At 66.2% G+C, this 57,671-nt stretch carries 50 protein-coding genes (2 of these 50 running past the window's edge); 23 read left to right on the top strand and 27 right to left on the bottom strand.

Features of this window, described 5'->3' with window-relative positions; all coding sequences use genetic code 11:
- The 7 genes from PV768_RS07785 to PV768_RS07815 all read right to left on the bottom strand — a co-directional run.
- A protein-coding gene (locus PV768_RS07785; protein ID WP_421092722.1) for a tripartite tricarboxylate transporter permease crosses the window boundary here: on the bottom strand, positions 1–1,615 show its 5' portion. The gene continues 32 nt to the left of window position 1, outside the view; the window shows 1,615 of its 1,647 coding nt (coding positions 1–1,615); the start codon lies at positions 1,613–1,615; its stop codon lies beyond the left edge, outside the window.
- 13 nt (positions 1,616–1,628) lie between these two features.
- On the bottom strand, positions 1,629–2,141 hold the full coding sequence (locus tag PV768_RS07790) for a tripartite tricarboxylate transporter TctB family protein (RefSeq protein WP_197432461.1): 513 nt from the start codon (positions 2,139–2,141) through the stop codon (positions 1,629–1,631).
- Between the two features lie 55 nt (positions 2,142–2,196).
- Positions 2,197–3,168, bottom strand: coding sequence for a tripartite tricarboxylate transporter substrate binding protein (locus PV768_RS07795; protein ID WP_421092723.1), 972 nt, complete (start codon positions 3,166–3,168; stop codon positions 2,197–2,199).
- 109 nt (positions 3,169–3,277) lie between these two features.
- Positions 3,278–4,147 (bottom strand): SDR family NAD(P)-dependent oxidoreductase, encoded by an 870-nt coding sequence (locus PV768_RS07800; protein ID WP_421092724.1) that lies wholly within the window; start codon positions 4,145–4,147, stop codon positions 3,278–3,280.
- A gap of 11 nt (positions 4,148–4,158) precedes the next feature.
- Positions 4,159–4,929, bottom strand: a complete 771-nt coding sequence (locus PV768_RS07805; protein WP_421092725.1) for an SDR family oxidoreductase — start codon at positions 4,927–4,929, stop codon at positions 4,159–4,161.
- 63 nt (positions 4,930–4,992) lie between these two features.
- Positions 4,993–6,522, bottom strand: a complete 1,530-nt coding sequence (locus PV768_RS07810; RefSeq protein WP_421092726.1) for a flavin-containing monooxygenase — start codon at positions 6,520–6,522, stop codon at positions 4,993–4,995.
- A gap of 43 nt (positions 6,523–6,565) precedes the next feature.
- Positions 6,566–7,408 carry an alpha/beta fold hydrolase gene (locus PV768_RS07815; RefSeq protein WP_421092727.1) on the bottom strand — a complete coding sequence of 281 codons (843 nt, stop codon included), beginning with the start codon at positions 7,406–7,408 and terminating at the stop codon, positions 6,566–6,568.
- A gap of 164 nt (positions 7,409–7,572) precedes the next feature.
- Between PV768_RS07815 and PV768_RS07820 the strand changes: the two genes are divergently transcribed.
- The 8 genes from PV768_RS07820 to PV768_RS07855 all read left to right on the top strand — a co-directional run bounded on the left by PV768_RS07820 (position 7,573) and on the right by PV768_RS07855 (position 16,527).
- The gene (locus PV768_RS07820; RefSeq protein ID WP_321214538.1) at positions 7,573–8,694 is read left to right on the top strand and encodes an alcohol dehydrogenase catalytic domain-containing protein; all 1,122 of its coding nucleotides are present in this window, start codon (positions 7,573–7,575) and stop codon (positions 8,692–8,694) included.
- A gap of 91 nt (positions 8,695–8,785) precedes the next feature.
- A complete protein-coding gene (locus tag PV768_RS07825) occupies positions 8,786–9,439 on the top strand; it encodes a TetR/AcrR family transcriptional regulator (protein ID WP_197432458.1) in 654 nt (217 codons plus the stop codon).
- A gap of 387 nt (positions 9,440–9,826) precedes the next feature.
- Entirely contained in the window at positions 9,827–11,230 is a 1,404-nt protein-coding gene (locus tag PV768_RS07830) for an MFS transporter (RefSeq protein WP_421092728.1), read from the top strand.
- A 253-nt stretch (positions 11,231–11,483) separates the two neighbouring features.
- Complete coding sequence (locus PV768_RS07835) at positions 11,484–11,954, top strand: TM2 domain-containing protein (RefSeq protein ID WP_421092729.1); 471 nt, start codon at positions 11,484–11,486, stop codon at positions 11,952–11,954.
- Between the two features lie 17 nt (positions 11,955–11,971).
- Positions 11,972–12,343, top strand: a complete 372-nt coding sequence (locus tag PV768_RS07840) for a PH domain-containing protein (RefSeq protein WP_104999181.1) — start codon at positions 11,972–11,974, stop codon at positions 12,341–12,343.
- Between the two features lie 376 nt (positions 12,344–12,719).
- Complete coding sequence (locus PV768_RS07845) at positions 12,720–15,212, top strand: PEP/pyruvate-binding domain-containing protein (protein ID WP_421092730.1); 2,493 nt, start codon at positions 12,720–12,722, stop codon at positions 15,210–15,212.
- Positions 15,209–15,865, top strand: coding sequence for a TetR/AcrR family transcriptional regulator (locus tag PV768_RS07850; protein ID WP_421092731.1), 657 nt, complete (start codon positions 15,209–15,211; stop codon positions 15,863–15,865). Before PV768_RS07845 ends, PV768_RS07850 begins: the two co-directional genes overlap by 4 nt.
- Positions 15,862–16,527, top strand: a complete 666-nt coding sequence (locus tag PV768_RS07855; protein ID WP_421092732.1) for a haloacid dehalogenase type II — start codon at positions 15,862–15,864, stop codon at positions 16,525–16,527. The genes PV768_RS07850 and PV768_RS07855 overlap by 4 nt, the downstream gene beginning before the upstream one ends.
- A gap of 211 nt (positions 16,528–16,738) precedes the next feature.
- Here PV768_RS07855 and PV768_RS07860 read toward each other — a convergent pair whose 3' ends face one another.
- Entirely contained in the window at positions 16,739–17,407 is a 669-nt protein-coding gene (locus PV768_RS07860; RefSeq protein ID WP_421092733.1) for a helix-turn-helix transcriptional regulator, read from the bottom strand.
- A gap of 88 nt (positions 17,408–17,495) precedes the next feature.
- On the opposite strand from PV768_RS07860, the gene PV768_RS07865 reads away from it, so the two are divergent.
- Both PV768_RS07865 and PV768_RS07870 read left to right on the top strand, forming a co-directional pair.
- Positions 17,496–17,912, top strand: coding sequence for a hypothetical protein (locus tag PV768_RS07865; protein ID WP_421092734.1), 417 nt, complete (start codon positions 17,496–17,498; stop codon positions 17,910–17,912).
- A gap of 83 nt (positions 17,913–17,995) precedes the next feature.
- Positions 17,996–18,514, top strand: a complete 519-nt coding sequence (locus PV768_RS07870; protein WP_421092735.1) for a GNAT family N-acetyltransferase — start codon at positions 17,996–17,998, stop codon at positions 18,512–18,514.
- A 70-nt stretch (positions 18,515–18,584) separates the two neighbouring features.
- On the opposite strand, the gene PV768_RS07875 is transcribed toward PV768_RS07870, so the two are convergent.
- The 8 genes from PV768_RS07875 to PV768_RS07910 form a co-directional block, all read right to left on the bottom strand.
- The gene (locus PV768_RS07875; RefSeq protein WP_421092736.1) at positions 18,585–19,202 is read right to left on the bottom strand and encodes a class F sortase; all 618 of its coding nucleotides are present in this window, start codon (positions 19,200–19,202) and stop codon (positions 18,585–18,587) included.
- Between the two features lie 10 nt (positions 19,203–19,212).
- On the bottom strand, positions 19,213–20,343 hold the full coding sequence (locus PV768_RS07880) for an ice-binding family protein (protein ID WP_421092737.1): 1,131 nt from the start codon (positions 20,341–20,343) through the stop codon (positions 19,213–19,215).
- A gap of 373 nt (positions 20,344–20,716) precedes the next feature.
- Positions 20,717–21,463 carry a hypothetical protein gene (locus PV768_RS07885; protein ID WP_421092738.1) on the bottom strand — a complete coding sequence of 249 codons (747 nt, stop codon included), beginning with the start codon at positions 21,461–21,463 and terminating at the stop codon, positions 20,717–20,719.
- Between the two features lie 5 nt (positions 21,464–21,468).
- Positions 21,469–22,704 carry an MFS transporter gene (locus PV768_RS07890; RefSeq protein ID WP_421092739.1) on the bottom strand — a complete coding sequence of 412 codons (1,236 nt, stop codon included), beginning with the start codon at positions 22,702–22,704 and terminating at the stop codon, positions 21,469–21,471.
- A 12-nt stretch (positions 22,705–22,716) separates the two neighbouring features.
- Positions 22,717–23,604 (bottom strand): respiratory nitrate reductase subunit gamma, encoded by an 888-nt coding sequence (narI, locus tag PV768_RS07895; RefSeq protein ID WP_421092740.1) that lies wholly within the window; start codon positions 23,602–23,604, stop codon positions 22,717–22,719.
- A gap of 2 nt (positions 23,605–23,606) precedes the next feature.
- Positions 23,607–24,227, bottom strand: coding sequence for a nitrate reductase molybdenum cofactor assembly chaperone (gene narJ, locus PV768_RS07900; protein ID WP_421092741.1), 621 nt, complete (start codon positions 24,225–24,227; stop codon positions 23,607–23,609).
- Positions 24,224–25,918, bottom strand: a complete 1,695-nt coding sequence (gene narH / locus PV768_RS07905) for a nitrate reductase subunit beta (protein ID WP_421092742.1) — start codon at positions 25,916–25,918, stop codon at positions 24,224–24,226. Before narH ends, narJ begins: the two co-directional genes overlap by 4 nt.
- Positions 25,918–29,631 carry a nitrate reductase subunit alpha gene (locus PV768_RS07910; protein ID WP_421092743.1) on the bottom strand — a complete coding sequence of 1,238 codons (3,714 nt, stop codon included), beginning with the start codon at positions 29,629–29,631 and terminating at the stop codon, positions 25,918–25,920. The genes narH and PV768_RS07910 overlap by 1 nt, the downstream gene beginning before the upstream one ends.
- A gap of 200 nt (positions 29,632–29,831) precedes the next feature.
- Between PV768_RS07910 and PV768_RS07915 the strand changes: the two genes are divergently transcribed.
- Positions 29,832–30,476: a DNA alkylation repair protein gene (locus PV768_RS07915; protein WP_421092767.1), complete on the top strand. Its 645-nt coding sequence runs from the start codon at positions 29,832–29,834 to the stop codon at positions 30,474–30,476.
- Between the two features lie 6 nt (positions 30,477–30,482).
- Here the strand turns inward: PV768_RS07915 and PV768_RS07920 are convergent, their stop codons facing one another.
- Positions 30,483–31,397 (bottom strand): LysR family transcriptional regulator, encoded by a 915-nt coding sequence (locus PV768_RS07920; protein ID WP_421092744.1) that lies wholly within the window; start codon positions 31,395–31,397, stop codon positions 30,483–30,485.
- Positions 31,398–31,675: 278 nt separating this feature from the next.
- Here PV768_RS07920 and PV768_RS07925 point away from each other — a divergent pair, with 278 nt between their 5' ends.
- The 5 genes from PV768_RS07925 to PV768_RS07945 all read left to right on the top strand — a co-directional run bounded on the left by PV768_RS07925 (position 31,676) and on the right by PV768_RS07945 (position 38,068).
- Positions 31,676–32,755, top strand: coding sequence for a PrpF domain-containing protein (locus PV768_RS07925; protein ID WP_157240755.1), 1,080 nt, complete (start codon positions 31,676–31,678; stop codon positions 32,753–32,755).
- A gap of 84 nt (positions 32,756–32,839) precedes the next feature.
- Positions 32,840–34,051, top strand: a complete 1,212-nt coding sequence (locus tag PV768_RS07930) for a hypothetical protein (protein WP_321214555.1) — start codon at positions 32,840–32,842, stop codon at positions 34,049–34,051.
- A gap of 8 nt (positions 34,052–34,059) precedes the next feature.
- On the top strand, positions 34,060–36,030 hold the full coding sequence (locus tag PV768_RS07935) for a tripartite tricarboxylate transporter permease (protein WP_421092745.1): 1,971 nt from the start codon (positions 34,060–34,062) through the stop codon (positions 36,028–36,030).
- Between the two features lie 35 nt (positions 36,031–36,065).
- Entirely contained in the window at positions 36,066–36,446 is a 381-nt protein-coding gene (locus PV768_RS07940; protein ID WP_157240749.1) for a universal stress protein, read from the top strand.
- Between the two features lie 365 nt (positions 36,447–36,811).
- On the top strand, positions 36,812–38,068 hold the full coding sequence (locus PV768_RS07945; RefSeq protein ID WP_421092768.1) for an SLC13 family permease: 1,257 nt from the start codon (positions 36,812–36,814) through the stop codon (positions 38,066–38,068).
- A gap of 214 nt (positions 38,069–38,282) precedes the next feature.
- Here PV768_RS07945 and PV768_RS07950 read toward each other — a convergent pair whose 3' ends face one another.
- The 6 genes from PV768_RS07950 to PV768_RS07975 form a co-directional block, all read right to left on the bottom strand.
- The gene (locus PV768_RS07950) at positions 38,283–38,747 is read right to left on the bottom strand and encodes a pyridoxamine 5'-phosphate oxidase family protein (RefSeq protein WP_157240741.1); all 465 of its coding nucleotides are present in this window, start codon (positions 38,745–38,747) and stop codon (positions 38,283–38,285) included.
- Positions 38,748–38,757: 10 nt separating this feature from the next.
- The gene (locus PV768_RS07955) at positions 38,758–39,207 is read right to left on the bottom strand and encodes an SRPBCC family protein (RefSeq protein ID WP_421092746.1); all 450 of its coding nucleotides are present in this window, start codon (positions 39,205–39,207) and stop codon (positions 38,758–38,760) included.
- 95 nt (positions 39,208–39,302) lie between these two features.
- A complete protein-coding gene (ppsA, locus tag PV768_RS07960) occupies positions 39,303–41,696 on the bottom strand; it encodes a phosphoenolpyruvate synthase (RefSeq protein ID WP_421092747.1) in 2,394 nt (797 codons plus the stop codon).
- Positions 41,697–41,845: 149 nt separating this feature from the next.
- Positions 41,846–42,664 carry a pyruvate, water dikinase regulatory protein gene (locus PV768_RS07965; RefSeq protein ID WP_421092748.1) on the bottom strand — a complete coding sequence of 273 codons (819 nt, stop codon included), beginning with the start codon at positions 42,662–42,664 and terminating at the stop codon, positions 41,846–41,848.
- 160 nt (positions 42,665–42,824) lie between these two features.
- Positions 42,825–43,484 (bottom strand): response regulator, encoded by a 660-nt coding sequence (locus tag PV768_RS07970; RefSeq protein WP_421092749.1) that lies wholly within the window; start codon positions 43,482–43,484, stop codon positions 42,825–42,827.
- Positions 43,477–44,820, bottom strand: a complete 1,344-nt coding sequence (locus tag PV768_RS07975; protein WP_421092750.1) for a sensor histidine kinase — start codon at positions 44,818–44,820, stop codon at positions 43,477–43,479. Before PV768_RS07975 ends, PV768_RS07970 begins: the two co-directional genes overlap by 8 nt.
- A gap of 183 nt (positions 44,821–45,003) precedes the next feature.
- Here PV768_RS07975 and PV768_RS07980 point away from each other — a divergent pair, with 183 nt between their 5' ends.
- Together PV768_RS07980 and PV768_RS07985 are read left to right on the top strand one after the other, a co-directional pair.
- A complete protein-coding gene (locus PV768_RS07980; RefSeq protein ID WP_321214563.1) occupies positions 45,004–46,110 on the top strand; it encodes an FtsX-like permease family protein in 1,107 nt (368 codons plus the stop codon).
- Positions 46,111–46,122: 12 nt separating this feature from the next.
- Positions 46,123–46,842: an ABC transporter ATP-binding protein gene (locus PV768_RS07985; protein WP_421092751.1), complete on the top strand. Its 720-nt coding sequence runs from the start codon at positions 46,123–46,125 to the stop codon at positions 46,840–46,842.
- A 46-nt stretch (positions 46,843–46,888) separates the two neighbouring features.
- Here the strand turns inward: PV768_RS07985 and PV768_RS07990 are convergent, their stop codons facing one another.
- Positions 46,889–47,644 (bottom strand): ZIP family metal transporter, encoded by a 756-nt coding sequence (locus PV768_RS07990; protein WP_157240729.1) that lies wholly within the window; start codon positions 47,642–47,644, stop codon positions 46,889–46,891.
- Positions 47,645–47,858: 214 nt separating this feature from the next.
- On the opposite strand from PV768_RS07990, the gene PV768_RS07995 reads away from it, so the two are divergent.
- The gene (locus tag PV768_RS07995; RefSeq protein ID WP_157240727.1) at positions 47,859–48,335 is read left to right on the top strand and encodes a sensor histidine kinase; all 477 of its coding nucleotides are present in this window, start codon (positions 47,859–47,861) and stop codon (positions 48,333–48,335) included.
- 71 nt (positions 48,336–48,406) lie between these two features.
- Here PV768_RS07995 and PV768_RS08000 read toward each other — a convergent pair whose 3' ends face one another.
- Positions 48,407–49,018 (bottom strand): NADPH-dependent FMN reductase, encoded by a 612-nt coding sequence (locus PV768_RS08000; RefSeq protein ID WP_157240725.1) that lies wholly within the window; start codon positions 49,016–49,018, stop codon positions 48,407–48,409.
- Between the two features lie 249 nt (positions 49,019–49,267).
- On the opposite strand from PV768_RS08000, the gene PV768_RS08005 reads away from it, so the two are divergent.
- The 3 genes from PV768_RS08005 to PV768_RS08015 all read left to right on the top strand — a co-directional run bounded on the left by PV768_RS08005 (position 49,268) and on the right by PV768_RS08015 (position 53,919).
- Positions 49,268–51,934, top strand: a complete 2,667-nt coding sequence (locus PV768_RS08005) for a Tat pathway signal sequence domain protein (RefSeq protein WP_421092752.1) — start codon at positions 49,268–49,270, stop codon at positions 51,932–51,934.
- Positions 51,935–52,135: 201 nt separating this feature from the next.
- Positions 52,136–52,798, top strand: a complete 663-nt coding sequence (locus tag PV768_RS08010) for an SRPBCC family protein (protein WP_421092753.1) — start codon at positions 52,136–52,138, stop codon at positions 52,796–52,798.
- 179 nt (positions 52,799–52,977) lie between these two features.
- A complete protein-coding gene (locus tag PV768_RS08015) occupies positions 52,978–53,919 on the top strand; it encodes an SRPBCC family protein (protein ID WP_323057469.1) in 942 nt (313 codons plus the stop codon).
- An 83-nt stretch (positions 53,920–54,002) separates the two neighbouring features.
- On the opposite strand, the gene PV768_RS08020 is transcribed toward PV768_RS08015, so the two are convergent.
- Together PV768_RS08020 and PV768_RS08025 are read right to left on the bottom strand one after the other, a co-directional pair.
- The gene (locus PV768_RS08020) at positions 54,003–56,000 is read right to left on the bottom strand and encodes a rhamnogalacturonan lyase (RefSeq protein WP_421092754.1); all 1,998 of its coding nucleotides are present in this window, start codon (positions 55,998–56,000) and stop codon (positions 54,003–54,005) included.
- Positions 56,001–56,208: 208 nt separating this feature from the next.
- The gene (locus PV768_RS08025; protein WP_323057471.1) at positions 56,209–56,712 is read right to left on the bottom strand and encodes an Lrp/AsnC family transcriptional regulator; all 504 of its coding nucleotides are present in this window, start codon (positions 56,710–56,712) and stop codon (positions 56,209–56,211) included.
- A 92-nt stretch (positions 56,713–56,804) separates the two neighbouring features.
- Between PV768_RS08025 and hisC the strand changes: the two genes are divergently transcribed.
- Positions 56,805–57,671 carry the 5' portion of a histidinol-phosphate transaminase gene (gene hisC / locus PV768_RS08030; RefSeq protein ID WP_421092755.1) on the top strand. Its footprint extends 228 nt past the window's final position, so the window shows 867 of its 1,095 coding nt (coding positions 1–867); its start codon is at positions 56,805–56,807; the stop codon falls past the right edge of the window.

A 57,671-nucleotide genomic window follows, 5' to 3' on the forward strand; every position in this document is an offset into this window, starting at 1 on the left:
CATGCTGGGCTGCCGGCGCCCCCGCACCCGGTCCTGAAGAGGCGGCGGGGAGTACTGCTGGGTCACCGCCGTCGGACGTGGCCTGCGGAGCTTGCTCCTCCGCCACCGGCACGTGCGGGGAGGCCTTGGCTCCGGCAAAGCGGCGCCGGAAGCCGCTGACTACCTTGATGGCAATGACGACGAGAATAAGGCTGAAAATGATTGCGGCGGCCGGGTCGGTGACAAAGATGTCGAGGCTGCCGCCGGAAATCAGCATGGACTGTCGGAAGGATTTTTCCAGGATAGGTCCGAGGACGAAGGCCAGGACCAGCGGGCCGGCGTCGAAACCTGTCTTGGACATGATCCACCCGAGGACGCCGAAGGCCAGCACAACCCACATGTCGAAGGAACTGTTGTTGATCGAGTAAACGCCGATCAACACGATCAGCAGCGAAAAAGCGACGAGGATGCCTTGGCGCACGCGCAGCATCTGGATGAAGATGCCCACGAGCGGAATGTTGAGGATGAGCAGCATCAGGTTGCCGATGTACATCGAAGCGATAACGCCCCAGAAGAGTCCGGAGTGATCGGTCATCAGCCGCGGACCCGGGGTGATGCCGTGCATCAGCAGGGCGCCGAAGATCATTGCCAGCACCACGTTGGAGGGAATGCCAAGCACCAGCAGCGGAATAAACGCCGTGGTCGAGGACGCGTTGTTCGCCGTTTCCGGTCCTGCGACACCTTCGATGGCACCCTTTCCGAACCGGCTGGGATCCTTCGCCCGGCGCTTCTCCAGCGCGTAGGAGGCCAGGGAGGAGATGACTCCGCCGCCGCCGGGAAGGATGCCGATGAAGAATCCGAGGACCGATCCTCGGCCGATGGCACCGGCAGAGTCCTTCATGTCCTTCCGCGAAGGCCAGATGTTTTTGATCTTGGCCTTGATGGCCTGGGCTTTTTCTGTCTGTTCGAGGGATCGCAGCAGTTCAGCGACGCCGAACAGGCCCATTGCCACGGCCACGAAGTCCAGGCCGCCCAGCAGCGGCGCCTGGCCGAATGTGAAACGCGCCGACCCGTTGACGGGATCCTGTCCGACCGTGGACAGGAGCAGGCCGACGGCGGCCATGCATACGCTTTTGATGGTGGATCCGGTGCCCAGGGACGTGACCAGGAACAGGCCCATGACCATGAGGGCAACAAAGCCGGCCGGACCCATCGACAGGGCGATCTTGCCCAGCGCGGGCGCCATGAACGTCAGGCCGATGACGGCCACGGTGCCGCCGATGAAAGAACCTATGGCGGAGATGCCCAGGGCCGCGCCGGCACGGCCCTGCTTGGTCATCTGGTAGCCGTCGAAGGTGGTCACCACCGAGGCTGCCTCGCCAGGCAGGCGCAGCAGCACGGAAGTGATGGTGCCCCCGTACATCGATCCGTAGTAGATGCCGGCCAGCATGATGATCGAAGCGGTCGGATCCATGGTGTAGGTGATGGGCAGCAACAGCGCAATTGTCGCCGTGGGGCCCAGGCCGGGCAGGACGCCGATGGCGGTTCCCACCACCACGCCGATCAGGACGAACAGCAGGTTCACCGGGTCTAAGGCCACCGAGAAGCCTTCACCGAGGTTGCTCAGGATATCCATGTGAGGGTCCGTTCTAGACGAAGGCGTCAAGCGCCAGGTCGGCGGGGAAGGGTACGCCGAGGAGCCGGTCGAAGATGACATAAAGCACTGCCGGGCCCGCCGCGGCGAAGACAGCCGTCCAGCGCCACGACTCCCGGCCGAACACGCGAAGCCACAACAGGAGCATCAGCACGGCCGGGATGAAGAAGCCCACCAGTTCGAAGAGCACTATGAACGCGGCAAGGCTCGCGATGCCGGCCATTACCGACACGCTCCGGCGGCCCCAAGCCTCCAGCGGCTCATGTCCCGGCCACACGATCAGTGCCGCGGCGCTGAAGACGATGGCCAGCGAGATGGCGAACGGCCAGAGGCCAGGGGCAGGATTGTGCAGGGTGCCCAGCTTCAACTGCCATGACCCGGCCGCAGCCCCAAGGCCCAGCGCGAGCAGGACGAGCGGAGCGATTCTGCGCTGCCAGCGCAGGGCGCCGGTGCGGGGCCTTTCCGGTTCCCGGATTTCGGCGGCCGCTTCCACGGGAGTAGAAACCATGGGTTCACCCTTCTTCGTGCCGGCCGTCATTGGCCGGCGGTTGAGTCGTTGTTAGTTACTTCGCCAGGAGGGGCTCGTAGCGGGTGCGCATGTCGGCAAAAACCTGCTGGGTCGCTTCCGCATTTGAGAAGCTGTTCGGCACGAACCGGTCGCCGATCTGGCCGATGACTTCGGTGTCCTTGCTGCAGGTTTCGACGCCGCTTTCGAGTTTCTCCGAAACCTGCTGCGGCAGGCCCTTGGGGGCGAAGAGCCCGTAGACCGAGGTGGTCTTGACGTCGAAGCCGGCCTCCTTGGCCGTGGGAGCGTCGGGGAAGGCCTCCGAGCGTGCTTCACCGGCAGCAGCGAGCGGGACGAGGGCGCCGTCTTTCACCTGGGCCTCAACGTCGAGGTAGTCGTTGACGAATCCGGCGTCGATGTGGCCGCCCAGCAGGTTGGTGATGAGTTCGGCGCTGCCGGAGGTGGGAACCAGGGCGAACTCGATGCCGCTCTCCTTCTGCAGGCGCTTGAGTTCAGTGGCCAGCGAGCTGGTGGCGCCGGGAACACCGATGGAGATCTTCCCGGGGTTGGCCTTGGCGGCGTCGAACAACTCCTGCAGGCTCTTGTACGGGGAGTCCTTTGGCACGGCGAAAAGGGTGGGGATGGCTGCCATGGTGCCGAGGGCCTGGAAATCGTCCTGGGAGTAGGCCAGGTCGTTGCTCATCGGATTCAGGACCATAGGCCCGTTGGTGCTGAGCCCTACGGTGTAGCCGTCGGGTTTGGCGCCGGCCAGCTTTTGCATGGCCACTGCACCTGCTCCGCTGTCAAGGTTCTCCACCACGAAGGTGCCGCCCAGCAGCTTCCCGAGGCAGGCACCGTAGGCACGCGCCGTTGTATCCGAAGGCCCTCCGGCGGCATAGGGCATGACGAACGTAATGGACTTGGTCGGGTAGCTTTCGGATGATGCCTTGGAGGCACCGGAGCAGCCCGTGACGGAAAGCGAAAGGCCGGCGACAGTGACGGCAGCGAAGAACACGCGAGTCTTGTTCAAGGTAACCTCTGGTGGTTTCGGTCTGAAGTTGAGAGTGCACTCCGCAAGGAGTGCCCTCTCAGTAATACAGGATTGTGACCGGCGGCACAACCGCCTCCGGTGAAATAAATCATTCGTTGGGTGCTGCTGATTCAAGCCGGGAGACGCTCAGCGCCGCCCGGGGTTTCATGAAGGCGTCCCACAGCGGCCCGGTTGAGATCCACCGCAGCGGATCCATCAGGGCCAGGCTGCGCGGGACGAATACCTTGCGCCGCCGCGCGGCGATCGCGCCGACGAGAAGGTCGGCGCAGGTGTCCGTGCTGGACACCACGTTGAACGGCCACGGAAGGGAGCGGCTCTCCCCGGCCCGGCTTCCCGCCCCGGAAATCATGCCGGTGCTCACCCATGCCGGATGCGCGACGCCCACGTCAACGCCCTTATGGGCCAGTTCCAGCCGCAGCGCCCCGCCGAAGGCCTCCACGCCCGCCTTGGAGGCGGCATACGCGTTGGCCCGCGGAACATTCTTCAACGCGGCGGCCGAACTCATGAGCAGGTAGTAGCCCCGGTTTGCGGTGATCTCCTCCAAGGTGGCCTTGACGGTCCTGATCACACCGCCAAGATTGACGTCGACGATCCGCAGCAGGTCCTCGGTGCTGGAAACGGCCACCGTGGAGGCACTGCCGATCCCGGCGCAGGCAAAGACGATGTCCAGCCGGCCGAAGTGCTCAACTGTCCGCCGGGCTGCGGCCTGCAGGGACATTTGGTCCGTCACATCCGCTGCCGTGGCCAGATGGCCTTCTCCCAGAGTAGCGACCAACTGGTCCAGGGCTGGCTGGTCGCGGTCGACGAGGGATACGTGTGCTCCCGCGGCGGCCAGGCGCCGGGCCGTGGCCGCGGCGATACCGCCGGCACCGCCGGTGACCAGTACCACCTTGCCCCGCAGCCTGTCCGGCCCCCGCAATCGGTCCGCCCCGCTCCCGCCAGCCTCCGGAGGATTCAAGGATTGGAATCTCATCCCATGTACGACCCTCCGTTGACGTCAACCGTGACGCCCGTGACGAAGCCGTTTTCAGCGGCGGCCAGGTACTGGACGGCCTGGGCAACGTCATCGGCGCTGCCCAGGCGGCCCACCGGGATGCGGCTGAGATAGTTCCGGTTGACTTCGTCGGAGACGCCGGCGGCCATGCCGGCGTCGATCCGCCCCGGGGCGATGGCGTTGACGGTGATACCGAACGGTGCCAGTTCCCGCGCGAAGGAACGGGTCAGGCCCAGCAGGCCCGTCTTGGTCGCGGCATAGTGGACGCCGCCCAGCCTGCCGCCGTCGCGTCCTGCCAGGGAGGACATGTTGACGATCCTGCCGAATCCGGTGTTCTTCATGTGCGGTACCAGGGCCTGGATACCCAGGAACGGGCCCGTGAGGTTTACCGCCAGGACACTCGTCCACTCATCCAAGGGGACTTCGTCACCCGGGATCTTTTGTCCGTCCCGTTTCGGGGAGATGCCGGCGTTGTTGACCAGCACCGCAGGGGTTCCCGGGCTGGCCTCCACCGCCTCTGCGATCCGCTGCCAGTCGCCGGGCTCAGTGACGTCACACTGCATTGCCTGCAGGGATCCGCCCTGCGGATCCAGGTCCGCCCGGAGGCCGGCCAATGCGGAGTTTGATGCATCCACGGCGATCACCCGGTCCCCGCTGGCCAGGAATGACTCCACGATGCCGCGGCCGATGCCCCCGGCCGCGCCGGTGACGACGACTGTTCGGTGGTGCTGCTGGTTGTTACTCATGCTTTCTCCGTTCCTCGTTGAACGGGAGGCGGCCTTCTTCTCGGCAGTCTCCCCGTGGGGCCGTTAGCGCACTCCGGCCAGGGCTTCTTCCCTGGCTTCGTCCGTGGATCCGGCCAGATAGGGGTCGGGGTCAAAGGGCGCGTTGACTTGGCGGAAGGTATAGGCCGGTTCCGGCCATAGTGTGGTCAGCCGCCCGTTGCGGTGGTCAACGTACCAGCTGCTGCAGCCGCCGTCGAGCCATACAGTGCCCTGCGCCAGCTGGTCCACACGGTCCATGAAGGCATCCTCCGCTTCCCTGCTCACCTCCAGCGCCGGCACAGCGGCCTGGTCTCGGAAGTTCACCGCGCCCATGATGTAGTCGATCTGGGCCTCGGCGATGTAGACGGCGGAGTTGTGGCCCAGCCCGGTGTTGGGCCCGTTGATGATCCACAGGTTCGGGAACCCATGCACGGCGGTGGTGGCATAGGCCTGCATGCCGTTGGCCCAGCGTTCACTGAGCGGCTGGCCGTCGCGGCCGTAGATGCGGTAGGCAATGGGCAGATCTGTCGCTTCAAAACCTGTGCAGGCGATGATGACATCCAGTTCGTGGCTGCCTCCGTCCCCGCCGATAACACGGTTGCCCTCCACACGCGTGACGCCGCCGGTTTCCAGGTGGACGTGCTCCTGTGTGAATGTCGGGTAGTAGTCGCTGGATTTCAGGACCCTCTTGCAGCCGAACGTGTAGTCCGGGGTTAGCTTCCGGCGCAGTTCCGGATCCTCAATCTGCCGGTGGAGATGGTCCAGGGCGACCTGCGCTGCAGCGGAGACCAGCGTCGGGGTGCCCCGGCGCTGGGCGTAGCGCTCCTCATTGGACCAGAACATCTCCTCCCGCAGTTCCTGCATCACCTCGGGCATCTTTCGGAAAAGGCCCTTTTCCTCCTCGGTGTAGGCCCGGTCCGGACGCGGCGTCACGTACGGGGCCGAGCGCTGGAACACAACGACCTCCCCGGCGATCTTTGCCACCTCGGGCAAGACCTGGATGGCCGTGGCTCCCGAGCCGACGATGCCCACCCGCTTGCCCGCCAGGTCAATCCCGTCATTCCACTGCGCTGAGTGGAACACTTCGCCGGAGAAGTCGCTCAGTCCCTCGATGTCGGGCATCTTCGGCTCGGACAGATGCCCGACGGCGGTCACCAGGGTTTTGGCTGCAAACTCACCTTTGGGGGTGCTGACTTTCCACAGCGCTTCCGCCTCATCCCACCGGGCATCGGTCAGTTCTGCGCCGAACACGATCCGTTCAAGGAGGTTCTCTTCCCGGGCAACGCTGCGCAGGTAGCCGAGGATTTCCTCCTGGGGGGCGAACATCCGGGACCATTCAGGGTTGGGGCGGAAGGAAAACGAGTACAGCAGCGACGGCACGTCGCAGGCCGCGCCGGGATAGTGGTTGTCGCGCCAGGTTCCGCCCACGTCCTCCGCCCGTTCAAGAATGATGAATGAGCGTTCGCCCTCGCGGGCCAGTTTTGCGCCCATGCCAAGGCCGCCAAAGCCGGTGCCGACGATGATGACGTCTACCGGCGAACCGGCCGCGGGATAACCCATAGGGGTACTTTCCACTGTTCCTCCAATGTGTGTGTTGTTGCGTGCTGGTCCCGACGGGTCAGACAAAGAGTGCTTCCCGGATCCGGCCCGCAGGAGAGGCTGCGGGGTCCGTCACAAATTCGTTGATGAGCTGGAACAGCTGGGCCGGGCGCTCCTGCGGGACGGCGTGACCACTGTCGATGACCGCGTAGCGGGCGTTCGGAAGGCCTCCGAAAAGGAGCTGGGTCTGCCGGGCGGGCACCATCTGGTCGTGGGCGCCGGCAATGACCAGGGACGGAGCGGTGATCGCTGTCAGCCTGCCGCTCAGATCGGCAACGGCGTTGAGCCGCATCTGACCGGCAATCCCCTCCGGGAAGGTCCGGGCATCAATCAGGGCCTGGATGTCAGCGTCGCCCCGGCCGGCAAGGAAAGGGTGTCCATAGGCTGTCCAGGTGACGAACTCGCGCAGGAGGTCCTGATCCGACTCGAAGAGCCGCTTCCAGATCCGGTTGCGAAGCCGCTGCTGGGCGTCGGCCCTGACCCAACCGGCCACCAGGGTCAGGCTTGACACGCTCCCGGGGCGTGAAGCGGCGAGATCGGCCGCCACCAGGGCGCCCAGTGAGTAGCCGACCACATGGACCGGCTGAGCAGGAGCGCGGTGGTCGATGACGGCCGCAACCTGCCCTGACAATCCGTCGAGGGTCGGTTCCCCGGCAGGGCTCTGCAGGTCAACGGCCAGGACACGGTACCGGGCGGCAAGCATGGGAAAGAGGGTGCGGAAATGAGTCTTGGCGCTTCCGCCCGTTCCGTGGACCAGGACCACGGTGTCCCGGGAGTCTTCCGGTGCAAGCGTGTCATGGAAAGGAACCGAAAGGCCCCCGACGTGGACGGCACCCTCGTTTGCATCTGGATGAATCTTCAATTCCAATCCCTTCGAATTTGACTGGCCGGTGCTGATAACGATGAGGGGATCCGATCGGGTGCAGGCAACGCGCAGTCACGCGATATTGAAAGTGCACTCCGTGCGGATTACACTCTCATAAAAGCATAAGAGTGATACGAAGCACAATCGTTGGAAGGGAAACCATGAAGATTACCGGCGCGGTCCTGGAGACCGTCGGCTCCCCCCGTCCGTACGCCCGGTCCCGCCCGCTTTCCGTTGCGGAGCTTGACCTCGCCGGGCCGGGACCGCAGGAAGTCCTGATACGGATGGAGGCTGCGGGTATCTGCCACTCGGACCTCTCCGTGGTCAACGGCGACCGCCCCCGTCCGCTGCCCATGCTGCTCGGCCACGAGGCCGCCGGGACGGTCGTCGCTGTCGGCGCGGATGTCGATGACCTTGAACCGGGCCAGCGGGTGGTCACGGTTTTCCTGCCGCGCTGCGAGGAGTGCCCCAACTGCCGCACCGGGGGCAAGCTGCCGTGCAGCGTCGGTACAGAATCGAACGGGGCCGGAACGCTGCCAGGGGGGTCCACCCGACTGACGCGTGCCGGCCAGCCTGTCCGTCACCACCTCGGAGTCTCCGGGTTCGCGACCCATGCCGTGCTCAGCCGCCGCTCGGTTGTCCCGGTCGGAAGCGACGTGCCGCCGTCGGTCGCTGCACTTCTTGGGTGTGCGGTGCTGACTGGAGGCGGGGCCGTCATCAACGCGGGGAATCCCCAGGAGGGGCAGGACATCATGATCGTCGGCCTCGGAGGAGTCGGCATGGCAGCCCTGCTGACCGCCGTCGCAATCTCCTCAGCGTGGGCCGAACCCGCCCGGATCATCGGCGTCGATGCGAACCCGGACAAACTGATCACAGCGCGGGAACTGGGGGCAACAGAAACGTACTCGCCTGCCGAGGCCGCGGACCTGGGCATCCGGGCCCACATCGTCATCGAGGCGGCCGGCCACCCCCGCGCCTTCGAAACCGCGGTGCAGGCCACGGCGCCCGGCGGCACCACGGTGACTGCCGGACTGCCGGCTGCGGGAGTGCTGTCATCCATTGAACCGTTGGGGATCACAGCCGAGGCCCGCACCATCGTCGGTTCCTACCTGGGCTCCGCAGTACCCGCCCGCGACATCCCGGTCTACGCCCAGATGTGGCGCGAAGGAAGGCTGCCGGTCGAAAAACTGGCTTCGTCGGTGATCACCCTGGACAACATCAACGAGGCGATGGATGAACTCGCCGATGGAAATGCCATCCGCCAGATCGTGATGTTCAATTGAGAGTTATCGGCACCAGAACTGAACCCCGGCAGCTGCGAACGGCCGCCCGGTACCCCACCGCTGATAGGAACGTTAATAAAGGATGAAGACGATGACTTCGGAGGCCTCCGCAAGTGGTGCTCCCGTCGGGCTGCGCGAGAAGGCCCGGATCGAGCGTTACCAGAACATCCGCGCTGCAGCAGAACAGCTCTTCAACGAGCGGGGCTACGAGCACACCACCACCAAGGAGGTGGCCGAGCTTGCCGGGGTCGGGGAGGCCACCCTCTTCCGTTACGTCAGCAACAAGCACGAACTGCTGCTGCTGGTTATCGGCGAGCGCATGGATACGACGCTCCAGGCCATCGAAGACGCGGACAAGGAACTGGCCGCCAATACTTCCACCGCGCGGGACTATGTGGAGCGGATCTACGCCATCTTCCGTGCACGCGCCCGGTTCTACGCAACCGACCCGGAGAACGTCACGAGCTACCTGCACCACGGCTTCAAGGCCGGAAGCCAGCTCGGGGCCCAGAGCATCTCCCAGGGCGACAGGGTTATCGCCCTGATCGCCGCCATCCTCGACGACGCCAGGAAAGCCGGATATCTCAGCGCCGACGTCGACTCACTGATCGTTGCGCAGAACTGCAACGGAACCTATATCCACGAGATCCTTCGCACCCCGGCGCGCGGATTCCGCCCGGAGGATCTCTGGGAGAAACTCCGCGAGCGACTGCGCGTGCAGATCGAACCGCTTTTCCGGTTTTGAAAGATCCAGCGCCTGCCGGCAGGGCGTCCATCTGGGCCGAGAAGCAGGAGTCGCTTGACTGAGGTCGTCCAATCCGTTGTCCACCCCTAGAAAAGGCGTCCAGGGCTCGTGGTCCCGCAGGATGTGCTCCTGGCTTCCCTGTTACTGCGGGCTTTGTGGTCACAACCGCCGCCTACGCGATCCTGATGGCGGAAAGCGGCCTGGTCAGGCCCTCTGCAAATGCTGTTCGGTTACCGCGTTGACGTAACCGGCATCACTATCCTATTCTTGATGAAACGATTCAAGGGAAAGGGCTTTCCGAAACCCGGCACCTTCAAGGTCCCCGTCGACCGTCCGGAACACAACAGTTCCGGTTCCTTGCCAATGACGACGAAGGAATTCACCAGAATGAGCACCACCCCCGGGGAAACCCGTCCTATCCCGGAAGCCGGCGCTGGCCAGCGGGACCCGAAGAAGGCGGCGATGAGCGGCTGGATCGGGAGCGCACTCGAATACTACGACTTCGCGCTGTACTCGCTGGCAGCGACGCTCATCTTCCCCGCCATCTTCTTCCCCACCGAAAACCCGACCGTGGGGATCATCGCCTCGCTGGCCACCTATGCGGTGGGCTACGTCTCCCGTCCGGTAGGCGCCGTCGTACTGGGAGCATACGGTGACCGGCACGGCCGCAAGCAGGTGCTCGTCTTCGCCATGCTGCTGATGGGCTTCGCCACCTTCGCCGTCGGACTATTGCCCACGTACGGACAGGTGGGCATCCTGGCGCCAATAATGCTGGTGATCCTCCGCCTCATCCAGGGCTTCGCCGTCGCAGGAGAACTGGGCGGCGCCAGCGCGATGATCGTGGAGCACTCCCCCGACGCCAGGCGCGGCTTCTTCGCAAGCTTCAGCCTGCAGGGCACCCAGGTGGGCTCCATCCTGGCCACCGCCGTCCTGCTTCCCCTTGCAGCCATCCTGCCCGCCGACCAGTTCCAGGCCTGGGGCTGGCGCATCCCGTTCCTGCTCAGCGCCTTTGTGATCCTGGCGGGCTACATCATCCGCCGCCGGGTGCAGGAGCCGCCGGCGTACGTGGCCCAGACCGAAACGGGCAAGGCCAAGCAGCGGTTCCCCCTCGTTGACCTGGTCCGCAGCTACCCGTGGGTCCTGGTCCGCTGCATCCTGATGACCTTCACCAACGTGATCGGCATGGCAACGCTCATCTTCGGTGTCTCCTACGCCACGCAGAAGGGCTACGGCAACGGCTTCTCCAGCAGCGACTTCCTGTGGGTCACGCTCGTGGCCAACATCGCCGCCGTCGTCACCATTCCGCTGTTCGGCGCACTCTCGGACAGGATCGGCCGGCGGATGCTCATGGTTGCCGGCGGCGTCGGCGGTGGCGTGCTGGCCGGCGGATACCTGTGGGCCATCGAGCAGGGAAGCCTGGCACTGGTCTTCGTCTGCATCGTGGTCGTCCAGGGCATCTTCTTCCAGATGTGGAACGCCACCTTTGCCACGTTCTTCCAGGAGCAGTTCCCCATGCGGATCCGCGTCACAGGGTTCGCCGTGTCGCAGAACGTGGGCCTCATGATCGCATCGTTCTTCCCAAGCATCTTCACCGCCGTCGCTCCCCCGGGATCCGCCAACGTCCCCCTGGTCATCGGGCTGACCACGCTGGGTATCTGCGCCGTCGCAGCGCTCGCTACCCTCCTGTCCCCCGACACCAAGGGCAAGTCGCTCGGCGACCTCGAGACCCGCAAGGACGAAATTGAGGCGCCAGAGCCCGCTCCTGCCCGTGAAAGCGTGGCGGCGGGGTAACGGATGCGGCCGCGGGACGGGCTACCGCAAGTGGCACCCAAGGCCAAGCGGTCGACGGCGGGACTCCCCGCCGTCGACCGCTTTCGTTAAGAACGTCCTCGACGTCTTCAGGAGGAAACACTGCGGCTTACAGGGAAATTTGCCCAGCAGTCCGTCACACTTAGGAAGGCTATGGATTCTGGGTGATGCCGTCGTTGACTGCCGCCGCCCGGTCACCTGGGGCCGCATCATCATTCTCCGGAAGGCATCAACCATGACCCAGCAACACCCCGACGCGAACTCGGCCCCGCAGGAAAATTACGGCCCGCCTGTGCCCCCTCCTTACAACGGCGCCCAAGCTCCAACCCCGCCGCCCTTCCCCGGCCCGCAGTACTCTGCGCAGCCGCCAATGCCGCAGCCGCCGCAGTACTCAGGCCAGCCGCCCATGCCCCAGCCGCCCCAGTACTCAAGCCAACCGCCCATGCCCCAGCCGGGTTATGGTTACCCGCAGTCCAAGTCGAAGATCGCTGCAGGCCTGTTGGGCATATTTTTGGGTGGCCTGGGTATCCACCGCTTTTACCTTGGATATACAAAGATCGGCATCATCCAGCTCGTGCTCGCGATCGTCCTGAGTGTGCTGGGCTTGGGATTCCTCGCCTTGTGGGGCCTTATCGAGGGCATCATGATCCTCGCGGGCGCCGTCTACTTCCAGCGGGACGCCCACGGCGTTCCGCTCCGCAACTAGGCGAAGGAGACTGCACTTTGACTGAGATCATTCACGACAAGTATGAACAGCTCGAGCAAATCAGGGCCGGGCTCCTGCAGGGAGAAATCGTCTACGCCGTTTACGACTGCATCGGGGTCGGTACCGGCTTCGTGGGCATCACCAACATGCGCGTAATCCTCCAGGACAAGAGCTTCGTCGGAAACAAACTTGCCGTCGTGTCCGTGCCGTACAAGAACATCCGCTCCGTCTCGATGCTGTCCAACAAGTCGATGATGGGCAGGTTCGCGTCAACCTCCAGCATCGGAATCGACACGGGTGGCAGCATCAAGGAAGCGGACTTCCGCGGCGATGACAAAGCCAAGCACGCACATGACTTGATTCTCTGGAACATGCTGAACACGAAATAGCACTCAGCACGTAGAAGGGCGAACGGATGCTCCGGCCGCCCTTCTACGTCGAGGGAAGTGCCCGGATACCGGCGGCCCAGCCACCCATCGCGTTGTGGGGCAGGGCCGACCGGTTCCGGGGCCCTGACGGCGCCTCGACGTCCACTTTCATGCCGAGGCCGAGCCAAAGCCTTGTCGGCCTTGGCACAACGAACGTACTCTTATAGAGAACCAATAGTTCTCTAAACCGGGGCCCAATGGACCGCAAGCAGCGCCGCAATCCCGCAGTGTCCAACAGCCATTCGTGCGGCACTTCCGGGAATCCTGCCTGTGATGGTTCTGGGGGCCATTGGACCAACGGCCGCTCCGCCCCCCCTCTGTCCCCAGGGAGTCCCGGATGCCTGAAAAATTCACCGGGATGCTCGCCGACTTCGGCGCCGCGGACCTGGCGTTGGCTGGCGGAAAGGGAGCCAATCTCGGTGAGCTCGTGCGCCACGGCTTCCCTGTTCCAGCGGGCTTTGTGGTCACAACCGCCGCCTACGCCACCCTGCTGGGAGAAACCGGCCTGGGCGCCGAACTGGAAGGGTTGCTCGAAGCCGAAAACGCCGGAGCACGGATCCGCGCGCTGTTCGCCGAATCCCACGTGCCGGCGTGCGTCACCGCTGATATTGCGGCGGCTTACGCCGCGCTGGGCGGCGGTCCGGTGGCCGTGCGTTCCAGTGCCACCGCCGAAGACCTGCCAGGAGCCGCCTTTGCCGGGCAACAGGACACTTTCCTGAACGTTGTCGGCGAGCAGGCAGTGACCCGTGCCGTGGTGGAATGTTGGGCTTCGCTGTGGACGGACCGCGCCATCGCCTACCGGCAGCGCCAGGGGATCAACGCGCGGGAAGTGTCGATTGCCGTCGTCGTGCAGGACATGGTGCCGGCGGACACCGCGGGAGTCCTGTTCAGCGCGAACCCGGTAACCGGCGAGCGCGGTGAAATCGTGGTCGATGCCAGCCCCGGCCTGGGCGAGGCCGTGGTTTCCGGACGCGTCACGCCGGAACACTACGTGCTGGACCGTTCGGGCCGGACAAAATCGTTCATCCCGGGCGCCCATGAGGTTGTGATCCGGGCCCTTGCCGGCGGGGGCACCCGGGAGAGCGCCGGCACGGGCAGCCGGCAGGCTGCCCTCGGCACAGGGCAGTTGGCGGAACTGGCGCGGCTGGCAATACGTGCCCAGGATCATTTCGGCCGGCCGCAGGACATGGAATGGGCCATCGCCGGCGGGCGCCTGTACGTGCTCCAGTCGCGGCCGATGACCGCCCTGCCGCCGCAGCCACTACGCCTGAACCCGTTCCAGCGCCTGATGGGTCCGTTCTTCCTGGAGATGTTCCAGGAACGTCCGTATCCCCTGGACGTGTCCGGCTGGATGCAGCGCGGCATTCTGGCCATGCTGCACGGCATGGCCGGAAGCGTCGGCGTCGTCTTCCCGTCGGTGAACGACTTGCTGCCGGAGGAGGACGGCGTGGTGGTCCGGCTGGTTCCTCCGGTGCCGCACCCTACACTTCGCACGCTCGGCGCACCCGTTTCCGTGGTGCGCCGGGCCCGCCGGTTCAATCCGACCAGGTGGACCCGGGACAGCAGGTTCGCCACATTCCTGGAGAACGTCCGGCGACTCAACGCCCAGGACCCCCGGACCTTGGCCTGGCGAGGGGTGGTCGGGCTCGCGGAGGACGCCTTCGCCACGATGCGGGGGATCACCGAGCTGCGGATCTCGTACCTGCCGGGAGCTTTCCTTCCGCAGGCCAAGCTGCGCCTGATGCTCATGCTGCTGGGCAAGAGGCACCTTGCCCCGGCACTCATCGCCGGCGCGGAAACCCGCACCAGCCAGGCAAACCGTGCGCTGGAGGCCCTGGCCGACCAGGTCCGGTCCCAGGGCACGCTGGCCCGGGCCTTCACGGAACTGAAACCGGGCGAACTGCTTTCCCGGCTGGAGCACGATCCTGAATTCAAGGAATTCCACACACAATTCCAGGCATTCCTGGCAGAATACGGCCACCGTGAAACCGTCAGCGTGCTCTTGTCCAGTTCACCGACCTGGTCCGATGCCCCCGAGGTGGTTCTAGGCCTGGTCACCTCCATGATGGGAGAGCGGCGGCCGGCCGCAGACCAAACCGGCCAGGCCCTTGCGGAACTGAAACGTCATCCCGCCCTGCGGATCGCGGCCCTGCGGCGGCACCTGCTGTCCGCCGTCGACGCCGCAAAAGCCGGGACCGCCTTCCGCGAAGACAGCCACTTCTACGCCACCATGGTGCTGCCGCCGCTCCGGCGCGCGCTGTCCGAACTGGGCCGGCGGCTGTGCGATGCCGGGGTGCTGGCTGATGCGGCCGATGTCCAGCACCTGCGCTTTGAAGAACTGGCGGGAATGGACGACGGCGGCGCGCTGCCTGCCGCCGAGAGGGAACGCTACCGCCGGCTGGTGCTGGCCAGGGCCGCGAAACGCCGGGAACTGGAAGGCATTCCGCTGCTGGACACGGCAACGCTGTTCGCTCACATGCGTCCGGCGCCCGGAACTCTGGTGTCCGGCATGCCCGCCAGCCGCGGCCAGGCCACCGGGACGGTAAGGATCATTCGCGGGCCGGACGAATTCGGCCTGCTCCGCAGCGGCGAGGTCCTGGTCTGCCCCTACACCAACCCATCCTGGACTCCCCTGTTCCAGCGCGCGGCCGCCGTCGTGGTTGACGCCGGCGGGATCGCCTCCCATGCTGCCATCGTCGCCCGGGAATACGGGATCCCCGCCGTCATGGCCACCGGGTCGGGGACCCGTGACCTGCAGACCGGCCAGCTGGTCCTGGTGGACGGCACCCGCGGACAGGTCACGGCGGCTGCTGCGGAGCCGTCGTCGTGACCGCCGGAGCCGGTCCGGACCATCGAAAGCTGCCGCGCCGGCGCGGCGCGGTCCTGAACAACGCGATCTTCGATGCCGTCCTGGCAGAGATCGCCGAATCCGGATACTCTGCGCTGACTATGGACCGGGTAGCCGAACGCGCGCGCGCAAGCAAAGCCTCGCTCTACCGGCGCTGGCCCGGCCGCGCCGCCCTGGTACTGGACGCCGCCTACGCCTCTATGCATGGCCCGGACACCGTCCCGGACACCGGCAGCCTGCGGCTGGATACCTTGACCGTCATGCGGCAGGCTGCCCGGCTGCTGGAAGGGACCGTTGGACAGGCCGTTCGCGGAGTGTTGGGGGAGGCCTTGCAGAACCCCGAAGTTGCCGCAGAAGTCCGTGAGTTCACGCATGGAAACGCCAGCAGGATGATGCATGAGATCCTTGCCAGCGCCGTAAGACGGGGCGAATGCGATCCGGACCTCGTGACTGGCTTCAGGCTCGAGGCCGGTCCCGCCCTGCTGCGGCAACGGTTCATCTTCGGCTCCGGCCCCATCGAGGATGACTTCCTGGTGGGAATTGTGGACGAAGTGGTGCTGCCGCTGTTCGGCCTCGACCCGGGGCACACCTGGCGGGCACCTGAAACTGTAACTGAAGGAGAGCTGCGCCCGTGAAACCTTCCACCATTGTTTTCGACGTCAATGAAACCCTCTCGGACATGTCCCCCCTGGCAGGCAGGTTCGAAGAGGTAGGTGCACCGGCGTCCCTTGCCAAGCTGTGGTTTGCCACGCTGCTGCGCGACGGCTTTGCCCTCACCGCAGCCGGCGGCAAGGGGTCTTTCGCCGAGATCGGCGCAGAGGCCCTGCGCGGCCTGTTCGCCGGCATGGACCTTGACAGGGATCCTGACGCTGCGGTGGAGCATGTGATGGCAGGACTGGCAGGGCTTGGCCTGCACCAGGATGTCCCGGAAGGAGTGAAGGCACTCAAAGCTGCGGGGTTCCGGCTGGCCACCTTGTCCAACGGCGCTACCGGGGTTGCCGAGAAACTGTTCAACGACGCCGGGATCAGGGACAGCTTTGAACTGCTGCTCTCCGTAGAGGACGCGCCGGCTTGGAAACCGGCACGGGCAGCCTACGGGTACGCCGCATCCACGTGCGGCGCAGCGCCCGATGAGCTGCTGCTGGTGGCCGTTCATCCCTGGGACATCCACGGGGCCGCGAAGGCCGGCCTCGGAACCGCATGGATCAACCGGTCCGGCGTCCAGTACCCCAAGTATTTCCAGGCTCCGGACTACACCGTGCCGGCGCTGGACCAGTTGGCTGCTGCCCTGGCCTGAGATGGGCCCGGAACGCAACGGGCGCCGTTGGCATGTCAGGCAAACCCGGAACCCAGCACGTGAATGCAGTCAGCCGCGCCCCGAGCAGACTGGACAAACTTCCCGCAGGAGACCCTCGACCGGCTCTGCCCTTAGGGCGGATGCCGCGGGACTCCTGCGGCACCCAGGGAGCGCCCGCCGCAGGGACTGTCCGCCCGCCGTCGGACGTTCTTCAGGCTCCACGCGGAGTGATCCTGGCGCAGCACTGCCCCGGGCTGTTGTTGGCCGCAACCCGCTCTTCCGGCTCGCCGCTGCCGGCCGCCGCCCCGCTGAGAAGGGCCCCGTTCATGGCACAGACGACACCGGGGTGCCCCTCCGAGAGGCGGTGGAAGGGGCAGTTGGGCAGCGTGAACCCGCCGCTGCCGTCGGGATTGGGACGGTAGCCGAAAGCGACGAGGAAGTCCTCCAGGCCCTGGCTGTCCGCGGCCAGCGCCTTCCCCTTGGCATAGGCGGTGGCGAGGAGAACGTCACGCACCGGCTGGTTGGTTGCCGCCGCCTCGTCGATGGCCGCTGCCATCAGCTCCCCGGCGAGGTCGTAGTTCCTGTCCGGCACCGAAACGCCCACTTCACGGGCAGCGGCCCGGTACACCTTCGAGGGGCGCCCGGACCCCGGCCCGGACTTTCCGGCCGGCTTGTGGAACTCCACGGCAAGCAGCCCGTCGGCCACCAGCCTGTCCAGGTGGAATGACACGGTACTCCGGGGAAGGTCCGTGGCGTCAGCAGCTTCGTCCCGGCTCAGCGCGGCAGGAGCAGCGAGCACCAGCTCATACAACTGCCGCCGCTTTTCGTCCCCGAGGGAGGACAGCGCCACCACCCGGCGTGCCCACGGAAGCCTGGTCATGCCCGCACCTCTTTCTAAAAAGATTCCTCTTGTTTAAATCTACGGCACTTTCTAAAATCAAGATATCTACTTTTAGAAGGAGTCCATCATGACAACAAGAGCAGCCCGCACGCCGGCGCAGGCACAGGACCAAAGAGGGGAACACCAGGCCTTCCTTTTGCTCCGCACGGTCTTCACGGTTGCACCTATCGTTTTTGGGTTGGACAAGTTCACCAACCTGCTGGTCGACTGGACGATCTACCTCGCCCCGGTGGCCACGTCCATCGTGCCCCTGCCCGCCCAGACCATCATGTATGTGGTGGGCGTCGTCGAGGTGATAGCCGGCATTGCCGTCGCTGTGCGTCCGCGGTTCGGCTCACTGCTCGTGGCCGTCTGGCTTCTCGGCATCATCGTCAACCTCCTGGTTCTCGGCGGCTTTTACGACGTGGCATTGCGGGACTTCGGGCTCCTGGTCGGCGCACTGGCCCTGCACCGGCTCTCCCCGGGGACAGGCATCTTCAGGTGAGCTGAAATGGACTGGCAAGGTGGGCGCTGGGCCCACTCGTGCAGGCCCGGCGTCCAGCCCGCCATTTCGAATACGATCTTGTGATGGCCCGCCTCATCGCTCCGGACGTTACTTACCACTCCTCCTGGCTGGAAGGAGCCGTTGAGTTCGACGGCGCCCGGCGTGACGGCGGAGGCGCCGAGGACTGGCCCCTGGAGCAACTCAAAAATCCCCAAACTTTCGGCCGCTTCGTGGACGCGCTACTTAGAGACGCACTGCCGGAGACCCCGCGCAAGCCGGGGCATGTGCCCTGCACCTACCTGTGGATCGTTGAAGGCAGCACGTTCCTTGGCTCACTCGCCATCAGGCACGAGCTGACCGACTTCCTCCTCAACGAGGGCGGGCACATCGGCTACAGTGTCAGGCCCTCTGCACGGCGCCGCGGCCATGCAGCCAGGGCGCTGGCTGATGCCCTGCCGATCGCCCGGGAACTTGGAATCCAGCGGGTCCTCCTCACTTGCGATGAGGATAACGCAGGCTCCCGGGCCACCATCGAAAAGAACGGCGGCGTTCACGAGGACACCCGCAACGGCAAACGCCGCTACTGGATCGACACGGCGTAACCGGTCCGCGGAGGACAGGGCTGCGGTTGGAAGTCGCGATGCGCGTTCATGCTCCAGGCGTTGGTCTGCGCTAATCCGAGGGCAGGGGGCTGGCCTGGATGATGATGTTGGTCCCCCACAGATCCTCGGTAAAGCAGGTGATCAGGACAAGCCTGCCCGGGACCCTGTCCCAGATCGCGCTGTCCCTCAGGGTGTCCTTGTACTCCGTGGTGATCTCATCGACGGTGAAGACCAGCGGCCCTTGCGCCGTGGATACGGTCAGCCGATCGCCCGGCTGCGCGCGTGAACTGATCCCGTTGAAGGGGGAAGGACGCCCCTCCCAGCTGTGCCCGACGATGTACGTCGTGTTGGTGGAGCCTGGACCAGGTGTGCCGTACGGGGTCAGCCAGTAAGCGTCCGGAGTAGGGGGAGGAACAAGGGAGCCAAGGCTCGCCTCCTGCTCCGTAAGAGAGAGCGGCAGGACGGCTTGGTCCATCTCCACCGCGGGGTAATCGATGTGCACGGGCGGCGAGGCGGCAGCTTCCTGCAGTGGACGATGTTCCACCGAGGGGGACGGCGGCTCTGCGGCAGCCGACAGAGACGATTGCGGCAGGGCCTCTCGACTCAGGGTCTGCGCGGACCCGCCGCCCAGGATTGCCGCCGCTAAGCCTGCCGCCCCCACGAGGGAGAGGACGGCTTTCCGCCGCAAGCCCTTGGTCCTAACTACTCCGACGCCTTCCGAGCACCAGCCTGGCTGCAAAGACGATGGCCGCGGTCACGGCAAGGGCCGCCATGACTATTCCGAGTGCCTCCTGACCTCCAACTGGGAGGCCCGCGGCCGTATCAATGTTCGTGCCCTGGTTCCGTCCCCCCGCACCAGTACCGGCCAGCGGGACAGCTGCTGCAGGGGCGGAGGAACTGGCGCCGTTGGCACCTGGCCCATTGCCCGCTGCTCCACCTGCTCCACCTGCGGCTGTCGCCGTCGGGCTGTCGACGGTTGTTGCAGTCGGCGTCGCTGTGGCGGACCCTGATGCTGTCTCCGTAGCAGTTGGTGTGCTGGTTGCAGTCGCCGTCGCAGTCGCAGTCTCAGTCGGGGAGGCCGTCTCCGTGGGCGTTGCCGTGGCCGTCGGTGTGCCCGAAATGGGCGGTGTGGTTGCGGCTGGCGTGCAAGCCGGGTTGGTGATCACGTTTGTGTCCAGGGAGACCTGACCGTTACGGGCGAGAACCCGGCCCTCCACAACGGCGTTGGTCTCCGCTGTTATGGAGGTGAGGGCAAGAATGGAACCTTTGAAACTCGATGCGGTACCCAGGGTGGCCGAACTGCCTACCTGCCAAAACACATTGCAGGCCTGGGCGCCGTTGGTGAGGATGACGCTGCTGGCTGACGCGGTGATCAAAGTCGACGCCACCTGGAACACGAAGACGGAGTTGGGGTTGCCCTGCCCGTCCAGGGTGAGCTGTCCGCTGAGGGCCAGCGAACTGGTGGACCTGTAGACACCTTCAGTCAACGTCATGCCCACAAGGTCCCCTGCAACGCTGGTGGTCAACGGCTGCCCTGCTGCGGCGTTATAGGCAGTGGTCAGGTCCGACTGCGCTTGCACCGCAACCGCATCTGCCGCGTGGATGGCCCCCGCCGTAATCCCTGGCGGAAAGCCTGTGATTGCAGTCCCGGGGCTGACGCCCAGGTCCCCCTGGAGGGTGGATGGGCCGGTGTTGGTCACGGCGGAGCCGGCGAGGACGGAGTAGGAGGTGGCAGTGCCCAAACCCACCGGCGTGGCAGCGAAGGCGGGTGACTGCTGCCACACCAAGGCGACCGCCAGGATAACGGCTCCGGCTGCACCCCCTGCCATTGCTGTTTGCCGGCGCCGGGATGCCCCCGAGGTGTGTCGTTGTGACCCGCGTCGTTGCGCAGAGCAGTGTTGCATGGCAGTTCCTTCCCCCAGCGGGCAAACGCCCCAAAGCACTGCCTGACAAATTGTGAGGGAGCGATACCTGCGGACTCTACGCTTCAAACGGTGGTCCGCCTACGGTCTCCGCAAACCGCGGGAAGACCCCGGAGGAACCTGGGAACGGCCGGCGCGGTCCCTAGTCCCCATCGTGGCTGGTCAGGGCGGGCTCCCGCGCCAATCCCAGGCCCTTGAGGGCGCACCTGGAACCCAAAAGAATTATTCAATTCCCTGGATGTGTCGCGGTTGCAGAGCATTTCCGCCGAACGTTCCGTCCCTAACCCGCCGGCCGCAGCGACGTGATCATCCGCTTGATATCCGCATACTCCGGCGTCCCCGCATACAGCTTCGCCTTCTCCAGGTACGGCAGCGACGGGTCGCCCGGCGTCAGGTTCAGCTCGGGGTTGTAGAACGCCCCGAACGTGGCGGCGTTGGGCGGCCAGTTGAAGAAGTGGAACATGTAGCAGGCAGAGTCACCTTCGGGAAGGGGCGCGGTGGTGATGCCGTAGGCCGCCGCCGGGGTATCCGGCGGGCCTGCTGCGATGTCGTTGCCGCGGGTTTCGAAGGTGTACCGCGGAACGGTGCCGTATTGCGCCAGCTGCGGCATCTCCTGCGATTCGAGGACCGAGTAGGGGTACTTTTCGGTGCACGTGGAGCCGGTGGCCATGTTGGTGCGCAGCGTCGCCAGCAGCCGCCCATCCTCGCTGGTCACCTCGGCGAATGCCCCGCCGCCCTCGGCCAGCTCCCCCGCCGGGTCCTTGATGTTCCATGTGGAGGGCAGGTCGAACGCCAGGTCGCCGGCCGCCGTGGTGTAGGTGGTCCAGGAAGCCGACGGCGAGGCAACAGAGGGGCCACCGGAGGCACTCGGCGAGGGTGCCGCCGTCGTCGTTTGCGTGCGGGTGGCGCTTGCCGTTGCGGTAACGCCCGACGACGTCCCCTGCGGTTGGCCGGCTTGCCCGCCGCACGCGGTGAGCAGCGAAAGCGAAAGAAGTAGTGCCGCGCCCGGCCGCGCTGACCGTTTCATGACATCTACGTCCCCTTCAACGCACCCTGCGGTGCGGGCTGCTTCGGCGACCGGACCGCAACGATGGTGAACACGAAGGCGATGACTGCCGTGACCACCAGCAGCATGAGGCCGATGAAGTAGCTGTTGTCCGCTGCGTTGTAGGTGGCTCCCATGACCAGCGGCGGGAAGTAGCCGCCCATTCCACCGGCCGCGCTGACAATGCCGCTGATGCTGCCCACCTTCCCCTGTGGCGCGAGCCTGCCCACCCAGGCAAACACGCCACCGGCGCCCAGGCCGAGCGATGCCGCCATGGCCACGAAGGTGAGGCCTGCCGGGATCTCGCCGTCGGGCCGCAGGTTCACGATGAAAGCCAGGACCGCGATGCCCGCCAGCGACGTGAGGACCACTGGCTTGGACCCGATTTTGTCCGCGACCGCTCCCCCGATGGGCCGGAACAGGACCGCCGCCAGGGCGAAACCCGCAGTCCGGGTGCCTGCAGCAGTGGGATCGAACTGGTAGATATCCCGGAGGTACGTGGGCAGGTACGTGGCGAAGGAGACGAACCCGCCAAAGACGATGGCGTAGAGGAAACACAGCTTCCAGGTGACGGCGAGCCCGGCCGCATCCTTGAGTTTCGGGATCACCGGCGCGGTGTTCCGCTTCCAGTCCGGGGACTCCTTCAGGTTGAACCAGATCACGGCCCCCATCACCACCAGCAGCCCGGCAATCAGCAGGTGCGTGGGCAGGTAGCCGATCCAGGTCACCAGGCGCGGGGTCAGGAAGGCCGCCAGCGCGGTCCCGCCCATCCCGGCGCCGAAAACGCCCGTCGCGAAGCCGCGCCGTGAGGGTTCGTACCAGGCGGAAACGAAGGGGATTCCGACGGCGAACACGGTACCTGCAATGCCCAGCAAGAGGCCGGCGCCCAGCACCACGGCGTAGGAACCGAGGGTGCCGCCGAGGGCCACCAGCAGGACGGGCGGGACACTGCCAAGCAGGACAACCGTGAACATGACCCGGCCGCCGTAGCGGTCCGTGAGGGCGCCCATCGCGATCCGGCCCAGCGCTCCCACAAAAATGGGCATGGCCACCAGCACCGCTGTGGAGGTTGGGTCCAGCCCCATCCCCTGGGTGTAGCGCGCGCCCAGCGGCGCCACGATGTTCCACGCCCAGAAGGCGGTGACCGAGGCGGCAGTGGCCAGGGCCAGGTTCCGTCCCTTGCCCGGGTGGGAGGTTTCAGTGGGCTGGGCGGCTGCGGCCATTGTCTTCTCCTCTCACCGGTTCCGGGTGTCCCGGTCCTGGGTCCCGACGGCGGACCAGCCGCGCCGGGCGCTGGGGGCGTTGGGATTCTGCGCGGCCTTGCCGCCCGCCCCGGTTCCGGCCCTCCGGCCCGGGCGTCCACCGGCCGCAGCACCTGCCTTCACCCGGTCCCGCGAGCGGTACACGATGTACGGGCGGAAGAGGTAGTGGAACGGTGCAGTGAAGGCGTGGACCAGCCGGGTGAACGGCCAGATGATGAACAGCGCCATCCCCACCAGCGTGTGCAGGTGGAAGGAGAACGGCGCGGCGGCCATGGCTGCGATGTCCGGCTGGAAGATGAACAGCGAACGGAACCACGGAGCCACGGTTTCGCGGTAGTTGTGCGCGTGCTCGCCCTCGAACACGCTGGCCAGCGTGGTCCACAGGCCGAACACGATGGCGGCAGTGAGGACCACGTACATGGTTTTGTCGTTCTTGGTGGTGGCCATGAACACGGGCCCGGTGGTGCGGCGCCGGTAGATCAGCAGGACGATCCCGCCCAGGGTTCCCACGCCCGCGATCCCGCCCACGAACAGGGCGTTGAAGTGGTAGAAGTCCTGGCTCATCCCCACCGCCTCCGTCCAGGACATCGGGATAACCAGACCGAAGAAGTGCCCGGCGATCACGGCGAGCAGGCCGAAGTGGAACAGCGGCGAGGCGATCCGCAGCAGCCTGGATTCGTAGAGCTGGGAGGACCTGGTGGTCCAGCCGAACTGGTCGTACTTGTACCGCCAGACCAGCCCGCCCGCCAGGCCCACCACCATCACGTAGGGCAGGACACCCCACAGCACAGTGTCCAGGGCAGAGAGTTCGACGGCGGCCCCGGGCTGTGTTTCAAAAGGCAGCGTTTCAAAGGTCACCATGGTCAGGCCCCCTTCACGGGCAGCAGGCGCGGATCGTAGGGGTCAAGGCCAACCGCCTCGGTGGGTGGCCCGTAGCCCGCCATCCGCATCACGGCCTGTTCGTCGGCCGGCGACTTTCCGGGGAGCGTGGCGCAGATGGCCGCCAGGATCCTGGCGTGCGGCAGCTTGTCCCGCAGCAAGCCGAACTTCAGCATCTCCAGACTGGGCCGGTACCGGATCAGCAGCTCCCGCCCCGCGGAGAAGTCCACCAGCGCCGTGTATTCCAGCACCATGGGCAGGTAGTCCGGCAGCTCTCCCTGGGTGTCCACCAAAATGTCGCTTTGCCGGTAGGCCTTCTTGAAGCTGCCCAGCACTTCGCCGCGGCGCCGGGTGTCCCCGTCCGTCCAGTAGCTCAGGTGCAGGGCGTGGCGACGGCTGAGGTCGAACTCCCGCACGTAGTGTGCCTGGCTCTCCATCAGCGGAGTGGATTCCAGTGCGTCCAGCACCTCCTGGAAGGGTTCGGCGGCGGCCGGGAACTCCGCGAGCGCGGCGCGCATGAGCGGGACCTTGGCCAGGAGGTCCTCGTCCGGGTAGGACAGGCACCACGCGCCGGCCATGTACGCCACCTGGTCGCGGCGGCTCACGGCTGGTCCTCCGCCGCGGCCAACGTGCCCGGCTCCGGCCCCTTGTCCGGGAAAAGGCCCGGCGGTGCCCCCCGGCCGTCCCAGTTCAGCAGGTTCACCCTGCCCTTCAGGCTGGTTCCCGCTGATACCTCACCGCTGGTCTGCCGGTCGCGCAGGGCGTTGAACGTGTCCACCGCAACCGGCACCGGCCTGCCGCTCGCCTCACCGAACGGCGAGGAATCCTGCATGCCCGGGCCGCCGTCGAAATCCAGCGAGCAGCCCATCTCCTCCAGGTCGTGCGCCTGCTCCACGTGCGCCTTGGGGATGACGTACCGCTCGTCGTACTTGGCGATGGCCATCAGCCGGTACATCTCGTACATGGCCTGCCCGTCCATGCCCACGGCCTCGGCGATGGACTCGTCCGGATCGTTGCCCAGGCTGATGCCGCGCATGAACGCACGCATGGCCGCAAGCTTCTTCAGCACCGCGGTGACCCGGTCCGCGTCCCCGGCGGTGAAGAGCTCGGCGAGGTACTCCACCGGGATCCGCAGCGCATCAATGGCGCCGAACAGGTGGCCGTGGTCCTCGCCGTCGTGCCCCTGGTCCCGCAGCAGGTCCACCACCGGGGACAGCGGCGGCACGTACCAGACCATCGGCATGGTCCGGTACTCCGGGTGCAGCGGCAGCGCCACCTTGTAGACCTTGGCGAGGGCGTACACCGGCGAGCGCCGGGCGGCGTCGATCCAGTCCTCCGGGATGTCCTGCGCCCGGGCCTCGGCCTGGACGGCGGGATCGTTAGGGTCCAGCAGGACGTCCATCTGGGCGTCGTAGAGATCCTTCGGGTCGGTGACGGACGCCGCCGCGGTGACCGCATCGGCGTCGTACAAAAACAGCCCCAGGTACCGCAGCCGGCCCACGCAGGTCTCCGAGCACACCGTGGGGATCCCCACCTCCACCCGGGGGTAGCAGAAGGTGCACTTCTCGGCCTTGCCGGTCTTGTGGTTGAAGTAGATCTTCTTGTACGGGCAGCCGGTGACGCACTGCCGCCAGCCGCGGCACTTGTCCTGGTCCACCAGCACAATCCCGTCCTCCACCCGCTTGTAGATGGCGCCGGAGGGGCAGGAGGCCATGCAGGACGGGTTCAGGCAGTGCTCGCAGATCCGCGGCAGGTAGAACATGAACGTCTGCTCGTATGCGAACTTGATCTTGTCCTCGGACTCCCGCCGGACCTTCTCCACCAGCGGGTCCAGGTGCCCGTTCTCCGCGGAGCCGCCCAGGTTGTCGTCCCAGTTCGCGGACCAGGTGACCTTGGTGTCCTCCCCGGTGATCAGGGATTTGGGCCGCGCCACCGGAAAGTCGTCGCCCAGGGGCGCGTCCACCAGGGTTTTATAGTCGTACGTCCAGGGCTCGTAGTAGTCCTTGAGCTCGGGCTGGACCGGGCTGGCAAAGATGCCGAACATTTTCTTCACCCGGCCGCCGGCCTTGAGCACCAGCCTGCCCCGCTTGTTCAGCGCCCAGCCGCCGCGCCACTTGTCCTGGTCCTCGTACCTTCGGGGATACCCCTGCCCGGGGCGGGTTTCCACGTTGTTGAACCAGACGTACTCGGTGCCTGCCCGGTTGGTCCAGGCCTGCTTGCAGGTCACCGAACACGTGTGGCAGCCGATGCACTTGTCCAGGTTCATCACCATGCCCATTTGAGCCATGACCCGCATCAGTACTGCACCTCCTGTGAGCGGCGGCGGACCGTGGCCACCATGTCGCGCTGGTTTCCGGTGGGGCCGAGGTAGTTGAACGCGTACGCCAGTTGCGCGTAGCCCCCGATCAGGTGCGAAGGTTTCACCAGCAGCCGGGTGACCGAATTGTGGATGCCGCCGCGCCGCCCGGTGGCCTCCGACTTCGGCACGTCGATGGTGCGCTCCTGGGCATGGTGCACGTACACCACACCGGCGGGCATCCGGTGGCTGACGATCGCCCGGGCCACCAGGACTCCGTTGATGTTCAGGCATTCCACCCAGTCGTTGTCCCTGACCTGGATGGAATCGGCGTCCGCCGGGCTCATCCACACCGTGGGCCCGCCGCGGGACAGCGAGAGCATCAGCAGGTTGTCCTGGTATTCGGAGTGGATGGACCACTTGGAGTGCGGCGTCAGGTACCGGACCACCACCTCCAGCTGCCCGTTCCGGCCGAGTTTGGGTTCGCCGAAGAGCCGGTGCATGTCCAGCAGCGGCCGGTAGATGGGAAGGGCTTCGCCGATGTCCGTGAGCCAGTCGTGGTCCAGGAAGAAGTGCATCCGGCCGGTGAGGGTGTGGAAGGGCTTGAGCCGTTCGATGTTGATGGTGAACGGGGCGTAGCGGCGTCCGCCGGTTTCCGAGCCGGACCATTCCGGCGAGGTGATCACGGGCACCGGGGCGGCCTGGGTCTGGGCGAAGGTGATGAACTTTTCCTCCGAGCCCTCGGCGAGGTCCGCCAGCTTCCTTCCGGTCCGGACTTCCAGGTCCTTGAAGCCCTGCACGGAAAGCATGCCGTTGGTGGTGCCGGAGAACGCCAGGATGGCCTCCGCCATTTTGGCATCGGTGTCCAGGGCCGGCCGGCCGTCCGCGGCGCCGCCGAGCATCACGCCGTTCGAGTGGCTGAGCCGGCTCAGCGGGCCGTCCAGTTTGTAGGTGACGTTCTTGACGGTGAAGCCCAGCTTGTCCGCCAGGGGCCCGACGGCGGCCAGCTTGTCCGCGATGGCCGTATAGTCCCGCTCCACCACGGAAAAGACGGGCATGTTCTGCCCGGGGACGGCGGGGATGTCCGGCTTCCGCCAGTCGCGGACCGTCCCGCCGGGCTGGGCCAGCTGGCCAGGGGTATCGTGCTGCAGCGGCACGCTCACCAGGTCGCGCCGGACGCCCAGATGGGTCCTGGCCAGCCGGGAGAACTCGCGGGCCAGCAGGTGGAAGGTGTCAAAGTCGGTCTTGGTTTCCCAGGGCGGGTCGATCGCCGGGGTGAACGCGTGGACGAACGGGTGCATGTCCGTGGAGGAGAGGTCGTGCTTTTCGTACCAGGTGGCGGCGGGAAACACGACGTCGGACAGCAGCGTGGTGGAGGTCATCCGGAAGTCGGCGGAGACCAGCAGGTCCAGCTTCCCTTCGGGCGCCTTCTCGTGCCATTTCACGTGCGTGGGTTTCAGCCCCTCCGCGTGGTCCTCGCCCAGGACGTTGTTGTGGGTGCCCAGCAGGTTCCGGAGGAAGTACTCGTTGCCCTTCGCCGAGGACCCGAAGAGGTTGGAGCGCCAAAGGACCAGGGTGCGCGGCCAGTTCTCCGGGGCATCCACGTCCTCGATGGCCGGGTTCAGGGTCCGGTTCTTCAGTGCGTCCGCGATGTAGCCGGGGGTGTCCTTCGCAGTGCCGGCGGCGACGGCGGCCTCCGCCTCGTCGGCGAGGTCCAGGGGATTGCGGTCGAACTGCGGGTAGAACGGCATCCAGCCAAGCCTTGCGGACTGGGCTATGGCGTCCGCGGTGTGCAGGCCGTCCAGGGCGCCGGTGGACAGCGGGGACTTCAGCGCGTCCGCGGAGTAGCCGTCCTGGCGCCACTGGTCCGTGTGCATGTACCAGTACCCGGTGCCGATCATGGTGCGCGGCGGCCGGGACCAGTCCAGGGCATTGGCCAGCGACACCCAGCCGGTGATGGGGCGGGTCTTTTCCTGCCCCACGTAGTGCGCCCAGCCGCCCCCGTTCCGGCCCATGCAGCCGGTCAGCATCACGAGGGCCAGCACCGCCCGGTAGGTGGTGTCGCCGTGGAACCACTGGCAGATCCCGGCGCCCATGATGATCATCGACCGGCCCCTGGACTGCTCGGCGTTCCGGGCGAACTCGCGGGCCACCCGGATGCAGGCCTGCGCGGGGACGGACGTGATCTCCTCCTGCCAGGCCGGGGTGTACGGGGTGGCGGCGTCGTCATACCCCGCGGCCCACTCTCCGGGCAGCCCTTCGCGGCCCACGCCGTACTGGGCGAGCATCAGGTCGAACACCGTGGTGGCCAGCTGGCCCTCCACCTCGATCACGGGCACCCCGCGCCGGAGCACGCTGCCGGTGCCGTCCGCCTGCTCGAAGCACGGCAGCAGGATCTCGGCGCTTTCACCCGAGACCTCCCGCAGGGACAGTGCGGGGTCCATCCCTTCAAGGTCCAGGTTCCATCTGCCCTCTCCGCTGCCGGAGTAGCGGAATCCCATGGAGCCGTTGGGGACGGCCGGTCGGCCGGCCTTCTTGTCGAACAGAACGGTGCGGAACGCCGCGTCCTCAGCCCCGGACTCCGCCGGGATGTCACGCGCGGTGAGGAATTTCGACGGCGTCAACGCGCCGTCGTCGCGCTTTTCCAGCCTAACCAGGAACGGCAGGTCCGTGTACTGCTTGACGTAGTCCGTGAAGAAGGGAACCTGCCGGTCCACGAAGAATTCCTTGAGCATCACGTGCCCCATGGCCATGGCCAGCGCGGCGTCGGTTCCAGCCTGGGCGGGGAGCCACTCGTCCGCGAACTTGGTGTTGTCCGCGTAGTCCGGGCTGACGGTGACCACCTTGGTGCCGCGGTACCGCACCTCGGCCATCCAGTGCGCGTCCGGGGTGCGGGTGACCGGAACGTTGGAGCCCCACATCATGAGGTAGCGGGCGTCCCACCAGTCGCCGGATTCGGGGACGTCGGTCTGGTCTCCGAACACCTGCGGGCTGGCCACGGGAAGGTCCGCGTACCAGTCGTAGAAGGAGGTCATCACCCCGCCGATGAGCTGGATGAAGCGGGTTCCCACCGCGTGCGAGACCATGGACATCGCGGGGATGGGCGAGAAGCCGGCGCAGCGGTCCGGGCCGTAGGTCTTGATGGTGTTCACGTGCGCCGCGGCCGCGATTTCGATGGCTTCCTGCCAGGACACCCGGACCAGCCCGCCCTTGCCCCGGGCCTGCTGGTAGCGGCGGCGCTTCTCCGGGTCGGCGGCGATCTCGGCGAACGCCAGCACCGGGTCTCCCAGCCGGGCCTTGGCCTCGCGGTACATCTCCACCAGCACGCCGCGGGCGTAGGGGAAACGGACCCGGGTGGGCGAGTACGTGTACCAGGAAAAGGCAGCCCCGCGGGGGCAGCCCCGCGGTTCATATTCGGGACTGTCGGGGCCCACGGAAGGGTAGTCGGTCTGCTGCGATTCCCAGGTGATGATGCCGTCCTTGACGAACACCTTCCAGGAGCAGGAGCCGGTGCAGTTCACCCCGTGGGTGGAGCGGACCACCTTGTCGTGGCTCCACCGGTCGCGGTAGAAGATATCCCCCTTGCGGCCACCCTCCCGGAAAACTGCCCTGCCGTCGTCGGTCTGGTCCCACTTCGTAAAGAACCTGCCCAGCTTCAGCATTGCATCCGATGCCGGCCCGTCCACCCCCGCGACAAAACGCTCCTCAGCCATGCTGCCACCGTAGGTGCGGCGCGGCTGGTCCAGTAGGGTCTTTCGACTGGTTGCAGCTGCTTGGTGGCAGGACTAGGCTCTGGTCGCCTGCCGGGCGCCTGCGCCGGAGCGCTTCCCGCCCTAGGCTGGACTTCGGACACACTGGACAGGAGGCTGCGGTGGCTGAGACGACGTTAGCCAAGGCGGGCGTGGCGGAGCTGATGGCCGAACTGGCCGGGCTCGAGGACCCGAGGGCGCGCGAGGTGAACGAGAGGCACGGGGATGACCACGGCGTGAACCTCAGCAAACTGCGTGCCATCGCCAAGCGGCTGAAAACCCAACAGGAACTTGCCGGTGACCTCTGGGCCACCGGCGATACCGCGGCGCGGCTGCTGGCGCTCCTGGTTTGCCGGCCGAAGGCGTTCGGGCGTGGCGAACTGGATGCGATGCTGCGGGAGGCGCGGGCGCCCAAGGTGCAGGACTGGCTGGTGAACTACGTGGTGAAGAAGAACCCGCACGCCGAGGAGCTGCGGGTGGCCTGGCTGTCCGATCCTGATCCGGTAGTAGCAAGTGCCGGCTGGGCGTTGACAAGCGAGCGCGTGGTGAAGGCGCCTGACGGCCTGGACCTTGAGGGGCTGCTGGACGTCATCGAGGCGGAGATGAAGGACTCCCCGGACCGGCTGCAGTGGGCCATGAACACCTGCCTGGCCCAGATCGGCATTGGGCACCCCGGGCTCAGGGCCCGCGCGCTGGAGATCGGCGAGCGCCTGGAGGTGCTCAAGGCCTACCCCACTCCCCCGGGCTGCACCTCACCGTTCGCCCCCGCGTGGATCAACGAAATGGTGCGCCGGCAGGCGGGGCACTAAGGGCCGTCACCGGAAGTCGGCCGTTGATTCCTTCGCCACTTCCAGGAGCGTGGTTTGGAAGGCAATCTCGGCTGCGGCCCGCACCCTGTCGTGACGGTGCGCGAGCAGGACCCGCCTTGAGGGTGCGGTAGTGCCCAGGGAGACGATGCTGACCCCCGGGTGTTTGTTGACGACGGCGGTTCGAGGCGCCAAGGCGATGCCGAGCCCCACGCTGACCATCGCCTGGGCTTCCTGGTAGTCATTGGCGTGGAAGGCGATCCGGGGGGTGAAGCCCGCGGCACGCGCGCTTCGTTGGAGCACCTCCACCACCGGGTGCGCTTCCTCGCGGACAATCCATTCCTCATCGGCAAGGTCCGCCATGTCAACCTGCTTGCGCCGGGCCAGCCGGTGGTCCTTTCCCACCACGAGGGCGGTTGCGTCCTCGAAAACCGTGGTGAGGGCAAAGTCCTCGGCGTTGATCCTGCTCCATTCGTAGTCCCAGAGGAGGGACATGCCCACCTGCCCGTTCTCCAGCATCTCGACCAAGACCTCAAAGCGGCTGCTGCGCACATGCAGCTCAATGGCAGGGTACTGGCGTTTGAACTTGCTGATGACCAAGGGAAGAAACGAACCTCCCAGCGTGGGGAAGGTTCCCATGGTGAGGCTGCCCCTGTTCAGCCCGGCGATTTCGGCGAGGTCCGCTTCGGCAGCCGCCATCTGCCTGAGGATGCGGCGCGTGTGCGCCGCCAGGACGTGGCCGGCATCCGTCGGTACCATTCCGCGGGTCTGTCGCTGAAGAAGCGGCTGGCCGATCTCCGATTCCAGTCGCCGCAGCTGCTGGGACACGCCTGACGGCGAGTACACGTGCTTCTCGGCCGCTGCCGTGATGGATCCGAGCTCCACCACGTCCAGCAGCAGTTCCAGCCTTCGAACATTGAGCATCGGCACGGACTCCTTTGAAGTGTTGCTTACATCCCCTTAAGGATTTTAGCCTGCACCTTCATCCACAGCCGAACGGGGACGGGCCGCACGCCGTCGGAGTCAAGAAAAGGGCTGCCATGACCTTCGAAATGCCCATCCAGCCGCCATTTGATTGAAGTAAAAGTGCAAGACCCTGCAAAAAATAGCGTTTGTAATTCAATGATGGGGCGGATCACACTAGGTCCTAGCCGAAAGGCGGAACGGCCCACAGCAGGGCCCAGGAAGGTGTGAAAGCAATCATGTTTAGAATCCCAGCAGCGTGGATGCGGGGCGGAACCAGTAAGTGCTGGGTGTTCGAATGGGACAACCTCCAAGTCCCCGGAAAGAGCGTTGACGAAGTCCTCCTTCGGCTGTTCGGCAGCCCGGACAACCGCCAGATTGACGGCGTGGGCGGGGGAACCTCCACGACCAGCAAGGCTGTGATCCTTTCCCGCTCAGCCAGCGCCGAGGCAGACGTTGACTACACTTTCGCCCAGGTGGCCGTCGAGGAGCACAGGGTTGACTGGGGAAGCAACTGCGGCAACTGCTCAGCGGTGGTGGCACCGTACGCAATCGATCGGGGCTGGGTTGATGCCGGCCAGGAAACGACATCCGTGCGGACGCTGAACACGAACACCGACCAGCTCATCCTGCAGAAGGTTTCCACCCCGGACGGCAGGCTCCAGGAGACCGGTACCCTCATGATTCCGGGCGTTCCGTTCCCGGGGCTGTCCGTGGGCATGGGTTTCTTCGATCCTGCAGGACGGACAACCGGGAAGCTCTTCCCGACCGGAGAGCCGGTGGAGAAGGTGACGTTCGACGGGCGGGAAATCCCTGCCACCCTGATTGATGCCGGTGCGCCGCTGATCATCCTGGAGGCTGCTTCCGTGGGACTCACCGGGAATGAGACAGCCGGGGAGATCGATGGCCAGGCTGAACTCCTCGTGCACCTGGACGACGTGCGGCGGGACGCAGCGGTTCGAATGGGCCTGGCCGCCACGAGGGCCGAAGCCGAGCGTGCGATTCCGAAGCTCGCGCTGGTGGCCCGGCCGTCGTCGGATGAGGGAGCCGACCTGGTGGTCCGGATGCTGTCAATGGGCAAGCTCCACCCGGCGCTGGCGATCACCGGAAGCGTCGCCCTGACTATGGCTGCACAGCATGAAGGCACCGTGGTGCGGGACCTGATCTCCACCGACGCTTCTTCCGGGCTCGCCATGCGGACTCCTGCGGGCCTCGTCCAAACCTGGGCCGAGACCCGCGACGGTGTCCCGGTTGTGGGCACCCTCCGAAGTGCCCGCCGCTTGGCCGATGCAGAACTGTTGCTGCCAGAGACCTGGTAAGCGCGCAACCACAACAATCTGCCCCTCGCGCGCTCCTGGAAGGCGCTGCGCCGAGATAGGCACCCGATCAAAAGGATCATCTCAATGACGAGCAACAAGTCATCCTTGGAACCACCCGGAACCGCTCCGCAAGAGGCACTTGCCGGGCAGTACGAAGAAGCGGACCTGCCAGAGCCGCCCAAGCATTCCCGGCGGACCATCCTTTCAGCCGTCGGCGCCTTCGCATTGCTGGGCACCGCCACCACGGTCCTCGGCGGAAGCCTGCTGAATCCGCCCTCCAGCACCGAGGACGGGGACTTCAGCGGCGAAACCCTGGAGTTCCTGATCCCCCTCGCGTCAGGCGGCGGAACCGATACCTGGGCACGTTTCATCGGCACCGAACTAACCAACTATGTTGCGGGCCGCCCCGGTTTTGCGCCCGTGAACGAGGCCGGCGGCGAAGGCATCCTGGGCACCAACAGGTTTGCCCGCTCGGCAAAGACAGACGGCACGGAAATCCTGGTGGGGACGGCATCGACCGTTGTCCCTTGGGTCCTGGGCCGCTCGGCCGTGAAGTATTCCTTCGAAGACCTCAAGCCCGTCGTCGTCAACGGCACCGGCGGGGTCATCTATGCCCGTGCCGAGGCCGGAGTGTCCGGTCTTCAGGACCTGATAAACCGGGATACGCCCCTGGAATTCGGCGGCATCAGCGCCACGGGCCTGGACATCACCACGCTTGTTGCCTTCGACCTGCTCGAAGCGGACGTGACAAGCACCTTCGGCTTTGAAGGCCGGGGACCGGTCAACCTGGCGCTCCAGCGCGGGGAAATCGACCTGGACTACCAGACCACCTCGGCCTACGGCTCAGCCGTTGCCGGCATCGCCAAGGAGGGCAAAGCCGTTGTGCTCATGTCCTTTGGCCAGCTGGACGGAGCAGGCAACGTTGTCCGGGACCCCAATTTCCCTGATGTACCCACGGTCGCCGAGGCCTACGAAACGCTCCACGGAAAGAAACCCGCGGGCGAGAAGTTCGAAGCGTACAAGACCCTGCTGGGACTGACCTACACCTACCAAAAAGGACTGTGGGTTCCGCAGGAGACACCCGAAAAAGCCTATGAGCTGCTCCGCAGTTCCAGCGAAAAGCTCGGGACCGACAAAGGCTTCCAGGAAAAAGCCGCCAAAGTCCTCGGCGGCTACCCCCTCGTCGCGGACACGGGCGTGGCAGACCGCGTCCGGGACGCCTACTCCGTCAGCAACTCCGTCCGGTCCTATGTCACAGGGCTGCTCGCGGACAAATACAACATCCACGTTGAATAAGGACCATCATGCTTGACTCCGCAATGGCAGCGCTGGCATCCCTCGCTGACCCCTCCCTCCTCATCATGCTCCTGATCGGCACCGTAGCCGGCCTCATCATAGGCCTCATCCCGGGGCTGGGCGGCACCGGCGCCGTCGCAATCCTCCTGCCCATCACTTTCGGCATGGAACCGCCCCAGGCGCTGGCCCTCCTGATTGGAGCCCTCGCCGTCGTCCATACTTCAGACACCGTTTCCGCCGTGCTGCTCGGCGCACCCGGATCCGCGTCTGCGAGTGTGACCATGCTGGACGGTTACTCCATGGCCAAGAAAGGACAGGCAGCCCGTGCCCTGACGCTGGCGTTCCTCTCGTCAATGGCCGGAGGCATCATCGGCGCAATCGGCCTGACCCTGGCGATACCGCTTGCCCGGCCTCTCGTGCTCTCCTTCGCCAGCCCGGAACTGTTCATGCTGACCGTCCTGGGCGTAGCCCTGGCCGCAGTCCTTTCGCGGGGAAACATCATCAAGGGTGTCTCCGCCGGACTCCTTGGCCTGGTCCTCGGCATGGTGGGAACCTCACCCACCACGGCCGAGGAACGCTTCACGTTCGGCAGCCTGTTCCTCGGCGACGGCCTGTCGCTCGTGGCCGTTGCCCTGGGAATCTTCGGCCTGGCCGAAATCGCATCACGTGCAAGCCAGAGGCGCGGACAAAGGGAAACAATAACCCTCGGCGGCGGCTGGGGCCAAGGCATCCGGGAATGGCTCAGCCACTGGACCCAGGTCATCCGCGGAGCGCTCATCGGCATCTGGGCCGGCGTCCTCCCCGGCGTCGGTGCCACCGCAGGAACCTGGCTGGCCTACGGTCAGGCCGTCGCCACCGCCAAGGACAAGCGCCAGTTCGGCAAGGGCGACCCGCGCGGAATCGTCGGCCCCGAAAGCGCCAACAACTCCGTGGAGGCCGGCGACCTGATCCCCACCCTTCTCTTCGGCATCCCCGGCGGCGTACCCTCCGCGATGCTCCTCGGAATGCTCCTCACATACGGCATCCAGCCCGGTCCTTCGATCATCACCGAGCACCTGGACCTGATGTACCTGATCGTCTGGTCCTTCGCCATCGCATCCATTCTCGGAGCGCTCTTCTGCTTCCTCAGCGTCAAGCAGCTGGCAAAGCTGACTAAGGTCCCCTTCGCCGTCCTGGCCGCGGGACTCGTGGCCGTTATGCTCCTCGGCTCATTCCAGGAGGGCGGCCAGCTGGGCGACCTCTGGGTGATGATCATTTTGGGCGTCTTTGGCTGGCTGCTGAAGTCCACCGGGTTCCCGCGGGCGCCCTTCCTCATCGGCTTCGTGTTGGCAATCCCGCTGGAACGCTATTACTTCCTCACAGACAGCCTGTACGAAGGCTTCGACTGGATGGCCCGGCCCGGTGTCCTGGTCTTCCTGGCGATCCTGGTCCTTCCGATGATGTGGGCCTTCGTCAAGTTCATCCGCGCCCGCCGCCAGACCAACCTCGACGACGGGCACAGGGATGAGCAGCCCGAGGACGACGAAGCGCCCCTGAAGAACTCGACCTGGTCCCTGGCAGCATCCGGCATCTTCGCCGTCGCGTTTGCCGCAGCCCTCATATCATCGGCGTCCTTCTCACCCGAGGCCAGGCTCGTCCCCCAGCTGGTGAGCATCGGCGGACTGGCCTTCTCCGGGATCCTCCTCTTCACCGAAATTCGGGCACGGGTCCGCACGAGGGCCGATCGGGCCGGCTGGACACTCGATGCAGGCTTCGCATTGAAAACCTTCGCATGGATGACCGGTTTCCTGGCACTCACCGCAGTATTCGGATACCTCGTGGCCGTGACGGTTTTCATTCCCGCGTTCCTGCTGGTGGTCGCAAGGGCCCGCCTCAAGGTCGCCGTCATCTATACAGGGGTGCTGTATGTCGTGCTCCTGGCGCTCCCCTCCCTGCTGCCGATCGACCTGCCGCAAGGCTGGCTCAACACCCTTGTCTAGCAGTCCCTACCCCCTAAACCATTGGAGAAAGACAAATGACGGTACTCGTGGCCTATGCGCCCGCCCCCGAAGGACGGGAAGCACTCACGGAGGGCATCAAGGAAGCGCACCTGCGAAAGTCGGATCTGCTGATTGTCAATGTGGGCCGGGGACACCATGACCTCGACGATCACGAGATCGCGGAACTGGAAGGCAAGCTGTCCGATGCCGGGCTTGCCCTCACGGTCGAATCCTCCGTTTTGGCCGACCCGGGAGATGCAGTGATCCAGATTGCGCAGGACCGAGACGTCGAAATGGTCGTCATTGGCCTGCGGCACCGCTCCATGGTGGGCAAGCTCATTTTGGGAAGCACCGTTCAGCGGATCCTCCTGGACGCCACTTGCCCCGTGCTCGCCGTGCGGGCCGACAGGCTGTAAGTACAGGCACAACCTGCCGGACCCCCGTCCGGCGCGCGTGCCGCCGTCCACGCACTCCATCGCAACAGGAAGCCCGAGAGACGGGCGCGGAGGACGGCGCGCACGCACAGGAGGCAGGGCCATCTCCGGGCCCTGCCTCCCCTTATGTGGCCATCTTTTCCGATACGCCAGACGAAGGACAGCCACCATGAGGCTGCGCAGCCAACCGCAGACCCGGTGAAAGCCGACACCCGGGACGGCTTATCCCGGGCACCGCCCGCCGCAGCCGTATCCTGCTGGTGGCGGCCGCAACCACAATCCTGGGCGCCCTCCCGCCGGGCAACACCATCTTCAGCCCGGCAGCCGCCACGGAACCGGAGCCTGCCATGACAGCTGTTCAGATCATCCCACTCGCCATCCTCGTGGTGATGTTCATCGTCGCCACGAAGTGGCCGCTGAACATCGGGGTGATGGGGCTGGTGGCGTCCTTCGGCGTCGGCTACTTCATGCTTGGAATGACCGATAGGGAGATCCTGGCGGAGTTCCCCGCCAGCATCGTCCTGACCATCATTGGGGTCACCTACTTCTTCAGCATGGCCCAGCGGAACGGCACGATCGACATCATTGTCCAGACGTGCGTGCGCCTCGTGAGGGGAAGGACCCTGCTGCTTCCCTGGGTGTTCTTTCTCATGGCTGCTGCACTGACGGCACTGGGAACCTTTTCCCCCGCCGCCGTCGCCCTGCTGGCCCCGGCCGCCATCGGCTTTGCCTACGAATCCCGCATCCATCCCGTGCTGATGGGCGCCTTCATCATCAATGGCGCCCATGCGGGAGGCTTTTCCCCGTTGTCCGTAGCCGGCGTCCTGGTGCACGGGATTGCAGCGGAAAACGGCTTTCCCATTTCCCAAGGCTCGCTTTTCGCCGCGAGCTTTGCCGTCAACCTCATCCTGTCAGTCCTGACCATCGTGCTGTTCGCCCTTACAGGCAGGCTTCGCGACAGTAAGGGTGGCCAGCACGCGGATGTTGATACGTCACCTTCCCGGCGCCCGCATGGCCAGCAGATCGTCACTCTGGCCTTGATCGTGGTGATGCTGGTGTGCACGCTGGGCTTCCGCATGCCCATCGGTTTTGTTGCCCTTTCCGCCGGCCTCCTCCTGGCACTGATCAACATCAAGGAACACCAGACCTTCATCGGCGGCATCTCGTGGTCCACTGTCCTGCTGGTGGCGGGCATGATCACCTATGTCTCCCTGCTCCAGCACGTGGGAGTGATTGATACCCTCGCCGGGCATGCCCTGGCATTGGGCGCGCCGCTGGTCATTGCCCTCGTCCTTTGTTATGTCATCGGCGTTGGCTCGGCCTTTGCCTCCTCAACAGCTTTGCTGACTGCGTTCATCCCGTTGGCGGGCCCGCTGCTGGCCACCAGTTCCCTGAGCGCCTCCGGTACGGTCGCCGCCCTGGCCATCGCCGCCACAGTGGTTGATGTGTCCCCCTTCTCCACGGACGGTGCGCTGATCGTTGCCAACGCACGGGAGGATGACCGGCAGCGCGTATACCGCCAACTGATGGCCTACGCCGGCGCGGTGGTGCTGGCCGGCCCGCTGCTGGCCTGGGCCTTGCTGGTACCGATGGGCATCGTGTGAGCGGTCCGGGCGCCTCGCAGAATGGCGGAACCCCCGCGCGAGTCTAGCTCCAGCGCGGGGGCTCCCTTGCTTCCGTGTTGGGGAACGTGGAAACAGACAGCAATCTATCCGGTGATAGCTTCCGCCAAAGTCCAATTCGGCAGATCACCGCGAATATTGATCGAACCTTGAGCAGAACCTGAGAGTGCCCTTGGATCGAACCGCCTCTGATGCCTTACGTCCAGTCCGACGAGAAATCCAGCGGCGGCCACCACCGCGTCCGCGTGTGGACAGCGAACCTGCGTCCGGTGACCTCGGTGGGGTTGATCCGAACCAGGTGCTCCTTGAGGCCTGGTTCCCAAGGTTCACGGTCCGGGTCCGCAAGCTCCAGGGGCAAGACGCCGTCTTCCACGGGCTCGGGAATGCCTTTGACCACCACGCTCCACACCTCGGTGCTGTACGCGTTCAGCCCGTCCGTCTCCAGCGCCACAGCGGCCCCTGCGAGCAAGGAACGCAACTTGGTGCCAGGGGCAGTCCGAAAATAGAGTGCCTCCTCTGCCGCCACGATGTTCACCGGAAAAATCTCGGGGGCGGTCCCGTTGATGACCGCCAGCCTGCCGATGTACGAGGAGCGCAGGTACTTCCAGCACTCCGCTTCAGTGAGGACCTCGGTGTTCGATCCCGGCTGTGTCATGCCCATGGCCATGATCCTAGACTTGCCCGGCAGGCTGGCGCAGCTCCAGGTATTCCTTCAGCGCCATCCAGGTGGCCTGTTCCCGGCGGTTGCCCACGGCCCTCACCAGGGGCCCGAGAAGCCGCAGCGGGCCGTGCGGCTCCAGCCTCCAGACCCAGCGGAGCCTGCAGTGGTTTCCTTGCGGGGCGAAAGTCAGTCCGCCGGTGATGTCCAGGCCGGCAGTCCGGCTGTGCGATTTCAGCGAACGGGGACGGTTGAACCCCGTGCATTCGATGGTCACGCGGGAGCGGCGCCGCCCCTTCATGACGGCGGCGTACCGGGTCCCGAGCCCAACGGGCCCGGGCGTGAGCTTCTCCACCTGCACCATGCGTGGGTTGTAGAGGGGCTCGTTGGTTTCGTCCGCCACGAAATCGAAGACTGCCTCGATCGGGGCGGCGATCACTATTTCTCCGATGATCGGCTTCATCGTTCCCTCCAAGGCCGCCGTCCGCAGGACCCGCGGCACGGGCCCTGCGAACAGCTTTGACTCAACCTGGCAGGAGCGGAAGTGCCGAAGGTCCCTCAGCCCTGGGCGGCCAGCTGCCTGCTTTCAGCAAGCCTGATCCAGGTGTCCACCACGGTGTCCGGGTTGAGGGAGACGGACTCGATGCCCTGGTCAACCAGCCACTCCGCCAGGTCGGGGTGGTCGCTGGGGCCCTGGCCACAGATACCGACGTACTTGCCGCGCTCCCTGCAGGCCCGAATTGCCATTGCCAACAGCTTCTTCACGGCAGGATCGCGCTCATCGAAGCCCCCGGCCACCACCGCCGAATCCCGGTCAAGGCCCAGGGTCAGCTGGGTCATGTCGTTGGAGCCGATGGAGAAACCGTCGAAGTAGTCCAGGAACTCATCCGCCAGCAGCGCGTTGGACGGCAGTTCGCACATCATGATGACCTCGAGGCCATTTTCGCCGCGCCGCAGCCCGTTCTCCGCGAGGAGGTCGATAACGCCGCGGGCCTCGTCCAGGGTCCGCACGAAGGGGATCATGAGCTTGACGTTGGTCAGGCCCATCTCGTTGCGGACGAAGGACAGCGCCTCGCACTCGAGGTCGAAGCAGTCCCGGAACGAGGGATCGAGGTAGCGTGAGGCGCCGCGGAAACCGAGCATCGGGTTTTCTTCGTGCGGTTCGTAGGCGGGCCCGCCGATGAGGTTGGCATACTCGTTGGACTTGAAATCGGACATGCGCACGATGACCGGCTCAGGCGCGAAGGCGGCGGCGATGGTGGCCACACCCTCGGCCAGGCGCTTGATGTAGTAGTCGCGCGGGCTGTCATAGGCGGCGATCCGTTCCCGGATTTCATCAGCCACGTCCGGCGCCTGGTCCTCAAGGTTCAGCAAGGCTTTGGGGTGGATGCCGATCTGGCGGTTGATGATGAACTCGAGGCGGGCAAGGCCCACGCCGTGGTTGGGCAGCTGGGCAAAGGTAAACGCCTGTTCCGGCGTTCCCACGTTCATCATCACTTTCACCGGCGCCTCGGGCAGTTGGGTGATCCCGGTTTCCTCGACCGTGAAGTCCAGCAGCCCCTTGTAGATGACCCCGGTCTCGCCGTCGGCGCAGGAAACAGTGACCTCGACGCCGTCGGACAGCGCATCAGTTGCGTGGCCGGTTCCCACAACCGCGGGGATCCCCAGCTCGCGGGCGATGATGGCGGCATGGCAGGTCCGCCCGCCGCGGTTTGTGACGATGGCGGAGGCGCGCTTCATGATCGGTTCCCAGTCGGGATCGGTCATGTCCGCGACGAGGACGTCGCCCGTCTGGAATGCCGCCATCTGGTCGAGTGCGGTGAGGATGCGGACGCTGCCGGCGCCGATGCGCTGGCCAATGGCACGGCCTTCCGCCAGGACCGGGCCGGTTTCGTTGAGGCGGAAGCGGGTCTGGCTGCCGGGGGCACGGCGGGACTGCACGGTTTCCGGGCGTGCCTGCAGGATGTACAGGCCGCCGTCAATGCCGTCCTTGCCCCACTCAATGTCCATGGGCCGGCCGTAGTGCTTCTCGATGGCGACGGCGTGCCGGGCGAGCTGCTCGACGTCGTCGTCGCTGAGGCTGAAGCGCGAGCGCAGGGAAGCCTCCACCGGCACGAAGTCGATGGTGCGGCCCACTTCCTGGCTGTTCGTGTAGGTCATCTGGAGGGCTTTCTCGCCCAGGCCGCGCTTGAGGATGGCGGGGCGGCCGGCCGCCAGGGCCGGCTTGTACACGTAGAACTCGTCCGGGTTCACGGCACCCTGGACGACGGCTTCGCCCAGGCCGTAGGAGGAGGTGACAAAAACGGCGTCCTGGAAGCCTGATTCGGTGTCCATGGTGAACATGACACCGGAGGACCCGACGTCGGAGCGCACCATCCGCTGGACGCCGGCCGAAAGTGCCACGTCGGCGTGCTCGAACTTGTGGTGGACGCGGTAGGCGATGGCCCGGTCGTTGTACAGGGACGCGAAGACGTCCTTGATGGCCTGCAGGATGTTCTCGATGCCGCGGACGTTCAGGAAGGTTTCCTGCTGCCCGGCGAAGGAGGCGTCGGGCAGATCTTCGGCGGTCGCACTGGACCGCACCGCCCAGGAGAGGTCCGCGGAGCCGCCGTGCTTCTCGACCAGCTGCTGGTAGGAGTTCCGGATCTGTTCTTCGAAGTCCGGGAGGAAAGGCGTCCCGCGCACCAGGGACCGGATCTCCTGGCCTGCTGCGGCCAAGGCCGTCACATCATCAGTATCCAGGCCCACCAGCCGGTCGGCGATCTTCTGGTCCAGGCCGGAGTCTGCCAGGAAGCGGCGGTAGGCGTCAGCGGTGGTGGCGAAACCGTCCGGCACCTGTACGCCGGCGGAGGTCAGGTTCTGCACCATTTCGCCGAGGGAGGCATTCTTGCCGCCCACCCGGTCCAGGTCCTTAAGCCCGAGTTCGGAGAACCACAGGATGTCTGTTGTCATAGTTGCTGCTCCTTTGCAGAGGGTCGCGCACCTACCCGCATCCGCGCACGGCGGACGCGCGGAGATGCGCACAGTTCCTGTCCACAGTGTCAGGTCTCCAAAAGTCCTGCCACATGACGTGCGCCACACTGGATTTGTGAAACTTTTCCCTAATGCTTGAGGTTCATCTTCTGGAGGATGGTCGCCGCCATTTCCTCAACGGACACGCTGGCCGAATTCAGGTACGGAATCCCGTAGGACTCGTACAGGCGCTCCGCGCTGCGCAGCTCGAACCCGCACTGGCGCAGGGAAGCGTAGGGGGAGCCGCGCCGCCGTTCGGTGCGGACCTGGCTGAGCCGCAGCGGATTCGTGGTCAGGCCGAAACACTTCGAAACAAAGGGCCTCAGCGGTTTCGGCAGTCCTTCCCGCTCAAAGTCCTCGTCCACCAGGGGAAAGTTGGCGGCGAAGATCCCGTGCTGCAGGGCCAGGTACATGGTGGTGGGGGTCTTGCCGCACCGGGAGGGGGCCACCAGGATGACCTGCGCCTTCTCCAATGCGCGCAGGCTCTGGCCGTCGTCATGCTCCATGGCGTACTCCACCGCGGCCATCCTTGACTGGTAACGGGCAGCGTTCCCCAGCCCGTGCGCCCTGCCCGGTTCCCCGCTGGCCGGCGTGCCGAGCCCCTGTTCCAGGACTCCAATATGGGTTCCGATGAGGTCCACCACGATGCCCCGGCAGGTGCCAAGGATCTGCCGTATTTCGCCGTTGACCGCCGTGGAAAAGACAATGGGCTGCAGGCCCTTGGCAGCGAGGCCGTCGATGGTCTCGACGACGGAACGCGCCTGCCCCGCGTTGGTGATGAACGGGATTGTTACGCGGTCGAAATTGTTCACGGGAAACTGCGTCAGCAGGGTATTGCCGAGCGTTTCCGCAGTGATGCCGGTGCTGTCCGAGAGGAAGTAGACGGGACGGAGATCGCCGCTGTTCATGGTGCTTTTCGGACTTCCACGGCGGCGGGGAGTATGAGCCGCGGGTCATGGCGGTAGAACGTCATGGGATGCCTTTCGTTCAGCGACGGCGGGGAACGGGTCCGGGCGGTGATGACATCGAGTTTACGGGGGCGGTGGACCCCCTCGGCTCCGCGGGCGGTTACGTGCCCTGCCCCGGCGGGCGGATGATCCGTCGCCGGGTGGCAGCCGCGATGGCCGCCGTCCGGTTGTCCACGCCGAGTTTCCCGTAGATGTGGACCAGGTGCGTCTTGACCGTCGCCTCGGAGATGAAGACCTGTTTGGCAATGGCGCGGTTGGAAAGCCCGGTGGCCAACAGCTCCAGCAGCTGGACTTCGCGCGGGGTGAGCGAGGTGGCCGGGTTGGTGATCCGCTTCATGAGCAGGGCCGCCGCCCGCGGTGCAAGGACGGTTTCCCCCACTGCGGCCGCGAACACGGCCTGCCGGATCTGTTCCGGCGGCGCGTCCTTGAGCATGTAACCGCTGGCCCCTGCCTCCACGGCGGCCAGGATGTCCGCGTCCGTGTCGTAGGTGGTGAGGATCAGGACGGGCGGCGGCACCGCCAGCCTCCGGATTTCGGCGGTGGCCGCTACCCCGTCCATGCCGGCCCCCATCTGCAGGTCCATGAGGACAAGGTCCACTCCTTCGCCCAGGACCGTGAGCCGCGCCAGTTCCTTCAGCGCAGCCGTGCCGTCGGCAGCTTCCGCAGCGACGGAGATGCCCTCAAACTCTGTGAGCATGGCCCTCAGGCCGGCCCGGACCACCGGATGGTCATCGACCAGCAGGACCCGGACGCTACTCATCGGCGCCTCCCAGGGAGGCGTCATCGAGCGGCAGCCGGATGGCCACCACCGCCCCTTCCCCCGGCGCCGCCTCCAGTTCCAGCGACCCGTGGAGTGAATTAACCCGTTGCTGCAGCGAGCGCAGGCCGAAGCCGCTGCCGTCAGCACCGCCGTCGTGCGCTGCACGGACAGCAAGGGACGGGTCAAAGCCGATGCCGTCGTCGTAAATGTCCATGGTCACCTCAGTGCCCAGGAAGGTGAGGGTGACGACGGCGGTGCTGGCGCGGGCGTGGTCGCGGACGTTGGCGAGGCTGGCCTGGGCGGCACGGAGCAGGGTGACCCGGTACGGCTGCGGCAGTTCGACGGGGTCGCCGTCCACTTCCAGCCGGCAGCGGAGAGGCATTCCGCGGGCGGCGGCACCTGATTCAGTGTTCTCGCACAGCCGGCGCAGGGCCTCCACCAGTGTTGTTTCGTGCAGTTGCGGCGAGGACAGGCCGCGGACAAAGCTGCGCGCTTCGGCCAGGTTGTCGGCAGCCGTCTGCTGCATGAGGGCCACCCGGGATGCGGCAGTGCCCCGGTCCCCGTCAGCCAGCGACTTTTCCGCCGCGCGGGCAAGCAGGACGATGCTGGAAAGGCCCTGCGCCAGCGTGTCATGGATCTCCCGGGCCAGCCGCTCCCGCTCCGCCAGCACCCCGGCCTCGTGCTGGGATGCTGCCAGTTCCTGCCGGGTCCGGCGCAGCTCGTCCGCGGCCCGCCGCTGGTTCTCGGCCTCACGGTAGAGGGCGACGTAGGCAAGGCCGGTGATGACGGCGAAGACGGCGCCAAACAGCGGCCCGACGACGGCTGCCACGTGCGGAACCGGCTCACCGCTGGCGGACCACTGGGAGGCAATGACCGCCGCTGTCATCAGCGCAATGGTCAGCAGCGCGGCGGGCCGGGGCAGCAGGTGGACGTGCAGGAAAAACAGCGGGAAAGCCAGCCAGGCGAACTCGGCGCTTCCCATCAGCAGGAGGGCCCACAGTGCCGTCACCGCGGCCAGCCACTGGATGCCGTGACGCCGGGGGTCGAAGGTGGTCCGGCCTGCGGCAAAGCGGTGTTCCAGGACAGTCCCGGTGAGGTAAACGCCGGCCAGGAGAAGGGCAACTCCGGCCCACAGAAGCGGGAAGGATCCCGCGGATCCCGGTGCAAGCAGCCGGACCACGCCCACCACCAGCAAGGTTGCGAACCCGGTGTGCAGCGCCACCCTCAGCACCCGCAGGATCGCTTCGGATGACGCCGATTCGACGGCGCTCAGCGGGTCCCGCGGCACACCCTCCCCGGGTGCGCTGACAGGGGGCAGTGGCGGCGCGGCGGGCATTTCACCAGCTTATGCCGGGCTGGCCGGCGACGCGTCAATCAAAAGGTTGACGCCCGGGTCCACCATTCCTCCTCCGCGGCTCAACTGGCTGCACGATTGCCCGGGCGCCGCCGCGCGGGACAGTGGATTGGGACCTCCTTCCACAGATCCCTCCCTGCAACTCCCTACCGAGAGAAGAACAACGTGTTCCTCGCACTCCGCGACATCCGTTTCGCCAAGGGCCGGTTCGCCATGATGGGCGGCGTGGTGGCCCTGATCACCCTGCTGCTGGTCATGCTGTCCGGCCTGACCGCCGGGCTGGCCGAGCAGTCCACTTCCGCGATTGGCAAGCTGGGTGCTGCTGCCGGTTCGCCGGTGGACACGGTGGTGTTCGGCGCACCCGGTTCCAGTGTTCCCACGGCCTCCTACACCGACAGCTCAGTCACCGCCGCCCAGGTGGACACCTGGAAGCACCAGCCGGGTGTTGGCTCCGCCGAACCGCTGGGCATCACCCAAACCCGCGCCCAGGGTGCTGCCGCCGGCTCGGGCACGGCCAATGTGGCCGTCTTTGGTGTCGCTCCCGGAAGCGGGCTGGCGCCGTCCGACGTGTCAGCCGGCACTGCGGTGGTGGGCGCTTCGGTGGCGGAGGCGCTGTCCCTCAGGCAGGGCGACGCGCTGGACATCGGCGGCGTGGAACTTTCCGTCAGCGCCGTCGTTGAGGACCAGTGGTACGCCCACACGAGTGTGGTGTGGACGGCGCTTCCAGCGTGGACCGCGCTGGCACACGTGTCCGACGGCGGGCAGCTGGCCACCGTCGTCGCCGTCACCCATGCGGACGGCGCCGCCCCCGATGAAGCCGCAGCCAACGCCGCGGCCAACACAGTGAGCGCCTCACGGACCGGCTCGTTCCAGGCGCTGGGCTCGTTCAAAAGCGAGAACGGCTCCCTGACCCTGATGCAGGCTTTCCTGTACGGCATCTCGTCCCTGGTGATCGTGGCGTTCCTGACGGTATGGACCATCCAGCGGACCCGGGATATTGCCGTCCTGAAGGCCATGGGCGCCCCCGGCTCCTACATCCTTCGGGACGCCATCACCCAGGCCGCACTTGTCCTGGTGGCGGGGGCGGGCGCCGGCGGGATCCTGGGTGTTGCCGCCGGGCTCCTTGCCGCCCAGGCTGCCCCGTTCCTGCTCACGGCAGCCACCACGCTGGTGCCCGTCGTCGGAATTATTGCCCTGGGACTCGCCGGCGCGGCCCTCGCGGTGCGGCGCGTCACCACCATCGATCCCCTCCTCGCCCTCGGCGGGAACTAGAAAGGACAAACCATGAACACCATGCAGTTTCCTGCCTCCGGGCCCGCTCCCCTGAGCCTGGCCGACGTCACCCTCGAATACCCGGACGGGGGCGGAACAACAACGGCCCTGGACCGGGTCAGCCTCACCGTGCAGGCGGGGCAGCTGGTCTCCCTGGTGGGTCCGTCGGGGTCCGGCAAATCAAGCCTGCTGGCCACCGCCGCCACCCTGGTCCGGCCCACCCGGGGACAGGTGACCATCGACGGCACCGATACCGCCGGGCTCAGGGACAGGGACCTTACCGCCCTGCGGCGCGGCAAGGTGGGCATCATCTTCCAGCAGCCCAACCTGCTCCCCTCCCTGACGGCCGCCGAACAGCTCATCATCAGCGACCATTTGCGGGGAAAGCCCGCCAAAGCGGCCGGCAGGAAAGCCGCCGAACTCCTGGACGTGGTCGGACTGTCCGCGAGCGCCGGCAAATTGCCGCACCAGCTTTCCGGCGGCCAGCGCCAGCGGGTGAACATCGCCCGGGCACTGATGGGGAACCCGAAAGTCCTGCTGGTGGACGAGCCGACGGCAGCCCTGGACCACGAACGCAGCACATCGATCATCCGGCTCCTGCGCGAGGTCACCTCGGAATTCAACATGGCCACGGTGATGGTCACCCACGACACCGAATTCGTGCCGCTGACCGACGTTGTGGCCACCATGCGGGACGGCGTCCTCACGGCCCCGGTCCTGACTGGCGCCTGAGAACATGCAGGGGCGCGCACCCCGGCAGCCGCGTCCCGCCGTCGCCCTATTCTCCGAGGTGGTGGATCGTGAAGGCGGCGAGGAACCCCAGGGAGGCTGTTAGTCCGGTGAGGTTGTGATGCTCCTCGAAGGCCTCCGGGATCATGGTGTCCGCCAGCATGGCCAGGATGCCGCCGGCGGCCACCGCGGTAATGAACGCCACCACTGCGCCGGGAGCGTTTTCCAGCGCGACGTAGCCAATAAGCGAGGCCACCCCGCACAGCACGGCGATGCCGCCCCACAGTCCGAAGACATAGCGGGCACTGCGGCCGGCCTTCTTCATGCCGGCACTTCCGGAGAGGCCCTCGGGGACGTTGGAGATGAAGACGGCGGCCATCATGGCCGGGCTGACGGCTCCGCCTGCCAGCATGCCCACGCCCAGGACCACGGATTCCGGGACGCCGTCCAGGAGGGCACCGAAGGCAATGGCGGTGCCGCTGCCGGGATTTTCCGCCTCGGACGGCTGCTGGTTCCCGGAGCGTTTCCGGTGTTTGGCTCCGGCCCGGGACAGCGTCATGTTGGCCGCGACATACACCACGGAGCCTGCCAGGAAGCCGGCCACCGTGGGCCACAGCCCGCCGCCCTGCACGGCCTCGTCCACCAGTTCGAAGGCCAGGGCCGAGATGAGCACGCCTGCCCCGAAGGACATGACGGAGGAGACCAGCTTGGGCGGCAGGTTCCAGCGCCAGGACAACGCCGCCCCCAGGACCAGCGCCCCTCCGGCGGCCGTGCCCCATAACAAAGCCTGCAACCACAGCGGCATGTGCACCACTTCCCGCTCCCCCCGCGGGAGCCGTCCGACCCAGTGAAGCCGGTTCCGGGTCCGGAAGCCGTGCTTGCTGAGACAGCCAGAGTAGTGGAACCGGCCGCGGCACCAAGAATTGATGGGATCTTGAGTTAAACCTTGCTGGCCGTTGACGTTTGGGGTCCACGCTGGAGCCATAGCATCAACCAGCTTGTGGGGAGAGCAGGAAGCCATGGGAGACCAAACAGCTTTTGACGGCGACGTCATTGCCGTAGGAGGCGTCCTCACGGATCAGCATCCGGTGGACTTCCGCACACTGGGGCTTGCCGGCTGCATTGACCGGCTCACCGGCCCCCTCCGCCAGCACGGGACCGCGGTCCGCTGGGATACTCCGCACTGGGGCATCGAGATTCCGGCGGACTGCGCGTCCCTCCTCTACCAGTCGGCCCGCGAGGCCCTGAGCAACGCCTATAAATACTCGGACGCGTCCCGCCTGACCGTCCAGCTCGCCGCCGTGGACCACGGGATCCGCCTGGTGGTGTCCGACGACGGCACGGGCTTTGACAGCGAGCTCGCCACCTGCGGGCGGCACCACGGCTACGGACTGCGGCTCATGGCGGTGGCCGTGCACGAAGCGGGCGGCTCGTTGGATATCCGCTCCAGTCCGGGGCACGGCACCAGCGTCACGGTGACGCTGCCGCTCGATTAAAGACTCGGATGCCCGCCGTACTGGGACAGCGGGCATCCGTAATCATTGGCGCGTCACTGGCTCGGGGCCGCCTACCTGGTGAGCTTCTCCTCATCCAGTTCAAGGTCGCCGATGTGGCCGGGCGCGTTCGCGGCCAGGACGCGGGCAACGAAGGCGCTGTACTCCTCCATGTAGTGGCGCAGGAACTTGGCGGTCCCCTCGTCCTTGACCTCGCCGCCCTCACCGAACACGGCAGCGCTGTAGTGGATGTAGGCTTCCGGGGCGTTCAGCTGCGGGGCGTCCAGGAAGCTGAGGACGCTGCGGAACGAGGACTGCATCACCGCAGTGCCGATGCTGCCCACGGACGCTCCAATGATGCCGGTGGGCTTGCGCGCGAAGGAGTTGGTCCCCCAGGGCCGGGAGCCCCAGTCGATGGCGTTCTTGAGGGCCCCGGGGATGGAACGGTTGTATTCGGGGGACACAAAAAGGATTCCGTCCGAGGCTTCGATGGCCTCCTTGAGGGCGCGGCCTTCGGGCGGAAAGTCGGCGTCGTAGTCGTAGCTGTACAGGGGTAGGTCCCTGATGGGAATCTCGGTGAACTCCAGCTCCTCCGGAGCCAGTTTGATCAAAGCCTGGGAGAGGACCCGGTTGATGGAGCCGGTGGCGAGGCTCCCCACGAAATATCCGATTTTGAACGGTGCCATGAGTGTTCCTTCCAAGGGCCGGTCAGCGCCGGCCGTCCATGTTTTTTTGGAAAAGGTGCCGCCGCGGCTGGACGGCGCGTGATGCCCACTGCCCCACCAGTCCAGCACAGAAGTCCGGGAGCTTCCAGAGCGGGAAGCACGCCCTTTCGACTGGTGGGTGCCCCTTGCGGTCCGCCTGCTCCGGAGCTATTTTTGAAACGAATCAGAAAACGGTTTCCCACGGCACCATCACACGACGAATTGGATGACATGACGGACAGCACCCCCATCAGATGGCTCGACGGCGAGGCCCCTGCACAGCTCAGCGGCGGAACCACCTGGGGAATGCCGTTTGCCCGCGGCTCCGTCCCCGCCGCAGCGGCCCTTTCGGTCACGGACGCCAGTGGGGACGCGGTCGCCGCCCAGGCATGGCCCCTGGCCACATGGCCGGACGGTTCCCTCAAGTGGGCCGGCATCGCGCTTCCCGCCACGGACTCGCCGTCGGCGGCTTACCTCGTTAGGTCCGACGGCGGCGCGTCACCCCGCGAAGGCAACCTCCCGCCGTCGGACGCCACCAACGTCGCTAGCGGCACCAACGTCACCGTCACGGAAACCGCTGACACCCTCACTGTGGACACCGGCACCCTCCGGATGGTGCTCAACCGCAGCGGCTCCACCCTGTTCAGCAGCCTCACCCGCAACGGCGCCGACGTGGCACGGGACGCCCGCCTGGCCAGCCTCGTGCAGGACGCCCTATCCGAGGGTGCCGGCACCTTCAGCCGGGAAGCCTTCACCGGCGAGGTCACCGAAGTCACGCTTGAACAAAGCGGACCCGTCCGCGCCGTGGTGCGGCTGGAGGGGCACCACCGGCCTGACGCTCCCGGAAGCAGCCGCCGGGAGTGGCTCCCGTTCGTGGTCCGGTTCTACTTCCATGCCAACGCCCGCAGCGTCCGGATGGTCCACTCCTTTATCTGGGACGGCGACGCGGAGCGGGATTTCCTCGCCGGGCTTGGCGTCCGGTTCAGCGTGCCGCTGGAGTCCGGACTCCATGACCGCCACGTCCGGATGGCAGGGGCCGACGGCGGCTTCCTCACCGAAGGGGTCCGCGGCCTGACCGGCCTGCGGCGGGACCCCGGCGAGGACGTCCGCCGGGCGCAGGTGGAGGGCAGGCCCACCCCGCCGCCCGCGGCATGGAACCCGGAGGTGTCGGACCGGCTGCATTTGATCCCGGCGTGGAACGACTTTACGCTCAGCCAGCTCAGCGCCGACGGCTTCGAGCTGCGCAAGCGCACTGCGACCGGCCACGCCTGGGTGGACATCTCCGGCGGAACAAGGTCGGCCGGTTTCTGCTCGCTGAGCGACTCCCGGGGCGGTTTCGGTGTGGGCATCAAGGACTTCTGGCAGTCGCACCCCGGCCAGCTGGACATCCGGGACGCCACCACTGATGAAGCCACGCTGACCGCGTGGCTCTACTCCCCCGAGGCCCGGCCGATGGACCTGCGCTTTTACCACGACGGCCTGGGCCAGGACACCTTCGAGGAACAGCTCGAGGGGCTCGACATCACGTACGAGGACTACGAGCCGGGATTCGGCAATCCCACCGGAATTGCCCGCACGCATGAGTTGACCCTGTTTGCGTACGAGGGCACGCCGTCAACGGACAGCCTGGCGGCCGATGCCCTGGCCGCCTCCACCCCGGCCCTGCTCCAGGCCACTCCGGAGCACTTGCACTCCGCGGGCTGCTTCGGCGACTGGGCTCCGGTGGACCGCAGCACTCCTGCCCGCGCGGAGCTTGAAGCCCACCTGGACTTCCTCTTCGATTTCTACGCCGGCCAGGTGGAGCAGCGCCGCTGGTACGGGTTCTGGAACTACGGCGATGTGATGCACACCTACGACTTTGACCGGCACGTATGGCGGTATGACGTGGGCGGCTACGCGTGGGACAACTCCGAGCTCTCCCCCGACCTCTGGCTCTGGTACTCCTACCTGCGCTCCGGCCGGGCGGACATTTTCCGGTTCGCCGAGGCCATGACCCGGCACACCGGGGAGGTGGACGTCTACCACCTGGGGCAGTGGCGCGGCCTCGGCTCCCGGCACAACGTCCAGCACTGGGGCTGCAGCGCCAAGCAGCTCCGCATCAGCACGCCTGCCTACCGCCGTTTCTACTACTACCTGACCGCGGACGAACGCACCGGGGACCTGCTCACCGAACTGGTGGACAGCGACCGGAACTTCCTGGGCCTGGATCCCGTGCGCAAAGTCCGGCCCGACGCCGACAGCTACCGGCCGGACCGCGGCGCCCTGGGGGTGGGGCTCGGCACGGACTGGGGCTCGCTCGCCGCCACGTGGCTTACGGACTGGGAACGCACGGGCAACCCCCGTTCCCGGGACCGCCTCCTGGGCACCATGGCGGACATCGGCGCCCTCAAGTACGGCTTCCTCACCGGCGAGGCGCTGTATGACCTGGACAAGGGCCGGTTCGACACCGGCCGCGAGCTGATCCAGGTCTCCCACCTCAGTGCCGTGTTCGGCCTGGTGGAGATCTGCAGCGAACTGGTGGACCTGGTCCCCGATCCGGAATTCGAGCGGGCGTGGCTGCAGTACTGCCGGCTCTTCCTGGCCACGAAGGAGGAACAGGTGGAAGCCGTGGGCCAGCCGCTTGAGGGCATCTACCTTACCCAGGCGCACAGTCGGCTGACCGCCTATGCTGCAGCCCGGCTGAACGACCCCGAACTCGCTGCACGGGCCTGGGCGAGCTTTGCCGAAGGAGGCGAACACCTCAACCATGGGTCGGCGTTCACGCTTCGGAAGATCGAGCCGCCGCATGTGCTTGTGCCCGTGGACGAGGCACCCACAGTCTCCACCAACGACGCCTCCCAGTTCGGCCTGGCGGTGATCCAGAACCTTTCGCTGATCGGCAGGCACCTCCCAGGCTGACCCCCGCCCCCACGCACAACCGCCCCACCACCCATCCCAACTAGGTAGCGCCAAGTGTCGTTTTGAAGCTCCAAAACGACACTTGGCGCTACCTAGTTGGGGGTCTGGGAGGGGTGGTGGGGAGCCTGCAGGCGGAGCAGACTTATAGCTACTGATGACCTCAGTTACTTCATGGAATTCGGTTCAGTCGAAGGAGACGTGATGAGCACGAAAGTGGAGAAACGGATTGTGGTCGATGTACCGGTCAGCACCGCCTACAACCAGTGGACCCAGTTCGAGGAGTTTCCCCGCTTCATGGGTGGCGTGGACAGCGTGACCCGCCTCGGCAATGACCGACTCAAGTGGGTGGCCCACATCGGCGGGGTACGGCGGCACTGGGAAGCCAAGATCCTTGAGCAACTTCCCGGCCGGCGGGTGGCCTGGGCCGCGACTGAAGGCGTCACCAACTCCGGCGCCGTCGATTTCAGGGACGCCGGCAATAACCGGACCGAGCTCACGCTGACCCTGGAGTACAAGCCGGCCGGGGTAGTGGAAAGGGTGGGCAGCCTGCTGCATGTGGTGGGCCGCCAGGCGGAACACGACCTGAAGGATTTCAAGGAATACATCGAACACCGGGGCCGTGCCGCCCAGACCGGAACCACCGCGCCGGCCGGAACGACCACGCAGGCCGACGCCAAGGCGGCGGCCGAGCAGCCGCCCTACAACCGCTTCGCCCACCCGTTCGACCAGACCGGCGGCCTGGTGGACCTCGAGGGCGAGTCGGATGAGACGGCCGAGGGTGAAAGCCACAGTTCCGCTGAACGCCGGACCCGCCGCAGCGGGGGTAACCTCCCGCCGATCGATGGGAGCATGGGCCAGCACTGAACCCGTCCCTTCCCAACTAAGTAGCTCTAAGTGTCGTTTTGGAGCCTCAAAACGACACTTAGCGCTACCTAGTTGGGGGAGGTGCTCTGGAAACCGGGCCACCCAAAAGGTATGTTGGTAAGCATGCTGATGATTTTTACCGACTTGTCAGCTTCCGGTGACACAGCGAAGGAGACGTTATGAGCACGAAGGTGGAAAAACGCATTCTGGTGAACGTACCGGTAAGCACTGCTTACAACCAGTGGACCCAGTTCGAGGAGTTCCCGCACTTCATGGGCGGCGTCAAGAGCGTGAAGCAGCTCAGTGACGACCGGCTCGAGTGGGTGGCCGAGATCGCCGGCATCCGCCGGCAGTGGGAAGCCAGGATCCTGGAGCAGGTCCCGGACCGCAAGGTGGCCTGGGCAGCTACCGACGGTGCCACGAACGCCGGGGCAGTCGAGTTCGAGGACGTCGGCGGCGGCCAGACCTCCCTGCAGCTGACGCTCGAATATGAGCCCGAAGGAATCATCGAAAAGGTGGGCGACAAGCTCAACGTTGTGGACCGCCAGGCCGAGGCGGACCTCAAGCGGTTCAAGGAATTCATCGAGGATGAGGGCTACGCCAGCGGAGCCTGGCGCGGCCGCGTGAGCTCCGGGGCGCCAGTCGGCACGCCCGGCGTGGAAGACGCCGCGGGGTCGCTGGGCGATTCCGGCAAGGCCGGAGTGTCCGGCAAGGTGGCCGCGGGCGTGGGCGTCGCAGCGGCAGCGGGCGCAGCAGCCGCAATGGCCGGTTCAAAGAAGGACACGGCCGAGGGTGCGGACGTAACGGTCACCCCGGTGGACTCCGGGGAGCCGGTCACCGTCACGCCGATTCCAACGGACACAACAACCACGGAGGCGCCAACCGCCGCCGGCACAGTTTCGGGCACGACGGCGGCCGCAGGCTCCACCGGTTCGGTCGCCGACCTGGGCGATGACAGGATCGGCCACGCCTTCGACCAGACCAACGGCCTCGTGGACACCACCGGGGAGTCGGACGAGACGGTTGAGGGCGAGAACCTGAGCGCGGGCGAACGGCGCGGGGATGAGCGCCGGCCCGACGGCGGCCTGCCGCCCGTTGGCGGCAACCTCGGCCAGCACTAACACGGTGTAGCCGCAGCGCAACAGTGAGCGCCGCCCGCCTCCTTCCGGAGGCGGGCGGCGTTTTACCCTGCCGGTGCCGGGTACTACTTCTCCGTGCCCGCGTACATCACGGCGGGCGCTGCCGGAGCCTCCATGCCCTCGCCGATGAAGAAGCTCGGGTGCGGCGGCTGGTTGTAGCCGACCGTCTCGCGGGCCACCCCGGTCCGGTACATCGGATCGTGCATCAGGGTGCGGAGCCGGACCCCGGTGGGCGAGGTGGTGGTGTAGATCCGCAGCTCAGTGCTGTCCGACGACGGGAAGGCCAGTTCCTCGCGCCAGTCACCCAGGAGGTCCGCCTGGAGCGACGGGTTGCCCTTCGTGTGGTTGTTGGTCCGGGCGCCGGTGGCCGTGAGCAGCCTGTCGCTGGACCCGGCCTCCCAGTTCCACTTCGAAATGGTGGGCACGCCCACGCCGGCGGTGGCATCAAAGTCGTGGTCCACGATCTCGCGGAGGAGGTCCCCGTCCCACCAGGCCATGAAGTTGGCTGCCGGGATCTTCTCGGCGATCAGTTCGCCCTTCGCTGACATGAGCTGGCCGCGCGGCGAGTTCCAGGACGCATCGCCGCCAACGGCCCAGCTTTCCGAGCCGGGGAACCGGGGGTCGATGTCGCCGGTGGCGCCGCGGCCGGTGTCCTTGACGGCGGGAATGCTCCAGAGCACTTCACCGGTGCCCGCGTCGCGGAAGGTGGCGCCGCGGTTGCCGCTGGCTGACATGCTCTCGTGCACGGCGAACGTTTCCAACCCCGGCCGCGAGGGGTCAAGGTCCCCCGTGTGGATGGCGTCGCCATGGCCCAGCCTGGTGTTGTAAAGGGGCGTGCCGTCGTCGTCAATGGTCATGGAGCCGAAGACGAATTCGTCCTTGCCGTCCTGGTCCACGTCAGCCACGGAGAGGTTGTGGTTTCCCTGGCCCCTGTACTGGGCTCCGGCAATGTCCGAGTCGAAGGTCCAGCGCTTGACCAGCTTGCCGTCCACGAGGTCAAAGGTGACCAGGACCGTGCGCGTGTAGTAGCCGCGGCTGAACATCAGGGACGGCTTTTCGCCGTCGAGGTAGGCGACGCCGGCCAGGAAGCGGTCCACGCGGTTGCCGTAGCCGTCGCCCCAGGCGGAGACGCTGCCGCGCGGCGGATCGTAGGCAACGGTGTCCATGATGGTGCCGGTGGCGCCGTTGAACACGGTGAGGAATTCCGGCCCGGACAGGACATAGCCGGCACTGTTCCGGTAGTCCGCTGCGGGGTCCCCGATCACGGTTCCGGCCGCGTCCGTGGTGCCGTCCGCAGTCTTGAAGGCCACTTCGCCTTTGCCGTCACCGTCGAAGTCATAGGCCAGCATCTGGGTATAGTGGGCGCCGGCACGGATGTTGCGGCCCAGGTCGATGCGCCACAGCCTGGTGCCGTCCATCTTGTAGGCGTCCACGTACACATTCCCGGTGAAGCCGGACTTGGAGTTGTCCTGGGCGTTGGACGGGTTCCAGAGCTGGATGATTTCGTAGGTGCCGTCACCGTCCAGGTCCGCCACACTCGAGTCATTGGCGGAGTAGGTGTACGGCTTGCCGTCCTTGCTGACGCCGTCGGCCGGCTTGTCCAGCCTGATGGCCAGGTAGTTTTCGGCCAGCGGCGTGACTTCGGCGCTGAGCTTGTCCTGCCCGCTGCCGTTGCCCACCGTCATGATGACGTACCTGGAAGCCGCCGTACCGGCCGGATCAACATAGGTGGTGGTGTTGCGGATGGGCTCGTCGGTGAGCTGGACGCCGTCGCGGATCACATGGAAGCCCGCACTGTCCTGGTCCAGGCCAAGCATGCGCCAGCCCAGCGTGACGCCCTGGTCCGTGAGCACGGCGACGGGCGCCCGGTCCAGGTTCTCCACCTGGCGCTTCAGTTCAGTCTTTCCGGACTGACCGGGAGCGGTATTCGGGTTGGCCTGCGCCAGCGGCAGGCCGGTGAACGCCAGGGCGGCGGCCGTGAGCGATGCCGCCGCGGCCCTGGGGGCAGCTTTCCAGGCGCGGCCCGCACGGGTTGAAGGGGAACGTTTCGAGGGATAAGCCAAAAGTACATCTCCTTTGATGCGGCGGCAGCTGAGTCTGCCGCACGACAGTTTGGAACGTTTCATTACAGCCCAAAATCCACCATTCACGAAGGGAGGGCGAGGTTTGTGAGCTGGTAGAAAGCGTTTTCTGCCCTTAACTTCTATCAGCGCTTTACAAGCCCGGTCAAGGCCTCGACGGGAGCAAATGGGAGATATTGTTCCGTTGAGTTCAGTTCGCGCCGGCCTCGCCGCGCGGCCGGCCCGCTGCCGCCTGCAGGAGCGGCAGCGTCCTGGCGGGCATGACCTCCACCAGGGACATGGCCGTGCTGGTGCGTACGACGCCGGCAATCGCCAGCATGCTGCGGGTGACCCTATGGAGGTCGGCCGGGTCCTTCGCGGCGACTTTCGCGAGCAGGTCGGCATCGCCGGTGGTGGCGTGCATCTCGATGATTTCCGGGATGGTGCGCAGTGCGGCCATGGCCTCATCGCTGGCGGACTGGCTGATGGAGATCGAGATGAAGGCGATCAGCGGCAGCCCGAGGGCGCCGGTGCGGACGCGCTGGCTGAACGGGGCAAGGCTGCCGTCGTTGACCAGGCGCCGGAGCCGCGCATGCACCGTGTTGCGGGCCACGCCCAACGTCCGCGACAGGGACAGGACCGTCGCCTGCGGGTCTGCGTCCATGGCCAGGAGGATTTCGGCGTCCAAGGCATCGATGAGGTGCATAGTGAGCATTTTGTCATGTTGCCCCTCCTTCATCGCCCGTTTCTGTCCTGCCTGGTTAGCCTGTGTTGCGCAGATGCCCCGCACTGCCCCACGATGCCTTCATGGCCACCATCCTTCCCCAGGCACCGGCACCAGAGGTGCGTTCCGCCGTCGCAAACCTCCCCGCGTACGTTGCCGGGAGGAGCGCAGAAACGGCCCTGACTGCCGCCCTCGCCTCGAACGAGAGCCACTTCGATCCCCTGCCCTCGGTCGTCGACGTGATCTCTGCCGAGATGCGCAGGATCCACCGGTACCCCAGCATGGGCGCCGTGGACGTCCGGGACGCGATCGCGCGCCACCTCTCCGTGTCCGCGGATGAGGTTGCTGCCGGGCCGGGAAGTTCCGGGGTGCTGCAGCAGATCATTTCCGCGGTATGTGGCCACGGCGACGAGGTGGTTTTCGCCTGGCGTTCCTTTGAGGCCTACCCCATCCTGGTGACGGTGGCCGGCGCCGTGCCTGTCCCCGTCCCCCTCCGCGACGACGAGCACCACGACCTTCCCGCCATGGCCGCTGCCGTCACCGCGCGGACGCGGCTGGTCATCCTCTGTTCCCCCAACAACCCCACCGGCGTGTCCATCCCGGCGGACGCGCTGGAGGAATTCCTCGGAGCCGTGCCGCCGCACGTCCTGGTGGTGCTGGACGAGGCCTACATCGAATTCCAACGGGGCCCCGGTTTGGATTCCCTGGAACTCTACCGCCGGCACCCGAACCTGTGTGTCCTGCGGACCTTCTCGAAAGCCTACGGGCTGGCCGGGCTGCGGATTGGCTACGCCATCGCCCGCCCGGCCGTGGCTGAGGGGCTGCGGCGCACCGCCATTCCATTCGGCGTCAACCGCATGGCGCAGGCCGCCGCGGTGGCGTCGCTGGAGGCGCAGGTTGAGATCCGGGAAAGGACCGATGCGGTGGCGGAGGAGCGCACCCGGGTTGTT

The organism is Pseudarthrobacter sp. CC4, assembly GCF_048957775.1.
GTDB lineage: Bacteria > Actinomycetota > Actinomycetes > Actinomycetales > Micrococcaceae > Arthrobacter.

Bases quoted from the DNA above. Each gene is read 5' to 3' on its own strand.
- PV768_RS07790 (WP_197432461.1), bottom strand. From the start codon at position 2,141: ATGGTTTCTACTCCCGTGGAAGCGGCCGCCGAAATCCGGGAACCGGAA.
- PV768_RS07805 (WP_421092725.1), bottom strand. From the start codon at position 4,929: ATGAGTAACAACCAGCAGCACCACCGAACAGTCGTCGTCACCGGCGCG.
- PV768_RS07820 (WP_321214538.1), top strand. From the start codon at position 7,573: ATGAAGATTACCGGCGCGGTCCTGGAGACCGTCGGCTCCCCCCGTCCG.
- PV768_RS07825 (WP_197432458.1), top strand. From the start codon at position 8,786: ATGACTTCGGAGGCCTCCGCAAGTGGTGCTCCCGTCGGGCTGCGCGAG.
- PV768_RS07830 (WP_421092728.1), top strand. From the start codon at position 9,827: ATGAGCACCACCCCCGGGGAAACCCGTCCTATCCCGGAAGCCGGCGCT.
- PV768_RS07835 (WP_421092729.1), top strand. From the start codon at position 11,484: ATGACCCAGCAACACCCCGACGCGAACTCGGCCCCGCAGGAAAATTAC.
- PV768_RS07845 (WP_421092730.1), top strand. From the start codon at position 12,720: ATGCCTGAAAAATTCACCGGGATGCTCGCCGACTTCGGCGCCGCGGAC.
- PV768_RS07860 (WP_421092733.1), bottom strand. From the start codon at position 17,407: ATGACCAGGCTTCCGTGGGCACGCCGGGTGGTGGCGCTGTCCTCCCTC.
- PV768_RS07865 (WP_421092734.1), top strand. From the start codon at position 17,496: ATGACAACAAGAGCAGCCCGCACGCCGGCGCAGGCACAGGACCAAAGA.
- PV768_RS07870 (WP_421092735.1), top strand. From the start codon at position 17,996: ATGGCCCGCCTCATCGCTCCGGACGTTACTTACCACTCCTCCTGGCTG.
- PV768_RS07880 (WP_421092737.1), bottom strand. From the start codon at position 20,343: ATGGCAGGGGGTGCAGCCGGAGCCGTTATCCTGGCGGTCGCCTTGGTG.
- PV768_RS07885 (WP_421092738.1), bottom strand. From the start codon at position 21,463: ATGAAACGGTCAGCGCGGCCGGGCGCGGCACTACTTCTTTCGCTTTCG.
- PV768_RS07890 (WP_421092739.1), bottom strand. From the start codon at position 22,704: ATGGCCGCAGCCGCCCAGCCCACTGAAACCTCCCACCCGGGCAAGGGA.
- narI (WP_421092740.1), bottom strand. From the start codon at position 23,604: ATGGTGACCTTTGAAACGCTGCCTTTTGAAACACAGCCCGGGGCCGCC.
- narH (WP_421092742.1), bottom strand. From the start codon at position 25,918: ATGCGGGTCATGGCTCAAATGGGCATGGTGATGAACCTGGACAAGTGC.
- PV768_RS07910 (WP_421092743.1), bottom strand. From the start codon at position 29,631: ATGGCTGAGGAGCGTTTTGTCGCGGGGGTGGACGGGCCGGCATCGGAT.
- PV768_RS07915 (WP_421092767.1), top strand. From the start codon at position 29,832: ATGGCCGAACTGGCCGGGCTCGAGGACCCGAGGGCGCGCGAGGTGAAC.
- PV768_RS07920 (WP_421092744.1), bottom strand. From the start codon at position 31,397: ATGCTCAATGTTCGAAGGCTGGAACTGCTGCTGGACGTGGTGGAGCTC.
- PV768_RS07925 (WP_157240755.1), top strand. From the start codon at position 31,676: ATGTTTAGAATCCCAGCAGCGTGGATGCGGGGCGGAACCAGTAAGTGC.
- PV768_RS07930 (WP_321214555.1), top strand. From the start codon at position 32,840: ATGACGAGCAACAAGTCATCCTTGGAACCACCCGGAACCGCTCCGCAA.
- PV768_RS07935 (WP_421092745.1), top strand. From the start codon at position 34,060: ATGCTTGACTCCGCAATGGCAGCGCTGGCATCCCTCGCTGACCCCTCC.
- PV768_RS07940 (WP_157240749.1), top strand. From the start codon at position 36,066: ATGACGGTACTCGTGGCCTATGCGCCCGCCCCCGAAGGACGGGAAGCA.
- PV768_RS07945 (WP_421092768.1), top strand. From the start codon at position 36,812: ATGACAGCTGTTCAGATCATCCCACTCGCCATCCTCGTGGTGATGTTC.
- PV768_RS07950 (WP_157240741.1), bottom strand. From the start codon at position 38,747: ATGGGCATGACACAGCCGGGATCGAACACCGAGGTCCTCACTGAAGCG.
- PV768_RS07955 (WP_421092746.1), bottom strand. From the start codon at position 39,207: ATGAAGCCGATCATCGGAGAAATAGTGATCGCCGCCCCGATCGAGGCA.
- ppsA (WP_421092747.1), bottom strand. From the start codon at position 41,696: ATGACAACAGACATCCTGTGGTTCTCCGAACTCGGGCTTAAGGACCTG.
- PV768_RS07965 (WP_421092748.1), bottom strand. From the start codon at position 42,664: ATGAACAGCGGCGATCTCCGTCCCGTCTACTTCCTCTCGGACAGCACC.
- PV768_RS07970 (WP_421092749.1), bottom strand. From the start codon at position 43,484: ATGAGTAGCGTCCGGGTCCTGCTGGTCGATGACCATCCGGTGGTCCGG.
- PV768_RS07975 (WP_421092750.1), bottom strand. From the start codon at position 44,820: ATGCCCGCCGCGCCGCCACTGCCCCCTGTCAGCGCACCCGGGGAGGGT.
- PV768_RS07985 (WP_421092751.1), top strand. From the start codon at position 46,123: ATGAACACCATGCAGTTTCCTGCCTCCGGGCCCGCTCCCCTGAGCCTG.
- PV768_RS07990 (WP_157240729.1), bottom strand. From the start codon at position 47,644: ATGCCGCTGTGGTTGCAGGCTTTGTTATGGGGCACGGCCGCCGGAGGG.
- PV768_RS07995 (WP_157240727.1), top strand. From the start codon at position 47,859: ATGGGAGACCAAACAGCTTTTGACGGCGACGTCATTGCCGTAGGAGGC.
- PV768_RS08000 (WP_157240725.1), bottom strand. From the start codon at position 49,018: ATGGCACCGTTCAAAATCGGATATTTCGTGGGGAGCCTCGCCACCGGC.
- PV768_RS08005 (WP_421092752.1), top strand. From the start codon at position 49,268: ATGACGGACAGCACCCCCATCAGATGGCTCGACGGCGAGGCCCCTGCA.
- PV768_RS08010 (WP_421092753.1), top strand. From the start codon at position 52,136: ATGAGCACGAAAGTGGAGAAACGGATTGTGGTCGATGTACCGGTCAGC.
- PV768_RS08015 (WP_323057469.1), top strand. From the start codon at position 52,978: ATGAGCACGAAGGTGGAAAAACGCATTCTGGTGAACGTACCGGTAAGC.
- PV768_RS08025 (WP_323057471.1), bottom strand. From the start codon at position 56,712: ATGCTCACTATGCACCTCATCGATGCCTTGGACGCCGAAATCCTCCTG.